Origin of the sequence: Streptomyces sp. MRC013 (genome assembly GCF_023614235.1) — a bacterium.
Classification (GTDB): domain Bacteria; phylum Actinomycetota; class Actinomycetes; order Streptomycetales; family Streptomycetaceae; genus Streptomyces.
Window position 1 is genome coordinate 3079509 of record NZ_CP094264.1, and the last position, 57671, is coordinate 3137179.

Annotated in this window: 47 protein-coding genes, 1 tRNA gene and 2 pseudogenes (1 of these 50 only partly in view); 24 read left to right on the top strand and 26 right to left on the bottom strand. The window is 75.7% G+C overall.

Annotation, left to right across the window (positions count from 1 at the left end):
- From LUW75_RS14205 to LUW75_RS14230, 6 genes are all read left to right on the top strand, one after another.
- On the top strand, positions 1-99 hold the end of the coding sequence (locus LUW75_RS14205) for a GNAT family N-acetyltransferase (RefSeq protein WP_462933735.1). 498 nt of this gene lie to the left of the window's left edge; only the last 99 of its 597 coding nucleotides appear in the window; the start codon falls outside the window, past its left edge; its stop codon occupies positions 97-99.
- Positions 100-695: 596 nt separating this feature from the next.
- The gene (locus LUW75_RS14210; RefSeq protein WP_250335938.1) at positions 696-1307 is read left to right on the top strand and encodes a hypothetical protein; all 612 of its coding nucleotides are present in this window, start codon (positions 696-698) and stop codon (positions 1305-1307) included.
- Entirely contained in the window at positions 1304-3544 is a 2241-nt protein-coding gene (locus LUW75_RS14215; RefSeq protein ID WP_349816418.1) for a bifunctional serine/threonine-protein kinase/ABC transporter substrate-binding protein, read from the top strand. Before LUW75_RS14210 ends, LUW75_RS14215 begins: the two co-directional genes overlap by 4 nt.
- Positions 3544-5835: a bifunctional serine/threonine-protein kinase/ABC transporter substrate-binding protein gene (locus LUW75_RS14220; RefSeq protein WP_250335939.1), complete on the top strand. Its 2292-nt coding sequence runs from the start codon at positions 3544-3546 to the stop codon at positions 5833-5835. Before LUW75_RS14215 ends, LUW75_RS14220 begins: the two co-directional genes overlap by 1 nt.
- Positions 5836-5929: 94 nt before the next feature.
- A complete protein-coding gene (locus LUW75_RS14225; protein WP_250335940.1) occupies positions 5930-6481 on the top strand; it encodes a hypothetical protein in 552 nt (183 codons plus the stop codon).
- A gap of 193 nt (positions 6482-6674) precedes the next feature.
- Complete coding sequence (locus tag LUW75_RS14230) at positions 6675-7742, top strand: WD40 repeat domain-containing protein (RefSeq protein ID WP_250335941.1); 1068 nt, start codon at positions 6675-6677, stop codon at positions 7740-7742.
- 126 nt (positions 7743-7868) lie between these two features.
- On the opposite strand, the gene LUW75_RS14235 is transcribed toward LUW75_RS14230, so the two are convergent.
- Both LUW75_RS14235 and LUW75_RS14240 read right to left on the bottom strand, forming a co-directional pair.
- Positions 7869-8717: a hypothetical protein gene (locus LUW75_RS14235; protein ID WP_250335942.1), complete on the bottom strand. Its 849-nt coding sequence runs from the start codon at positions 8715-8717 to the stop codon at positions 7869-7871.
- Positions 8718-8804: 87 nt separating this feature from the next.
- Complete coding sequence (locus LUW75_RS14240; RefSeq protein ID WP_250335943.1) at positions 8805-9626, bottom strand: TetR/AcrR family transcriptional regulator; 822 nt, start codon at positions 9624-9626, stop codon at positions 8805-8807.
- A gap of 110 nt (positions 9627-9736) precedes the next feature.
- On the opposite strand from LUW75_RS14240, the gene LUW75_RS14245 reads away from it, so the two are divergent.
- The 3 genes from LUW75_RS14245 to LUW75_RS14255 all read left to right on the top strand — a co-directional run bounded on the left by LUW75_RS14245 (position 9737) and on the right by LUW75_RS14255 (position 11886).
- Positions 9737-10732 carry an ATP-binding cassette domain-containing protein gene (locus LUW75_RS14245; RefSeq protein WP_250337669.1) on the top strand — a complete coding sequence of 332 codons (996 nt, stop codon included), beginning with the start codon at positions 9737-9739 and terminating at the stop codon, positions 10730-10732.
- 91 nt (positions 10733-10823) lie between these two features.
- A complete protein-coding gene (locus LUW75_RS14250; RefSeq protein ID WP_250337670.1) occupies positions 10824-11591 on the top strand; it encodes an ABC transporter permease in 768 nt (255 codons plus the stop codon).
- A gap of 139 nt (positions 11592-11730) precedes the next feature.
- Positions 11731-11886: a hypothetical protein gene (locus LUW75_RS14255; RefSeq protein ID WP_250335944.1), complete on the top strand. Its 156-nt coding sequence runs from the start codon at positions 11731-11733 to the stop codon at positions 11884-11886.
- 210 nt (positions 11887-12096) lie between these two features.
- Here LUW75_RS14255 and LUW75_RS14260 read toward each other — a convergent pair whose 3' ends face one another.
- Together LUW75_RS14260 and serC are read right to left on the bottom strand one after the other, a co-directional pair.
- On the bottom strand, positions 12097-12786 hold the full coding sequence (locus LUW75_RS14260; RefSeq protein ID WP_250335945.1) for a DUF4360 domain-containing protein: 690 nt from the start codon (positions 12784-12786) through the stop codon (positions 12097-12099).
- 231 nt (positions 12787-13017) lie between these two features.
- On the bottom strand, positions 13018-14136 hold the full coding sequence (gene serC, locus LUW75_RS14265) for a phosphoserine transaminase (protein ID WP_250335946.1): 1119 nt from the start codon (positions 14134-14136) through the stop codon (positions 13018-13020).
- Between the two features lie 690 nt (positions 14137-14826).
- Between serC and LUW75_RS14270 the strand changes: the two genes are divergently transcribed.
- Entirely contained in the window at positions 14827-15753 is a 927-nt protein-coding gene (locus LUW75_RS14270) for an EamA family transporter (RefSeq protein ID WP_250335947.1), read from the top strand.
- Between the two features lie 58 nt (positions 15754-15811).
- On the opposite strand, the gene LUW75_RS14275 is transcribed toward LUW75_RS14270, so the two are convergent.
- Both LUW75_RS14275 and LUW75_RS14280 read right to left on the bottom strand, forming a co-directional pair.
- Positions 15812-16546, bottom strand: coding sequence for an enoyl-CoA hydratase family protein (locus tag LUW75_RS14275; protein ID WP_250335948.1), 735 nt, complete (start codon positions 16544-16546; stop codon positions 15812-15814).
- Positions 16547-17154: 608 nt separating this feature from the next.
- Complete coding sequence (locus LUW75_RS14280; protein ID WP_250335949.1) at positions 17155-18255, bottom strand: citrate synthase 2; 1101 nt, start codon at positions 18253-18255, stop codon at positions 17155-17157.
- 242 nt (positions 18256-18497) lie between these two features.
- Here LUW75_RS14280 and pdxH point away from each other — a divergent pair, with 242 nt between their 5' ends.
- Positions 18498-19142 (top strand): pyridoxamine 5'-phosphate oxidase, encoded by a 645-nt coding sequence (gene pdxH, locus LUW75_RS14285; RefSeq protein ID WP_462933794.1) that lies wholly within the window; start codon positions 18498-18500, stop codon positions 19140-19142.
- Positions 19143-19629: 487 nt separating this feature from the next.
- The gene (locus LUW75_RS14290) at positions 19630-20949 is read left to right on the top strand and encodes a PAS domain-containing protein (RefSeq protein WP_250335951.1); all 1320 of its coding nucleotides are present in this window, start codon (positions 19630-19632) and stop codon (positions 20947-20949) included.
- A 66-nt stretch (positions 20950-21015) separates the two neighbouring features.
- On the opposite strand, the gene LUW75_RS14295 is transcribed toward LUW75_RS14290, so the two are convergent.
- Positions 21016-21771 carry an SIS domain-containing protein gene (locus tag LUW75_RS14295; RefSeq protein ID WP_250335952.1) on the bottom strand — a complete coding sequence of 252 codons (756 nt, stop codon included), beginning with the start codon at positions 21769-21771 and terminating at the stop codon, positions 21016-21018.
- Positions 21772-21936: 165 nt separating this feature from the next.
- On the opposite strand from LUW75_RS14295, the gene LUW75_RS14300 reads away from it, so the two are divergent.
- Positions 21937-22629 (top strand): metal-dependent transcriptional regulator, encoded by a 693-nt coding sequence (locus tag LUW75_RS14300; protein ID WP_250335953.1) that lies wholly within the window; start codon positions 21937-21939, stop codon positions 22627-22629.
- A gap of 570 nt (positions 22630-23199) precedes the next feature.
- Positions 23200-24060 carry an alpha/beta fold hydrolase gene (locus LUW75_RS14305; RefSeq protein ID WP_250335954.1) on the top strand — a complete coding sequence of 287 codons (861 nt, stop codon included), beginning with the start codon at positions 23200-23202 and terminating at the stop codon, positions 24058-24060.
- 86 nt (positions 24061-24146) lie between these two features.
- Here LUW75_RS14305 and LUW75_RS14310 read toward each other — a convergent pair whose 3' ends face one another.
- From LUW75_RS14310 to LUW75_RS14320, 3 genes are all read right to left on the bottom strand, one after another.
- Complete coding sequence (locus LUW75_RS14310; RefSeq protein WP_250335955.1) at positions 24147-25826, bottom strand: transporter; 1680 nt, start codon at positions 25824-25826, stop codon at positions 24147-24149.
- Positions 25823-26644, bottom strand: coding sequence for an ABC transporter ATP-binding protein (locus tag LUW75_RS14315; protein ID WP_462933736.1), 822 nt, complete (start codon positions 26642-26644; stop codon positions 25823-25825). The genes LUW75_RS14310 and LUW75_RS14315 overlap by 4 nt, the downstream gene beginning before the upstream one ends.
- Positions 26645-26957: 313 nt before the next feature.
- A complete protein-coding gene (locus LUW75_RS14320) occupies positions 26958-27635 on the bottom strand; it encodes a bifunctional DNA primase/polymerase (protein ID WP_250335956.1) in 678 nt (225 codons plus the stop codon).
- A 309-nt stretch (positions 27636-27944) separates the two neighbouring features.
- On the opposite strand from LUW75_RS14320, the gene LUW75_RS14325 reads away from it, so the two are divergent.
- Both LUW75_RS14325 and LUW75_RS14330 read left to right on the top strand, forming a co-directional pair.
- Entirely contained in the window at positions 27945-29327 is a 1383-nt protein-coding gene (locus tag LUW75_RS14325; RefSeq protein ID WP_250335957.1) for a transcriptional regulator, read from the top strand.
- Between the two features lie 81 nt (positions 29328-29408).
- The gene (locus LUW75_RS14330) at positions 29409-30704 is read left to right on the top strand and encodes a hypothetical protein (RefSeq protein WP_250335958.1); all 1296 of its coding nucleotides are present in this window, start codon (positions 29409-29411) and stop codon (positions 30702-30704) included.
- A 15-nt stretch (positions 30705-30719) separates the two neighbouring features.
- On the opposite strand, the gene LUW75_RS14335 is transcribed toward LUW75_RS14330, so the two are convergent.
- A complete protein-coding gene (locus LUW75_RS14335) occupies positions 30720-31988 on the bottom strand; it encodes an ABC transporter substrate-binding protein (RefSeq protein ID WP_250337672.1) in 1269 nt (422 codons plus the stop codon).
- 194 nt (positions 31989-32182) lie between these two features.
- Between LUW75_RS14335 and LUW75_RS14340 the strand changes: the two genes are divergently transcribed.
- Both LUW75_RS14340 and purU read left to right on the top strand, forming a co-directional pair.
- Entirely contained in the window at positions 32183-32665 is a 483-nt protein-coding gene (locus LUW75_RS14340; protein ID WP_250335959.1) for an SCO4402 family protein, read from the top strand.
- A 58-nt stretch (positions 32666-32723) separates the two neighbouring features.
- A complete protein-coding gene (purU, locus tag LUW75_RS14345) occupies positions 32724-33575 on the top strand; it encodes a formyltetrahydrofolate deformylase (protein ID WP_250335960.1) in 852 nt (283 codons plus the stop codon).
- Positions 33576-33594: 19 nt separating this feature from the next.
- Here the strand turns inward: purU and LUW75_RS14350 are convergent, their stop codons facing one another.
- Both LUW75_RS14350 and LUW75_RS14355 read right to left on the bottom strand, forming a co-directional pair.
- Positions 33595-34806 (bottom strand): zf-HC2 domain-containing protein, encoded by a 1212-nt coding sequence (locus tag LUW75_RS14350; protein ID WP_250335961.1) that lies wholly within the window; start codon positions 34804-34806, stop codon positions 33595-33597.
- Between the two features lie 4 nt (positions 34807-34810).
- Positions 34811-35386, bottom strand: a pseudogene (locus tag LUW75_RS14355) (RNA polymerase sigma factor); the annotation flags it as partial.
- 186 nt (positions 35387-35572) lie between these two features.
- Between LUW75_RS14355 and LUW75_RS14360 the strand changes: the two are divergent.
- Positions 35573-35986, top strand: coding sequence for an STAS domain-containing protein (locus tag LUW75_RS14360; protein ID WP_250335962.1), 414 nt, complete (start codon positions 35573-35575; stop codon positions 35984-35986).
- 305 nt (positions 35987-36291) lie between these two features.
- Positions 36292-36762, top strand: a complete 471-nt coding sequence (locus LUW75_RS14365) for an ATP-binding protein (protein WP_250335963.1) — start codon at positions 36292-36294, stop codon at positions 36760-36762.
- A 479-nt stretch (positions 36763-37241) separates the two neighbouring features.
- Here the strand turns inward: LUW75_RS14365 and LUW75_RS14370 are convergent, their stop codons facing one another.
- The 7 genes from LUW75_RS14370 to LUW75_RS14400 all read right to left on the bottom strand — a co-directional run bounded on the left by LUW75_RS14370 (position 37242) and on the right by LUW75_RS14400 (position 45021).
- Positions 37242-39095: an acetate--CoA ligase family protein gene (locus LUW75_RS14370; protein WP_462933737.1), complete on the bottom strand. Its 1854-nt coding sequence runs from the start codon at positions 39093-39095 to the stop codon at positions 37242-37244.
- Positions 39096-39540: 445 nt separating this feature from the next.
- Positions 39541-40515, bottom strand: a complete 975-nt coding sequence (gene trxB / locus LUW75_RS14375; RefSeq protein WP_250335965.1) for a thioredoxin-disulfide reductase — start codon at positions 40513-40515, stop codon at positions 39541-39543.
- Complete coding sequence (locus LUW75_RS14380) at positions 40512-41819, bottom strand: S8 family peptidase (protein ID WP_250335966.1); 1308 nt, start codon at positions 41817-41819, stop codon at positions 40512-40514. The genes trxB and LUW75_RS14380 overlap by 4 nt, the downstream gene beginning before the upstream one ends.
- 199 nt (positions 41820-42018) lie before the next feature.
- Positions 42019-42462 carry a thioredoxin family protein gene (locus tag LUW75_RS14385; protein WP_250335967.1) on the bottom strand — a complete coding sequence of 148 codons (444 nt, stop codon included), beginning with the start codon at positions 42460-42462 and terminating at the stop codon, positions 42019-42021.
- Positions 42463-42536: 74 nt separating this feature from the next.
- Positions 42537-42878, bottom strand: coding sequence for a rhodanese-like domain-containing protein (locus LUW75_RS14390; RefSeq protein ID WP_250335968.1), 342 nt, complete (start codon positions 42876-42878; stop codon positions 42537-42539).
- A gap of 30 nt (positions 42879-42908) precedes the next feature.
- Positions 42909-44294, bottom strand: coding sequence for a purine-cytosine permease family protein (locus tag LUW75_RS14395; RefSeq protein ID WP_250335969.1), 1386 nt, complete (start codon positions 44292-44294; stop codon positions 42909-42911).
- Positions 44281-45021: a tRNA-dependent cyclodipeptide synthase gene (locus LUW75_RS14400; protein WP_284453835.1), complete on the bottom strand. Its 741-nt coding sequence runs from the start codon at positions 45019-45021 to the stop codon at positions 44281-44283. Before LUW75_RS14400 ends, LUW75_RS14395 begins: the two co-directional genes overlap by 14 nt.
- Before the next feature lie 259 nt (positions 45022-45280).
- Between LUW75_RS14400 and LUW75_RS14405 the strand changes: the two genes are divergently transcribed.
- Both LUW75_RS14405 and LUW75_RS14410 read left to right on the top strand, forming a co-directional pair.
- Positions 45281-46207, top strand: a complete 927-nt coding sequence (locus LUW75_RS14405; protein ID WP_250335971.1) for a LysR family transcriptional regulator — start codon at positions 45281-45283, stop codon at positions 46205-46207.
- Positions 46198-47157, top strand: a complete 960-nt coding sequence (locus LUW75_RS14410) for a LysR family transcriptional regulator (protein ID WP_250335972.1) — start codon at positions 46198-46200, stop codon at positions 47155-47157. Before LUW75_RS14405 ends, LUW75_RS14410 begins: the two co-directional genes overlap by 10 nt.
- 105 nt (positions 47158-47262) lie before the next feature.
- On the opposite strand, the gene LUW75_RS14415 is transcribed toward LUW75_RS14410, so the two are convergent.
- The 4 genes and pseudogenes from LUW75_RS14415 to LUW75_RS14430 all read right to left on the bottom strand — a co-directional run bounded on the left by LUW75_RS14415 (position 47263) and on the right by LUW75_RS14430 (position 51598).
- Positions 47263-47333, bottom strand: a tRNA-Cys gene (locus LUW75_RS14415).
- Positions 47334-48224: 891 nt separating this feature from the next.
- Positions 48225-49424 (bottom strand): annotated as a pseudogene (locus LUW75_RS14420) (flavin-containing monooxygenase); the annotation flags it as partial.
- Between the two features lie 579 nt (positions 49425-50003).
- Positions 50004-50687 carry a pyridoxine/pyridoxamine 5'-phosphate oxidase gene (locus LUW75_RS14425; RefSeq protein WP_250335973.1) on the bottom strand — a complete coding sequence of 228 codons (684 nt, stop codon included), beginning with the start codon at positions 50685-50687 and terminating at the stop codon, positions 50004-50006.
- Positions 50688-50950: 263 nt separating this feature from the next.
- Positions 50951-51598, bottom strand: coding sequence for a TetR family transcriptional regulator (locus tag LUW75_RS14430; protein WP_250335974.1), 648 nt, complete (start codon positions 51596-51598; stop codon positions 50951-50953).
- Between the two features lie 367 nt (positions 51599-51965).
- Here LUW75_RS14430 and LUW75_RS14435 point away from each other — a divergent pair, with 367 nt between their 5' ends.
- Positions 51966-52793, top strand: coding sequence for a VOC family protein (locus LUW75_RS14435; RefSeq protein WP_250335975.1), 828 nt, complete (start codon positions 51966-51968; stop codon positions 52791-52793).
- Positions 52794-52851: 58 nt separating this feature from the next.
- On the opposite strand, the gene LUW75_RS14440 is transcribed toward LUW75_RS14435, so the two are convergent.
- Complete coding sequence (locus LUW75_RS14440; RefSeq protein WP_250335976.1) at positions 52852-53400, bottom strand: GNAT family N-acetyltransferase; 549 nt, start codon at positions 53398-53400, stop codon at positions 52852-52854.
- Positions 53401-53766: 366 nt separating this feature from the next.
- Here LUW75_RS14440 and LUW75_RS14445 point away from each other — a divergent pair, with 366 nt between their 5' ends.
- On the top strand, positions 53767-56226 hold the full coding sequence (locus LUW75_RS14445) for a serine/threonine-protein kinase (protein ID WP_250335977.1): 2460 nt from the start codon (positions 53767-53769) through the stop codon (positions 56224-56226).
- 423 nt (positions 56227-56649) lie between these two features.
- Here LUW75_RS14445 and LUW75_RS14450 read toward each other — a convergent pair whose 3' ends face one another.
- Entirely contained in the window at positions 56650-57102 is a 453-nt protein-coding gene (locus LUW75_RS14450; protein WP_250335978.1) for an Lrp/AsnC family transcriptional regulator, read from the bottom strand.
- Between the last annotated feature and the right edge of the window lie 569 nt (positions 57103-57671).

Here is a 57671-nt window from a genome sequence, read left to right on the forward strand (position 1 = left end):
ACGATCGAGGGCTTCGAGCACGGGGAGGTCGAGTACGCCCTGACGAGGACCGGGTGGGAGCGGCGCCGGACCGACGGCGGGCCAGCACTCCCGGCCTGACCGACCGGCCGCACGGCCCCCGCCGCCGAGAGCGCACCGACTCCCGCGCGCGTCCCGGCGACAGTGCACCCGAGAGTGCGCGGCACCGCGCGGGAACCCGGCGAGCGACGGGTACGACAACCGAGTCACGACAACCGAGTGCGACGCGGCCGGGGCCGACGGCCGGGAACGGCGCGGCCGGGGACCGCAGGGACCGCCACCCCCGCGGACCGCGTCCGCGCCGCCCTCGCGGTGGTGCTCGGCGGGGCTTTCCCCGAGGACGCCGGCACCGGGGCGCCGGGCGTCCCGTGCGGCGGCCCCGCCGAAGGTCCCGGGAATCGCGGAACGGCCCCCACGCGGCGCCCGCCCGCCGTACGATCCTGCCCCAAGGGGGAGCCGAGGGCTTCGGGGGGTCGCATGCCAGGCGTCAAAAAGCTTGTGTGCAAGGGTAGTTGGAAGTACCGGGGGTCGCCGTCTGGACGGCTGCGGCCCTGCTCTCCGGCTGCTCGGCCGGTGCGCCGGAAGGCGGCGGGAACCCCGCGCCGCCCTCCCCGTCACCGGCCTCGCCGGAGCCCGCCGGTCCCTCCGCCACACCGTTCACGGCGGACCCCGCCCGGGTGCCGAGGAACGCCGCGCAGGCCGAGGAACTGGTGGACCAGGTCGTCCTGCGCCCCACGGACTGGGGACCGGACTTCGTGCCCCAGGCGGTCGCCGAGAGCAGGCCGCGCACCGTGGCCGTGCTGGACGAGGAGTGCCGGTGGCAGCGAGAGCCGTTGCCCGCGTCGGCCCTGGCGTCGCTCTCCCGGTACGCCGAACTGCCCGGCCGGGGCGAGAAGGGCACGGTCCGGGTGACCGCCGTGGCGACCGTCCACACCTCCGAGGCGGACGCCGACGAGCAGTTGGCGACCACGCTCGAGGAGGCGCAGCGCTGCCGGGAGCAGGAGATCCGGCCCGGTGAACGTCTGACGGGGCTGCGCTCGGCCGGAACCGCCTTCGGCACGAGACGCCAGCAGTGGGCGAACGACGAAGCCCACGAGATGGGGACGTACGTCACCCGCGAAGGAGCCCACCCCTACCTCTGGAGCGTCGCTCGGGTCGGGGCCGTCACCATCGGCGTGTCGGTGAAGGGCGCCAGGGGCCATACGGACGAGGAACTGCAACACTGGTTCACCAACTCGTCCGTCCAGATGATCGAGTCCGTCGAAACCCGGACCGGGCGGGAGGGATGATGGACCCGCTGCGTGGATCCGACCCCGCACGCATCGCGGGGCACCGGCTGCTCGGACGGCTCGGTGAGGGCGGCATGGGCGTCGTCTACCTGGCGCGCACGCCCGGCGGCGGCCTGGTCGCGGTCAAGGTCGTGCAGGAGGAGTACGCCGACGACGCGGCCTTCCGGGAGCGGTTCCGGCGCGAGGTGGAGGCGGCCCGGCGGGTCTCCAGCCGCTGGGCGGTGCGCCTGGTCGACGCGGGGCCGGACGACGCCGCGCCGTGGCTGGCCACCGAGTTCCTGCCGGGACCCTCCCTCGCGGAGGCCGTCGCGCTCCACGGACCGCTGCCGCCGTGGGGGCTGAGGGTGCTCGGGGCCCGCCTCGCCGAAGCGCTCGACGACATCCACACCGCCGGACTGGTGCACCGGGACGTCAAGCCCGGCAACGTCCTCCTCGCCCCCGACGGGCCCCGGCTGATCGACTTCGGGATCGCCCGTACCCCCGAGGACACCTCGCTCACGGCCACCGGGATCGTGGTCGGCACGCCCGGCTACCTCGCACCCGAGCAGGCGGGCGCCGGAGACGTGGCGCGGGTCGGTCCGGCCGGTGACGTGTTCTCCCTCGGCTGCGTCCTCGTGTACGCGGCGACCGGCCGGCCCCCCTTCGGCACCGGACCGGTCGACGCGCTGCTCTACCGGACGGTGCACGACGCCGCCGACGCCGACGGCTTACCGGAGGAGACGGCCGGCGTGGTCGGCAGGTGCCTGGAGAAGGATCCGCGGCTCCGCCCGACCGCCGCAGGGGTGCACCGCGCCCTGGCGGGGGACGGGACGGACGCGGAGGAGCCCGTCCGGTGGCTCCCGGAACCGGTGCTCCGGCTCATCGCCGAACGTTCCACCGCCGCTCTCGACCTGCCCGGGATCGACGACACCGAGGTCTCGGGGGAGCCCGTCGGCGGTGACGCCGACGGCACGCGGGGCGAACGCGGTCAGCGTGGCCCCGAGCATCCCGACCCGGCCGGCGCGAACACCGCCGACGGGCCCGGTGCCACGACGGGCCGACGGCGGTTCCTGGCCCTGTCGGGAGGGGCGGTCCTGGTGGCGGCGGGGGGCGGGACGGCGTTGTGGGCGGTCGCGGGCCGCAAGGAGGCCGCACCGGCGGTGAGGCCGCGCCGCCCGCGGTACGCGCTCGCCCTGCACGCCGACCTGAGCGGCGCCGACGAGGCGGCCGGCCTGGCCCAGGAGCGCGGGCTGCGCCTCGCCGTGGAACAGTTCAACGCCCGCCGCGGCCGCCCGTACACGCTCGCCGTCAGGGTGGAGGACGACGGCGGTGATCCGCTGATCGCGCCCCGCGTCGCGAAGGCGCTGGCGGCGGACCCCGCGGTGCTCGCCGTCGTGGGCCCCACCACCGACGCCACCGCGGCAGCCTGCCTGACGACGTACGACACGGCCCTGGTGCCCGTGGTCGCCGTCTCCCCCGGATCGATGTCCCTCACCATCCAGGGGTACCGCTCCTTCCTGCAGGCCCGCGTCGTCGACAGCAGCCTGGCGGTTTTCCTGGACATCTACTTGCGTGAGGTCGTCGGATCGCGACGAATCGGCATCGTCGAGGACCGCGCGACCGACGAACACGCCTGGGAAATCGGTGACTCCCTCAGCAATGTGCTGTATGAGGAAGGACACCCGCAGGTGCCCAAAGTCGTCAGTGCCCGGCGCGACGACTTCCGCCCGGTCGTGGACGCCCTGCTGGCGGGGGACGTCGACTCCGTCGTCTTCGCCGGTCCCCCCGAGCGGGCGGCACGGATCGCCAAGATCCTCCACGCCCGCCGCTTCACCGGCACATGCGTCTCTGCCCACCCGTTCTTCGACGAACGGTTCCTCACCGCCGCGGGAGAGGCCGCCGAGGGCTGGCTCGCGATCGCTCCGGCCGCCGACCCCGCGCTCCTCCCGGCCGGAGCGGCGTTCACCGCCGCCCACAGGCGGCGCTTCGGGACCGCGCCCGCGCGGTACTCCGTCGAGGCGTACGACACCGCGAACACGCTCCTCGCGGGACTGGCGAGGCTGGGAACCGCCCGCCCCACCCGTGCCGCCCTGCTGACCGCGGTACGCGGCACGCCGTACCGGGGCATCACCAAGAAGTTCGCCTTCGACAAGAGAGGCGATCTCCTCTTGAGTCCCAACAACGGCGTGTTCCTCTGGCGCGTCGAACGGGGTGGGTTCCGGTGCGAGGGCCCGGCCCCGATCGGGGTCCCCTCCTGATGCGCCCGCTGCGCCCGGGCGACCCGGCCGGAGTGGGTCCGTTCCGCGTCCTCGCCCGGCTCGGGGCGGGCGGCATGGGGGTCGTGTACCTGGCCCGGTCGCCGTCCGGCACCGTGGCGGCGGTCAAGGTCATCCACAACGCCCGTGTCGGTGACGAGGGCTTCCGGGCGCGGTTCCGCCGCGAGGCCGAGGCGGCCCGGGGCGTGACCAGCCGCTGGGTCGCGCCGCTGCTCGACGCGGACCCGGACGCCCGGGAGCCGTGGCTGGCGACCGCCTTCGTACCGGGCCCCTCCCTCGCCGAGGCCGTCGAACTGCACGGGCCCCTGCCACACCCCACCGTCCGGGTCCTGGGGGCGCGGCTGGCCGAGGCGCTGGAAGCGGTCCACCGGGCCGGCCTGGTCCACCGCGACGTCAAACCGGGCAACATCCTGCTCGGCGTGGACGGACCCCGTCTGATCGACTTCGGCATCGCCCACACTCCCGGCGGTACGGTCCTCACCTCCAGCGGCGTGGTCGTCGGTTCACCGGGGTTCCTCTCCCCCGAGCAGGCCCGGGCCCGGCGCGCGGAGATCGGCCCGCCCAGCGACGTGTTCTCGCTGGGGTGCGTCCTGGCCTACGCGGCCGCCGGTGTACGTCCCTTCGGCGGCGGTCTCGCCGCCGCCGCGCTGCTGCGCACGGTGACCGAGGAACCCGACCTCGACGGCGTACCGGCGGAACTGGCGCCCCTGGTCAGGGCCTGCCTGGCCAAGCAACCGCAGGAGCGGCCCGACCCGGCGGCCGTACGCACGGTCCTCGGCGGAAGCCGGGACGGCGCCGGGCCGTGGCTGCCCGAACCGGTGATCCGCCTCGTCGCGGACCGGTCGGCGCAGGCCCTGCGCGTCACCGCCGCCGGGACGGCTGAAGTCCCGCCCCCGTCCCCGCGGACCGCCCTCCCCGACGCGGAGACCGTGACCGCGGCGCCGGCCGGCACCGGGGCGACGGCCGCCACCACCCGCCGACGCTTCCTCGTCCTCGGCTCGACCGCGGGCGTCGTCGCGGCGGGCGCCGGCGCTCTGTGGTGGGCCCGGACGCGGCCGGACCCGTTCGCGACGGGCGACGGCGGGACGCGGGACCGGCCGGTGCTGACCCTGGCCTTCCACGGGGACCTGTCGGGAGGGACCGGAGCCACCGGGCAGGCCCAGCGGAACGGCGCGCTCATCGCCGTCGACCACGTCAACGGCCAGAACTCCAGGCCGTTCCGGCTCCGTCTGGCCGTCCACGACGACGGAGGCGTGCCGTCGCGCGCGCTCACCGTCGCCGAACGGGTCGCCGCCGACTCCTCGGTACGGGCGGTGGTGGGGCCGACGGCCGACGCCTGCGCGCTGACCGCCGTGCCCGTGTACCAGGCGGCGCCGCTGTCCACGGTGGCCGTGTCACCGGATGTGGACGTACGGCCTGGGGCCCCCGAAACCGCCGCTCGCCAGGCGTACGTCCTGGGCCGTCCCGATGACCGGCTGATGGCGATCCCCTGTGTCACCTATGTGCGTCACGCCCCCGGCGTCCACCGGGTGGTGCTCTTCGACGACCGGACGCAGGGCGACCTGAGCTGGTATTTGTGCCGGCAGATCGCCACGAGTCTGCGGGAGGCCGGCCGCACCGTCACCATCCGGGCCGTCGGACGGGTGATGGACGCCGGGGCCCTCGCCACCGAGGTGAGGGCCGACCGCGCCGACGCCCTGGTGTTCACCGGTGACGAGCAGCGCACCGCCGCCCTCGCCCGGGCCCTCGCGTCGACGGGGTACACGGGCGTGCGCATGGGCATCCGCCAGGGCTTCGGCACGCGGTTCCTGCGGGCGGCGGGCGCCGCCGCGGAGGGGTGGGTGTTCACGACCCCCTTCGTCGACGCCACCCGTGTCCCCGCCGCGAGGGCGTTCACCGCCGCCTACCGCGAGAAGTTCGGGACGGCACCCCCCTGGTGGGCCGCCGAGGCGTACGACGCGGTCCTCTTCCTCGCCGAGGCCATGACACACGGCCGGACGCCCGTGACGGACCGGGGTTCCATCGTCTGGCGCGTACGGGACGTCCACTACCGCGGCATCACCCGCACGCTCTCCCACCCCGCGACCGGCGGAGGGCTCTACGACGGCGAGGGCCTCTTCCTCCACCGGGTGAGCGGTGGGGCCTTCACGTTCCTCGGACGGCACGATGCGGTCGGCGCGGCGGCGGCCGGACCCGGCTCCGGGGGCACCGAAGCCGCCCGTCCCTCCGGGACACCGTCGCACGGGCGCCGGGAGCCTCCGCGGGGCCGTTGACGACCGCGGTGGAAGCGCCGCCGGGCACGGGGCCGACGGGCGGCGGCGCACCCCTCCGGGGTTCCCGGAGGGGTCTTCCTGACACACTTCGACGATGCGCGTGTTCGTCAGAATCGCCGGGACCGCCGCGGTCACGGTCCTGCTCTGCTACCCGCTGTGGGCTCCGCACTGGGGACGCGGCGTCCTGGGGGAGACCGCCGCGCTGGGAACGGTGGCGGCATCGGCCGTCACCGTGGTGTTCCTGGGGCTGGTCGCGCTGTACTGCCGCGCCCTCCAGCGGACGTTGGACCTCGTCCGGCCGGAGGCCAGGACGGGGTCCCCGGCGTCCGTCTGGTGGATGTTCGCGATCCCCTACAACTTCACCGAGGACTTCTTCATCGTCCGCACCGTCGCCACCTCGCTGGCCGGGGACGGCCGGATGTCCGGCCGGTTCATCCGGTGGTGGGCGGCGCTCGGGTACGGCTGGGGCGGGTTCCAGATCCTCTCGCTCTTCCCCGGAGCGGCCGGTCACGCGGGCGGAGCACTCGCCGTCCCCCCTGTGGGGGGCGCACTGGGCCATGACGGTCCGCGCCAACCGCGCGCTCGCCCCCCGGCTTCGCGCCGAGCCGTGTGCGGACAGCCGTTGACACCGCGACCGCGACCGTGACCACGACCGGAGGGGCTCCGGGCCCCGGCGGCCGGAGGGCCGTACCGCGAGGTCCCGGCCTGGAGCGCGGCGCGGTCGGCCCGGCGGCGGTCGCCGCGAGGAGGCGGTCGGAGCGGGCGCGCTCCGCCGCGAAGGGCGGGTCTCCTCACCGGTGACGGGCTCCCGCACCGCGTGACCGTGGACACTGGACGGCATGCCACGCCTCCGCGTCCCGATCCTCCGCGTCCCGATCCTCCGCGCCCCGATCCTCCGCACCCCGGCCCTCCTCGCCGCGGCGCTCCTCCTCGTGGCGGGCGCCTCCGGGCCGGCCGCCGCGGCCGGCGACGACGACGGGTTCACGCTCGCCGACCCCCGCATCACCGAGTCCAGCGGGCTCGCCGCGAGCCGCGCCCACCCCGGGGTGTACTGGACGCACAACGACCAGGACGAGCCGCGGGTCTTCGCCGTCGACGGGCGCACCGGAGAGACGGTCGCGACGGTCACCCTGCGCGGCGTCGGGAAGCCCCGCGACATGGAGGCGGTCTCCGTCGGCCCCGACGGGTACGTGTACGTCGGCGACATAGGCGACAACCTCGACGGCTCCTGGAGCCACGTGTGGGTCTACCGCTTCCGCGAGCCGGAGCGGCTGCGCGACACGGCCGTGGACGCCACCCAGTACACGGTGCGGTACGAGGACGGGCCGCGCGACGCGGAGGCGCTGATGGTGCACCCGCGCACCGGGCGGGTCTACATCGCGTCGAAGAACGAGGAGGGCGGCGGCCTGTACGAGGGCCCGGCGAAGCTCTCCGCGAAGGGCGTCAACGTGTTCCGGCGCATCGGGGAGGTGCCGTGGGTGACGGACGGCGCGTTCTCCCCGGACGGCACGCGGCTGGTGCTGCGCGGCTACTTCAGCGCCCGCGGCTACGCCTGGCGGGACGGGCGGCTCGGTGCCGACGACCGGGTGCGGGCGCCGGTCCTGGGCCAGTCGGAGTCGGTGACGTACACGGCGGACGGGTCGGCGCTGATGTTCGGCACGGAGGGCGAGCGGAGCCAGGTCGTGCGGGTGCCGGTGGAGGGGACGGCCGCGGCGCCGTCGCCGGGACCCTCGGCCCGCCCGTCCGGGCCGGAGGGGGGAGCGGCGGGCGGGGCGTCCGGCGGCGGGGCGCCGTCCGGCGGCTCGGCCCACGTCGTGGGCCTGGCCGCCCTGGGCGCGGTGCTGCTGCTCGGCCTGCGGAGGCTGCGCGGTCGGCGCGGCGGCGACGGCGGGGGCGGGACGTCGTGAGCGGCGGCCCCGCCGTCCCCGCCGTCGCCCTCCGCCGTGTCGCCGCCCTCCGCAGCGGGCTGCGGGCGGCCGGCCGGGCGCGGGGACGCGCCGGGCGCGGGCGGCCGGCCGGGCGCGGGCGGTGCGTCAAGCACACTTGACGGTGGGCCCGTTGAGCATCGCGCCCGCCACCTGCTGGCCCTTCGGCGTCCAGTAGCCCAGTTTGGACACGACCGTCGAGCAGGTGTCCGGAGGCAGCGTGACGTGGACGGTCACGCTGGCGGGGCGGCCGGGCTGGAGGTCGGTGAGCGCGCAGTCCAGGGCGTGCGCGCTGCGGGTGGTCGCCGGGTAGCGGCCGGTCAGCGGGTTGACGCAGCGGACGTCCGTGGAGGCCAGCTCGATTCCGGTGCCGGGCTCGCCGATGAGCCCGAAGCGCGCGCTGCCGTCCCCGTCGTCGCTGGTCCGCTTCACCGTGTAGGTGAGGGTCGTCGTCCTGCCGGGGGCGAGCGCGGCCGGGGGCGCGACCTCGATCGTGTGCGAGGGCGCGGGCTTCGGCGCGGTGAGGGTGAACGTCGCGGTGGCGGTGCCCGACAGGGGCAGGCGCGCGGTCCGGTCCGTGCCGCTGACGGCGACGGCCGCCGTGATCGCGTACGTGCCGGGGCCCGGGTAGTCGGCTCGGGTCCCCAGCGTGCCGGAGGCCGCGCCGTCCTCCTCGCCCCGGCGGGCGGTCCACGTGCCGGAGACGGAGCAGGCGCAGTCGGCGGCGGCGGTCACGGTCATGGACGCCCCGGTGACGGTGACGCACACCCCGACGGCCGGCCCGGCGGGACGCTCGACGCCCCGCTGGGCCAGGGGCGCGGCGGGGGCGCAGTGGGAGACGGACGCCGGCGGGGCGGCGGCCCGGGGCCCGGGCTCGGCGGCGGCGGGGACGGCGCCCGCGAGGACGGTCAGGGCCGCCGCGGTGAGGGCGGCCGGCAGGGGGGTTCCGAGACGCACTGCGTGCCTCCTGGTCTGTGCGGCTGGGTCGGCTGTACCCCACCGATGCTGCGGGAGGGGCCGGTTCCCCGCGCGCCGACTGGTCCATCAGGAGTGCGCCGCGCCGCCCCCCGGGCGTACCGGAGCGGCCGACGGGCCGTCACCCCGCCCCGCCCGCGCCTCCGCGACCTTCGCCTCGAAACCCCGCAGCAGGCACCGCAGCCCGAACTCGAAGTGGTCGAACCCCGCCGAGAACGTGTCCTCGGACAGCTGCGCCAGCAAGGGGAACTCCCCGCTCCCCATGGCCCGTGTGAGGATCGGCTCCTGGCTGCGCCAGAACTCCTCGTCGGTGACGCCGGTCTCCCGCGCCGCCTCCGCCGCCTCGATCTCCATCCGGGCGACGCCACCGGCGAAGCTCTGCACGGCGATGACCACCGACAGGGTCTCGGGGTCGCTCAGCCCCATGCCCCGCAGCCCCGCCAGGGCGGCCTCCAGCGCGCGCAGGGCACCCGGTCCGAGGACGCTGCGGCTCTGGTTGACCTTCAGCAGCCAGGGGTGGCGCCGGTACAGGGCGAGGCGGCCGCGCGCCAGCGCCTCGACGCCGTCGCGCCAGTCCTCCGGGGCCCCCGGTGCACCGGGCGGCAGGCCCTGCACCCGGTCGAGCATCAGGTCCAGCAGTTCGGCCTTGCCGGGGACGTACCGGTACAGCGACATCGTGCCGACGCCCAGCTCGGTCGACAGGCGGCGCATCGACACGGCGCCGAGCCCCTCGGCGTCGGCCAGCCCGACGGCCGCGGTGACGATCCGGTCCAGGGTCAGCCCGCGCTTCGGACCGCGGCTGGGCGGTCCGCCCGTGCCCCACAGGAGCTCCAGGCTGCGGTGGACGTCGCCGCTGCCGCTCGTGGTCGTGTTGCCTCCGCCGCCGGTCATGGCGCCAGCGTACGGGCCCGGCACACCCGGCCGGAAAACTGAGTACGATGTACGCTAGATTGGGTACGCCGTACTCGGTTTCGGTGCGGGAACTCGCGACGGAGGGCTGCATGGACACGACCCACGCGATCAGGGCCGAGGGGCTGCGGAAGGGGTACGGCGGCAGACCCGCCCTGGACGGACTCCACCTCGCCGTGCGCTCCGGCACGATCCACGGCCTGCTCGGGCCCAACGGCGCGGGGAAGACCACCGCCGTGCGGGTGCTCGCCACCCTGCGGCGGTTCGACGGCGGGCGGGCCGAGGTGGCCGGGGTCGACGTGGCCCGCCACCCCGGCCGGGTGCGGGCGCTGATCGGTCTCACCGGCCAGTACGCCGCCCTGGACGAAGTGCTGACGGGACGGCAGAACCTGGAGCTGTTCGGCCGCCTCTTCCATCTCGGCGGCCGCGGCGCCCGCCGGCGCGCCGCCGAGCTGCTGGAGCGGTTCGGCCTGGCCGAGGCCGCCGACAGGGGCGTCGAGGAGTACAGCGGCGGCATGCGGCGCCGCCTCGACCTGGCCGTGTCGATGATCCTCGCGCCCCGCGTGCTGTTCCTCGACGAGCCGACGACCGGCCTCGACCCGCGCGCCCGGGGCGAGGTGTGGGAGGCGGTGCGGGGCCTGGTGGCGGAGGGGACGACGGTGCTGCTCACCACCCGGTACCTCGACGAGGCCGACCGGCTCGCCTCGCGCGTCACCGTCGTCGACCGGGGCCGGGCCGTCGCCGACGACACGCCCGGGGCGCTCAAGGACCGGGTCGGCGGCGACCGCCTCGAGGTCGTCGCCGCCGACCCGGCCGACCTGCCCCGCGTCACGGCGGCCGTGGCCCGCGTCGGCGACGGCGAACCGCACGTCGCGCACGCCGAACGGCGCGTCCACGCCCGGGTGCGCGACCGGATCGAGGCGCTCACGGAGGTCGCGCGCACCCTGCGCGACGACGACGTGAGGGTCGAGGACATCGGTCTGCGCAGGCCGACCCTGGACGACGTGTTCCTGCACCTGACCGGCGAGGGCGCGCACCGTACGGCGGACGCGTCCGCCCCCCGCGCCCCGGAAGGAGCCGCCGCGTGACCACCGCCGCACCCCACCCCCACGCCCGCCCCGGTCCCCGCCCCGTGCCCGGCCGGGGCGCGCCTACTGGGCGGTCGCGGACTGCTGGAACATCGTCCGCCGCACCCTCACCCGCTACCGCCGCAAGCCCTCCCACCTCGTCTGGCAGCTGGGCTTCCCGATCGTCTCCGTCCTGCTGTACGGCTACGTCTTCGGCGGCGCGATGCGGCCGCCCGGAGGCGGCGGGGGCGCGGCCGCGGAGTACCGGGAGTACCTGATGCCCGGCATGTTCGTGACGACGATGGCCTTCGGCTTCATGAACACCGCGACGGCCGTCGTGACGGACGTGCAGAAAGGCGTCACCGACCGGTTCCGCTCCATGCCGACGGCCCCGTCCGCGGTGGTCACGGGCCGCGGGGTGACCGACCTGCTGGTCGCCTGCGCGGAGTTGGCCGTCCTCGCCGCGGCGGCGCTCGCGACGGGCTGGCGCGCGGAGGGCGGGGCGGCGGCGACGGCCGGGGCCTTCGCCCTCCTGCTGTGGCTGCGCCTCGCCCTCGTCTGGCCGGGGGTGTGGCTGGGGCTGCGGCTGCCGGGCGCGGAGGCGGCCGGTTCGCTGTTCGCCGTGGCGTTCCCGCTGACGATGATCTCCAGCGTCTTCGTCCCGCCGTCGACGATGCCGGACTGGCTGGGCACCGTCGCCGCGTGGAACCCGATCTCCTCGACCGCGTCGGCGGCCCGCGAGCTGTTCGGCGACGAGGTGGCGTCGGACGGCAGCTGGGTCCAGGAACACGCCCTGCTGATGGCGGTGGTGTGGCCGCTGGCGATCACGGCGGTCTGCCTGCCTCCGGCCGTGCGCCGCTTCCGGAACCTCGGGGCGTAGGGCGCTCCTTGACCTCGACCGCGGTCGAGGTTCTACGGTCGCGGTGACCGGAGCACGGGTGGAAACGGGTGGGGGGCGGCCTCATGGAGTACTCGCACGACGACGCGGAGCTGGTGAACCAGCCGATCGGCTACTGGACGTGGGCCGCGAACTGCACCGGCGCGCCGCCGAGACGCAGCGCGCCGGCCGGGTCCGCGTGCACGGGGGCGTCAGTGACGAGGAGTACCTGACGGCGCTGAAGGTCCTCCAGCGCATGATCGTGAACGCGGGCGGGGATCTGCCCCGGGGAGCCTGAGGGGCGGGGGAAGGGCGGGGGGACGGCCCGGCCGTCCGGACGGCCGGGCCGTCCCCCCGCGACCGGCCCCCGGCCGGTCGGGCTGCTGCTCGACCGGCCGCCGGGCCGACCACCGGGCGGGGTCCCGGGGCCCCGCCCGGTCCGAGCCGGTCGTCGGGCCGGTCCCGGTCCCGGCCGGTCGGAGCGGCCGGGACCGGGGTCATCCGGAGGTCAGTTGCCGGGGCACTCCTTCCACGCCAGCCGGTAGATCGTCTGGATGTCCCCGTCGGTGGAGTCCATGGCGATGAAGCTGTTCGTCTTCGTCGTGTCGGACGTGCCCTTGTCGACCCGCAGCTCCGTGTTGATGTTGAAGTTGCGCTTCACGCCGCAGGGCGCCCAGACCAGCTGCGCCCAGTCGGTCCGGTCGTTGACCTGCCAGTTGTTGTCCAGCGGGCCGCGGAGGGAGTGGGCGCGCGCCGCGGTGTCCCGCGAGCCCTGGAAGTAGTACGACGCCCTCTGCGTCGCCGACGCGCCGCGCTCGAGATGGGCGTAGCCGCGGTAGTCGGCGTTGGCCACGGCGTACGTGAAGCCGTGCGGGACGTGGACGATCAGGCTGAGCTGGCAGTTCTTGCGGAAGTCCGTCGGCTTGGCGCCGACGCCGACCTGTGCCAGGTAGTCGCTGTACGTGACGGTGAAGGCCGTGTTGTCGGGGGCGACGGCGACGGCGGCCGTACCGGCGGGGCAGCCTGAACCGTTGACCGTCGCGACCTCGATGGCGATCTTGTCGGGCGGCGAGACGATGCCGGTGCCGGCGGCGCCGGCCGACTGGGGCGCGAGGAGCGTCGACCCGACGAGCGCGGCGGTCGCACCGCCGGTCATCAGCGCGCGGGCCGCGGTCCTTGTGGATCGTGATCCGGACATGGGAACTCCGTTCGGTTGCCGTTACGAGGCAGGGGGTTCAACCGATGTCATGGCCATGACAAGTATTCAAACGGTCGGGCCACCGTGACCCGCTCCGTCCGAATGGTGGGATCGTAGGGATGTCCAAGAGCCGGAGATAGGGCGAGTTTCAGCCGTCTACGCCGCGGGGCCCGGCGCCGCCGTGTCCTGGGACACGGCGGCGCCGGGCCCCGCGGCGGATCCGCGGACGCCCTACAACCTGCCGACGACGTGGTCGACGCACGCCGTCAGCGCCTCGACGTCCGCCGGGTCGACCGCCGGGAACATGGCGACGCGCAGCTGGTTGCGGCCCAGCTTCCGGTACGGCTCGGTGTCCACGACGCCGTTGGCGCGCAGCACCGCGGCGACCGCGGCGGCGTCGACCTGCTCGGAGAAGTCGATCGTGCCGATGACCTGCGAGCGCTTGGCCGGGTCGGTGACGAACGGGGTGGCGTGTTCGGACGCCTCCGCCCAGCCGTACAGCACCCGGGCGGAGGCCGCCGTGCGGCGGACCGCCCAGTCGAGGCCGCCCCGGCCGTTGATCCACTTCAGCTGCTCGTTGAGCAGGAAGAGCGTGGCGAGCGCCGGGGTGTTGTACGTCTGGTTCTTGAGGGAGTTGTCGATCGCGGTCGGCAGCGAGAAGAACTCCGGGACGTGGCGGCCCGAGGCGTGGACGCGGGCGGCCCGCTCCAGTGCGGCCGGGGAGAACACGCCGATCCACAGGCCGCCGTCGGCGGCGAAGGACTTCTGCGGGGCGAAGTAGTACACGTCGGTCTCGGCGATGTCGACCGGCAGGCCGCCCGCGCCGGACGTGGCGTCCACCAGGACCAGCGCGCCCTCGTCGGCGCCCTCGACGCGCCGGAGGGGCGCGGCGACGCCGGTGGAGGTCTCGTTGTGCGTGAGCGCGTACACGTCGACGCCCGCCTCGGCCCGCGGCTCCGGGTGCGTGCCCGGATCCGAGGAGATGACGGTCGGTTCCCCGAGCCACGGCGCCCGCGCGGCGGCCCCGGCGAACTTGGACGAGAACTCCCCGAAGGAGAGGTGCTGCGACCGGGACTCGATCAGGCCGTGCGTCGCGATGTCCCAGAAGGCGGTGGAGCCTCCGTTGCCGAGGACGACCTCGTATCCGTCGGGCGGGGAGAACAGCGCGCGCAGCCCGTCGCGCACCTCGCCGACCAGGTTCCTGACGGGGGCCTGGCGGTGGGAGGTGCCGAGCAGGGAGGTGCCGGTGGCGGCCAGGGCGTCCAGCGCCTCCGTGCGCACCTTCGAGGGGCCCGCGCCGAAACGGCCGTCGGCGGGCTTGATGTCATCGGGAATCCGGATCTCAGCCACGCGCCGAGCCTATCCGCCGGGACCGGCCCGCCACCTTCGTCGTCCGCCGTCTGAGACGCGCCCGCGCGCCCGCCGCCCCACACGTCCCGCGAGCCCCTGGACGCCCCTCACGCCACTCGTCCCGCTCGCCCGGCCCCCGTGCCCCGCACGCCTCGGGGACCTGACGTACCCCGGGGGTTCCGCGGGCTCGCAGGGGCGGTGCGGCCCGGGTCTCCCGCGCGACTCGGGGCCCGGCACGGCCCGGGTGTTCCGCGTGACCCACGGGCTCCGCACGGCCCGTGCGCTCCGTACGCTTCACGCGCCCCCGTCCGACGCGGTCCCGTGCGCTCCGCACGGCCCTGCACGCCCCCGCACCCCGCGCGCCTCCCGCACCCCGCGCACCCCACACCGCGCGCGGCGGGGCCCGGTGGGCCCGGTACGGCCGGTCCGGCGGGCGCGGGGCCGCGCCCGGTACCCGGCGGAGGCCCGGCGGACGTCCCGGCGAAACTCCCCGCGGAGGTCCGGCGGAGGCGCGGCCGACCCGTCCACGCGCCCGGCGCACGGCGGCCGTACCGCCCCCGGGGCCGGGCACCCCGCCGTGGCCGCGGGCGAAGTCCGCTGCTTACCGTGGGAACCGACCCCGTGGCGGAACGACCCCCTCCGGGGGTGGCCGGGCCGCGCACGACGTACGCGCACGAAGAGGAGGTTCCGGTGGACGACGCCCATACCGCAGACACGTCGGCGGTCACCCTCCCCGAGACGAACGCCGCCCGCCCGGCCGGCCGGGCGGCGGCTCCCGCCCGCACGGTCGCCGGGCCGGTCGCCCTGGTGGTGGGCGGCGCGCTGTCCGTGCAGTTCGGCGCGGCCATCGCCGTTCTGCTCATCCCGCGCGCGGGCGCCCTCGGCGTGGTGACGCTGCGGCTGGCGCTCGCCGCGCTGGTCCTGCTCGTGGCGTGCCGCCCCGGGGTGCGCGGCTACAGCCGGTCCGACTGGGGGACCGTCGTGGCGTTCGGCACCGCGATGGCCGTCATGAACATCAGCTTCTACCAGGCCATCGAGCGCATCCCGCTCGGCGCGGCCGTCACCCTGGAGGTCCTCGGCCCCCTCGCGCTGTCGGTCGTCGCGTCCCGGCGGGCCGTGAGCCTGCTGTGGGCGGGGTTCGCCCTGGCGGGCGTGGTGCTGCTGAACGGCGGCGGCTTCGACCGGCTGGATCCGGTCGGCGCGGGCTTCGCGCTCGCGGCGGGCACGATGTGGGCGGCGTACATCGTGTTCAGCGCCCGCACCGGGCGGCGCTTCCCGCAGGCCGACGGCCTCGCGCTGGCCATGGCGGTGGGCGCGGTGCTCAGCCTTCCCCTGGGTGTCGCGCAGACCGGGGCGGGACTGGTCGTGCCGTCGACGCTGGCGCTGGGACTGGCGGTGGCGGTGCTGTCGTCGGTGCTGCCCTACACGCTGGAGCTGATCGCGCTGCGGCGGCTTCCGGCGGGGACGTTCGCGGTGCTGATGAGCCTGGAGCCGGCGGTGGCGGCACTGGCCGGGCTGCTGGTGCTGCGGCAGGCCCTGTCGGGGACGGACGCGGCGGCCATCGCCCTGGTGATAGCGGCGAGCATCGGCGCGGTCCGCTCCCGCACCGCCCGCTAGCCGCGGACGCCCCGGGGGACGGCGCCCCGCCGGCACGCGCCGGGTCCCGCGTGGGGGGTCACACCGCCCACGCGGGGTCCCGCCGTTCCAGGAAGGCCGCCATGCCCTCGCGGGCCTCCGCCGAGGCGAAGAGCGACGCCGAACGCTGGACGAGGTCCTCCGCGTCCCGCTCGAAGGACTCCAGCACCCGGGCCGTCACCAGCCGCTTCGACGCGGCCAGACCCCGCGGCGACCCCTTCCGCAGGGCGTCGAGCAGCGGTGCGAGCGCCTCGTCCGCGTCCGGCGCGGCGGTCGTCACCAGCCCGATCCGCGCCGCCTCCGCCGCGCCGAAGCACTCGCCGGTCAGGTAGTACCGGGCCGCCGCCCGCTGGTCGAGGCGCGGCAGCAGCGTCAGCGACACGAGCGCGGGCGCCGCCCCGACGCGCACCTCCGTCAGGGCGAAGTCCGACTCCTCCGACGCCACCACCAGGTCGCACGCCGCCACCAGCCCCACACCGCCCGCCCGCACCCGCCCCGCCACCCGAGCCACGACGGGTTTGGGCAGTTCCACGACCCGCCGCAGCAGCGTCACGAAGGCGTACGGGCTCGGCGGGGCCTTCAGGTCGGCGCCGGTGCTGAAGTCGGAGCCGGTGTGGGTGAGCACCACCGCCCGTACCGCCGGGTCCTTCGCGCAGTCGTCCAGCGCCTCCGTCAACTCCGCGACCAGCCGGGCGGAGAGGGCGTTGCGGGAGTCGGGGGCGTTCAGGGTGAGCGTGGCGACGGCGCGGTCGCGGGCGGTGGTGACCAGGGACATGGGGCTCGCCTCCGATGGGGTCGGTCCGGCGGAGTGGTCCGGCGGAGTCGGTCGGTACGACGCGGTGGTCACGGGGACCGGCGCGGGACGTAGTTCGAAATCATTTCCCGACTCACCGCCGCTATGCGGGCCGCCCCGGCGGGGGCCGTGCGGTGCGCCGCTCCCCGGGGACGGTGCGGGGCGCCCCGGGCCACCGCGCACCCACGGCACACGCCCACGCGCCCACCGCCCCGCCCGCAGTCCGGCGACCCCACGCCCCGGCGCCCCGGCGAACGCCGGGTCGGCGTCGGATCACCGGCCGGGCGGGCGGGGCGTGCCCGCCGGACGGACGGCACCGCGGGTTCGGGCGGTACGGCGGCGCCCGGACCGGCCGACCGGGGCGGGACGCGACGGGGGGTCCACCCGGTCCGGCCTCTCCGGCCTCTCCGGCCTCTCCGGCCTCTCCGGCCTCTCCGGCCTCTCCGGCCTCTCCGGCCTCTCCGGCCTCTCCGGCCTCTCCGGCCTCTCCGGCCTCTCCGGCCTCTCCGGCCTCACCGGGCGGCCGATGCGGCCGGACCGGCTGATCCGGCCGGGCGGGACCGCGACGGCCCCGCCCGCCCGGCCGGGGATCAGGAGACGATGTCCTCGTGGCCGGCGATCTCGCGGGGGTCGCGGGGACCCGGGCCGATGTAGCGGGCCGACGGGCGGACCAGGCGGCCCGTGCGCTTCTGCTCCAGGATGTGGGCCGACCAGCCGGCGGTGCGGGCGCAGGTGAACATGGATGTGAACATGTGCGCCGGGACCTCCGCGAAGTCCAGGACGATCGCCGCCCAGAACTCCACGTTCGTCGCCAGGACCCGGTCCGGGCGGCGGTTGTGCAGCTCCTCCAGGGCGGCCCTCTCCAGGGCCTCCGCCACCTCGAAGCGCGGCGCGGCCAGCTCGCGGGCCGTGCGGCGCAGGACCCGGGCGCGCGGGTCCTCGGCGCGGTACACGCGGTGGCCGAAACCCATCAGCCGCTCGCCCCCGTCCAGGGCGCGCTTCACGTACGCGACGGCGTCACCGGTCCGCTCGATCTCCTCGATCATGCCGAGCACCCGCGACGGCGCGCCGCCGTGCAGCGGCCCCGACATGGCGCCGACCGCGCCGGACAGCGCCGCCGCCACGTCCGCGCCGGTCGACGCGATCACGCGCGCGGTGAACGTCGAGGCGTTCATGCCGTGCTCGGCGGCCGACGTCCAGTACGCGTCGACGGCCTTCACGTGCTTCGGGTCCGGCTCGCCGCGCCAGCGGATCATGAACCGCTCGACCACCGACTGCGCCTTGTCGATCTCGCGCTGCGGCACCATCGGCAGCCCTTGCCCGCGCGCGCTCTGCGCCACGTACGACAGTGCCATGACCGCCGCCCGCGCCAGGTCGTCGCGGGCCTGTTCCTCGCCGATGTCGAGCAGCGGCCTCAGCCCCCAGACGGGGGCGAGCATCGCCAGCGCGGACTGCACGTCCACGCGGACGTCGCCGGAGTGGATCGGGATCGGGAAGGGCTCGGCCGGGGGCAGGCCGGGGTTGAACGCGCCGTCGACGAGCAGGCCCCACACGTTCCCGAAGGACACGTGGCCCACCAGGTCCTCGATGTCGACGCCCCGGTACCGGAGGGCGCCGCCCTCCTTGTCCGGTTCGGCGATCTCCGTCTCGAACGCGACGACTCCCTCGAGCCCGGGTACGAAGTCGGACATCTGGCGGCTCCTCGTGGTGGCGTGTGCGGGGAGGGAACGAACAGGTGACCCAGCCGTCGAGTCTGTCGGGTCCCCCCGAAGCGGGGAAGCGTGACATCGGGCACAGTGCGCCGTTCGACCGGGCGGGGCCGGGGCCGCGGCGTGCGGGGCGGACTGGGAAGGCCGCAGCGCCCTGGTGCAGGATGGACGCCGTGACCGACGCCCTCCACCCAGCCGTGGACCCCGCCCTCGACCCGGCGCCCATGCGCGAGCAGTACCACACCCGCGAGCTCGCGGAGCGCGACCTGGCCGCGCACCCCATGGAGCAGTTCGCGCGCTGGTTCGCGGACGCGGCGTCCCGCGGCGACGTCCACGAGCCGAACGCCATGGTCGTGGCGACGGCCACCCCCGACGGCCGCCCCTCGGCGCGCACCGTGCTGCTGAAGCACTTCGACGCGCGCGGCTTCGTCTTCTTCACCAACTACGACTCCCGCAAGGGTGCCGAACTGACCGCCAACCCGTACGCCTCGCTCCTCTTCCCCTGGCACCCGATCGCCCGCCAGGTCGTCGTCACCGGCTCGGTCGCGCGCGTCGGCCGCGACGAGACGGCCGCGTACTTCCGCACCCGCCCGCACGGCTCCCAGCTCGGTGCCTGGGCCAGCGCGCAGTCGTCCGTCATCGGCTCCCGCGCCGAGCTGCTCGCCCGGTACGAGGAGCTGGCGGCCCGCTACCCGCAGGACGAGCGGGTGCCCGTACCGCCGCACTGGGGCGGGTTCCTGGTCGCGCCGGAGACCGTCGAGTTCTGGCAGGGGCACGAGAACCGGCTCCACGACCGGCTCCGGTACGTGCGGCGGCCGGAGTCGGAGGGCGACGGCGTGGGCTGGCGGGTGGAGCGGCTCGCGCCGTAGCGCCCCGGGCGCTTCCCCCTCCGGGCGTCCCCGGCCGCCGGCCTCTCCAGGCGCCTTCGAGCCCCTACGGGTCCCCCGGGCCCCCGGGTCTCCGGACCCCTGGGTCTACGGGCCCCCGGGTCCCTGGGTCCCCCGGGTCTCCGGGTCCCCCGGGGTACGAGAAAGCCCGCGGGCTCTGCTCCCTCCTCCGGTGAGGAGAGGAGGGGTCGGCCGGATGTGCCGACGAGCCCGCGGGCCGGTGACTGCTCGGTGTACGGCAGGGGGCCTGCCGCCGTGTGACGGCAGGCCTCAGCCCGCAGTCACCTCACGCATCCGAAAAGAAACCACTTCCGGATCACCTCCCTTCTCGTGTGCTCCCACGCTAGGAACCCGTCCCGCGGCGTTCAACCGAATTTCCCGAACCCCGTGTGCCCTGCGTCACGTTCCAGTTGAATGGCCGGGCGCGTCGCGAGGGCACGCGCGTACACGTCCTGTGAGGGGTGCCGGGATGAGCGCGTCCGGGAGCGGAACGGCGCGGGCCGACGGCGACCTGCTCGGTGCGCTGCTGGAGGGGATGGACGCCGCGCTGTGCGCGTTCGACGCGGACGGCGTGGTCACCCACTGGAATCCCGGCGCCGAACGGGTCCTCGGCTGGTCCGCCGCCGAGGCCGTCGGCCGTCGCGGCCTCGGCGGATGGGCCGCGCGGCCCGCGGACGCCGCCGCGATCGAGGCCCGGCTGGCGGCCGCGGCGGACGGCCCCGGTCGCGTCGTCCACGAGTTCGCGCTGCTCCGCAAGGACGGCGGCCGGGTCCTCGTCCGCGCCCAGACGTGCGGCGTCCCGGGCGTGGACGGGCGCCCGGCCGGGACGTACTGCGCCTTCCACGAGGTCCACGCGCAGCTGGGCTTCGAGCGCTCGGTCGCGCTCGGCGAGGCCCTGTTCGGGGAGGCGCCGTACGGGCTCGTCGTCGTCGACGCCGACCTGCGCCCCGCCGTCGTGAACGCCCGGGCCGCCCGGGCGTTCGGCGTCCCCCGCGCGGACCTGCTCGGCCGGCCCCTCGGCGACCTCCTGGCCCAGGGCGCCGACCGGCTGGAGGCGGCCCTGGAGCACGTGCTGGCGGAGGGCGACCCCCGCTCGTCGGCCGAGTTGTGGGCGACGGCCCGCACCCCGGAGGGGGAGCGGCGGCGCTGCTGGCGCGGCGCCTTCCTGCGGCTCTCGTCACCGCTGTCGCGGAAGCCCGCGCCACTGGGCGTGGCCTGGCTGTTCGAGGACGTCACCGAGGCGCGGCTCGCCGAGCAGAACGCGGACCGGCTGCGGTTCCGGGCCAGCCAGCTGCACCGGGCCGGTACCGCCGCGGCCGAGTGCGAGGACCCGGCGGAGGCGGCGATCGTGTACCTCGACTTCGCGCTCGCCGGGTTCGCCGACGACGCCCTGCTCGACCTGGTCCGCGACGACGGCAAGCGGCTCGTGCGGGTCGCGGCCACGCCCGTCCGGGCGCCCGGTCCGGTGGGGTTCGCCGCGGGCGCGGGGTTCCCCGTGCCCTACGCCCCCGGGCACCCGGCGCTGCGTGCGCTGGACCGGGCGGGCACGGTGCGGGCCGGCACCCGGCCCCCGGAGGGCGGGCCCGGGTGGCCGGCGGAGCGCCACTGGCCGGCCGGCACGGCCCACGCCCTGTGCGCGGCGCTGCGCAGCCGGGGGCGGACCCTGGGTGTGGTGACGTTCCTCCGCTCGTCGGGCCGCCCGTCCTTCGAACGCGCGGACGTCGCGTACGCGGAGAGCGTCGCCGTACGGGTCGCGGCCTCCCTGGACCTGGCGGGGCCGGTGGGGTGAGGCCCCGCCCGCGCGTGCGCCGGGCGGGAGGACCCGCCGTCCGGCGCCGGCCGCGGCCGGCGCGGACTACCGGCGGTAGAAGATCCGGTCCGCGTGCTCCGCCATCACGCGGTCGTTCCACTCGCGGCCCCCGTCGACGTTGGCGGAGCGCAGCAGCGGGGGCTCGATGCCGCGGCGCACCAGTTCCCCGGCCGCCGCGGCCACGACGGCCTGCATGAGCGCCCCGGCCACGAGGGTGGAGGCGGGTGCGAACGGCGCCCCGACGCCCTCGTGCGCGAGCTCCGCGTCCCCGACGGCGACCTTGGAGTCGAGGACGATGTCGCAGTGGTCCCTGAGGAAGGTCCCCGAGGCGTTTCGGGGGCGGGTCCCCTCCGCGTACGCCGCGGACGTGACGCCGACGACCTTCAGGCCCCGCTCGCGGGCGCCGGCGGCCATCTCGACGGGCAGGGCGTTGCGCCCGGACAGCGAGACGACCACCAGCAGGTCCCCGGCGCGCGCGGGCGACGAGTCGAGGACCGCGGCGGCGAGGCCCGCCACATGCTCCAGGGCGGAGCCGAGCGTCACGGGCGTCACGTCGACGCCGGCCGCGCCGGGGACGGCGAGCAGGTTCATCAGGGCGAGGCCGCCCGCCCGGTACACGACGTCCTGCGCGGGCAGCGACGAGTGGCCGGCGCCGAAGGCGAAGAGGCGGCCGCCGGCCGCGACCGTGTCGGCGACGGCGGCTCCCGCGGCGGCGATGGGCGCGGCCTCCTCGTCCCGGACCCGCCGGAGCAGGCCGATCGCGGCGTCGAGGAACCGATCGGCCAGCGTGTCGTCGTCCATCGGCACGGCCTTCCTGTCGGGTGTCGCGGATCACGGTGCTGTCCGGTCCGCCCCCTGTCAACGCGGTGGTCGGCCCCGCCCTCCGGGACGGCACGGCGGCCCACGGGATGCGCAACAATTGAGCGGGGGCCGCGCACACTGGAAGTCACGCATCGAGGGGCACGTATGTCCGGACTGATCGACACCACGGAGATGTATCTCCGCACCATCCTCGAGCTGGAGGAGGAGAGCGTGGTGCCCATGCGCGCCCGTATCGCGGAGCGGCTCGACCAGAGTGGTCCCACGGTCAGCCAGACGGTCGCCCGGATGGAGCGCGACGGACTGGTGACCGTCGCCGGGGACCGCCACCTGGAGCTGACGGAGGAGGGCCGCCGGCTCGCCACGCGCGTGATGCGCAAGCACCGGCTCGCGGAGTGTCTCCTGGTGGACGTGATCGGCCTGGAGTGGGAGCAGGTCCACGCCGAGGCGTGCCGCTGGGAGCACGTGATGAGCGAGGCCGTCGAACGCCGCGTCCTGGAGCTGCTGCGCCATCCGACGGAGTCGCCGTACGGGAACCCGATCCCGGGCCTGGAGGAGCTGGGCGAGCAGGCGGAGGCCGACCCGTTCCCCGACGAGGAGATGGTGGCCCTGTCCGAGCTGGACGCGGGCGCGGAGGGCAAGACCGTGGTGGTGCGCCGGATCGGCGAGCCCATCCAGACGGACGCCCAGCTGATGCACACGCTGCGGCGCGCCGGCGTGCAGCCCGGCTCCGTGGTGAGCGTCACCGACTCGCCCGGCGGCGTGCTGGTCGGCAGCGGCGGCGAGGCCGCCGAACTCGGCGCCGACGTGGCGTCGCACGTCTTCGTCGCCAAGCGCTGAGGGTGCCCGGCCCCCCCCTCCCGGCCCGCCCCCTCCCGGCCGGGCGGCGCCCTGCCGGCCGGCGCCCGGCGTCCGCGCCGTACGGAGCGATCCCGCGCGGGACGGCGCCGGCGGGCCCCGCGTGTGCCGGCCCGGGCGCCGGGGCGGGGCCCGCCGCCGAGGGGCCGTCGGTGCGCGGTCCGCCGTCCGTGCCGGGAGAGGACCGTGCGGTGCGCGGTCCGCCGTCCGCCCCCGAAGGGCCTCGTGAGGTGTCCGTCCGCCGTCCGCTCCGGGAGGCGCCCGCACACGGAGAAGGTCCCGGCGCCTCGTGGCACCGGGACCCGGCCTCCCCTTATCACCGACCCGGAGCCCCGAGCTCTCAGGGTCGATCCCGTCGGACCTTTTTCCCCGAGTGGTCCGCCTCCCGCTGAAGATCTCCCCCCGGTAGAGCCTCTCAATCCTTGAGCGGGGTCACTCGAACGAGCGGTGTTGCCGCCCGCGTTCCTGTTCTCGAATGCACGTTCGATACTCTGATCGGGGTCGTCCGACACGACAGGTCGTCCGACGTGACAGAAGGGGGAGCCGGGGCACATGGCGCGACGCATCGATCTGGCCGGAGCCGACGGCGTGCACCTCGCCGCCTGGGAGTTCACCGATCCGTCCGGGGGACCGGAGGGGGACGGCACCGCCTCCGCGAGGAGGGTCCTGCTCCTGCACGGCCTGATGGGCCGGGCCTCCCACTGGGCGGACACGGCGCGCCGGCTCTCCGGCCGGTACCGGGTCGTCGCCCTGGACCAGCGGGGGCACGGCCACAGCGGCGAGCCGGCCGGGCCCCACACGCGCGAGGCGTACGTGGCGGACGCCGCCGTCGCGGTCGAACGGCTCGGACCGGCGCCGGTCACCCTGGTCGGGCACGGTATGGGCGCCCTGACGGCCTGGCAGCTGGCCGCCGAGCGGCCGGAGCTGGTCGACGCCCTGGTCGTCGCCGAGATGCGGGCCTCCGCGCTGGGCGCGGCCTCGCAGCGGGAGTGGGAGGAGTGGTTCCGCACCTGGCCGCTCCCCTTCGCGACCCTGGCCGACGTGCGGAGGTGGTTCGGCGAGGACGACCCGCGGCTGGAGCGGCCGAACCCCGCACGGGGCGCGTTCTTCGCGGAGGTGATGCGCGAGGCGCCCGACGGGTGGCGGCCGGTGTTCTCGCCGGAGCGGATGCTCGCGGCCCGCTCGACCTGGGTGCACGACGCGCACTGGGACACGCTGGCGCAGGTCCGGTGCCCGACGCTGGTGGTGCGCGGCCTCGACGGCGAGCTGGGCCGCGCGGAGGCGCACGAGATGGTCCGCGTGCTGCCCCGGGGCCGGTACGCGGAGGTCCCCGACGCGGGCCACCACCTCCACTACGACCAGCCCGGGGCCTGGTGCGAGACCCTCCGGGCCTTCCTCGCCGAGACCGCCTGACCCCGCGGCCCCGCCCACCCCCCGCACCCGGCCGTACCGCCGCCCGGGTGCGGGGGGAGGGCTCCCCGCACCCGGCCCGGGGACGGTCAGGCCTTGCTGACGGCCGCCAGGATCTCCGGGAGCCTGCGGAACATGCGGCCCGCCGCCAGGTGCAGGCCGCCCCACGTCAGCAGCGCCCCCCACACCGCGCCCAGCGGCAGCAGCACCCACGGCCCGGTGGACGCCGCGCGGGTCCACACCGCCGCCGCGATCAGCGGGGTGCACAGCACCGCCGACAGCAGCATCCCGCCCAGCATCGACGCCCAGGCCAGCCCGCCCTGCCCCGGCGCCGCGCCCTTGTACGCGCTGTCCTGGGGGATGGAGTACGGGAAGGACGCCGACGCCCAGGCGCCCACCCCCAGCATCGCGCCCAGCAGCCCGTACGACAGGCCCAGGCCCTCCGCCAGCACCTCCCAGTCGCCGAGCACCGCGACGGTCACCACCGTCACCACCGTCACGTACGGCAGCGTCACCAGCAGCAGCGCCAGCACCCGCGCCCGCAGCTCCGCGTAGGCGTCCCGCTTCGACGACACGGTCGTCGCGACGATCCAGAACGCCGAGGTGTCCTGCCCGAACTGGTTGTACATCAGCGTCCCCAGCAGGCCCGCCGCGAAGCACGCCCAGTACACCGAGCCGGTGCCCTGCAGGGCGTTGAACACCGGGACGATCAGTCCCAGCGCGAGCGACGTCACCCAGCCGGACTTGGCCTTCGGGTCCCGCCAGGCGTACCGCAGCGCCCGCTGCACCACCGCGCCCGTGCGCCCCTCCGGCAGCAGCCGGGTCCAGCCGGTCCGGGAGCCGCCCCGGACCGCGTCCGCGCCCGTCGCCGTCGCCGCCGCGACCGTCGAACCGTCCGGCGCCGTCATCAGCCGCGTCAGGCTCCGCCGCCACCACAGCAGCAGCGCCACCAGCGCCGCGGCCGACAGCAGCAGTTGCGCCGCGGCCGTCCCGTACGCGCCGCGACCGGCCGCGTCGACCGCGCCGACCGCCGAGGCCGGCGGCACCCACCGCGCCAGGTCCGCGGCCGGTTCCAGCCGCGCCAGCCCGCCCGCCCGGCCGAGCCGCTGCGCGCCGAAGTTCACGACCTGGATGCCGATCGCCACGACCAGGCCGCTCAGCAGCGCCAGGTCCCGCCCCTTGCGGGACGTCAGCAACCGGATGTTGGCCGCCGCGACCGCACGGGCCAGCGCCAGGCACACCAGCAGCGCCAGCGGCACCGCCACCACCGCCACGGCCACCGCGAACGCCCCGTGTGCCACGGAGACACCCGCCCCCAGCACCAGGCACAGCGTGAACAGCGGGCCGATGCCCACCAGCGACGCCACCAGCAGCGCCCACACCAGAGGCCCCGCCCGCAGCGGCAGCATCACCAGCCGCGTCGGGTCCAGCGTCTCGTCCCCGCTGGGGAAGAACAGCGGCACCACCGCCCAGCCGAGCGCCGTCAACCCGGTCAGCAGCACCGCCACCGTGGCCGCCTGCGCGTGCCCCCGCAGCAGCACCAGGCCGAGCAGCTGGCCGGCCGCGAACAGCAGGGAGAGGACGGCCGACACGACGAAGACGGCCGTACGGCCCGACGACTGCCGCAGCCCGTTGCGCAGCAGCGACAGCTTGATCCGCACGAAGACGGCCGTCAGCGCCCCCGTGCCCGCGGAGCCGACCGCACCCGGGCCCGGGGTGCCCGGCCCGTCCGCGCCCGGGACGTTCGCCGTACCCGGCCCGTGCGTCATCGGGCACCCCCCAGCCAGTCCAGGGACGCGCCCGCGTCGCGGTCCTGCGCGCCGACCAGCTCCAGGAACGCCCGCTGCAGCGTCGGCGCGCCACCGCGGACCTCCGCCAGCGAGCCGCACGCGCGGATCCGTCCGGCGGCCATCACCGCGACCCAGTCGCAGAGGGACTCCACCAGCTCCATCACGTGGCTGGAGAACACCACCGTCGCGCCGGACGCCGTGTACCGCTCCAGCACGCCCCGGATCGTCTGCGCCGAAACAGGGTCGACGCCCTCGAACGGCTCGTCGAGGAAGAGCACCTCGGGGTTGTGCAGCAGCGCCGCCGCGAGGCCGATCTTCTTCCGCATGCCGGTCGAGTAGTCGATGACCAGCTTGTGCTGGGACCCCGCCAGGTCCAGCACGTCGAGCAGCTGCGTCGCCCGCTTGTCGACCTCCGCGCCGGGCAGGCCGCGCAACCTTCCCGTGTACGCCAGGAGTTCGCGCCCCGACAGCCGCTCGAACAGCCGCAGCCCCTCCGGCAGCACGCCGATGCGGGCCTTCACCGCGGCCGGGTCCCGCCACACGTCGTGCCCGGCGACCTCGACGCGTCCCCCGTCGGGGCGGAGCAGCCCGGTCACCATCGACAGCGTCGTCGTCTTGCCCGCGCCGTTCGGGCCGACCAGACCGACGAACCTGCCCGCGGGCAGGACCAGGTCCACCCCCGCGACCGCGACCTGCTCGCCGAAGCGCTTCCACAGCCCCTCCACACGGACGGCGGGCGCCGCCTCCGGGGTTCCGCCCGCCCCGCCGACTTCCCGGTCCCGCTCCGGCACGGTCACCGCCGCCTTCCACCACCCCGTCGATCACGTGTACGGGCACAGCCTACGAACCCGCAGGGGGGACGGGGTTCCCGCCACGCCCGGCGGCACCGGGAGCAGGAACGGGGCCGGGGCCGGGGCGCGGGCCGGCACCGGGACCGGGGTGCCGGGGTGCCGGGAGAACCGCGGGCACCGGAGGCCCCGCCCGGACCGGGCGCCGGGAGGGCCGCGGAGGCCGGAGCCCCGCGGGAGCCGGAAGGACCCGGTTCTCGGAGGCCCGGGTGCCCGGGTGCCCGGGGACCCGGGGCCGGACACCGGAGAGGAGAGGGGGTGGTCAGCGACGTCCCGTCGCCGCGTCCCGGCCGCACGCGTAGGCCAGTGCGCCGATCAGCTCCTCCACGCCCGGCAGCCACCGGTTGGCGGGGGTCGGGTGGCGCACCCACTGCACCGCGCCCTGCCCGGCGACCCGTGACGGCGGCGCCACCACGTACCCGCCCCGGCCCTTGGCGACCAGGTCGATGCCCGACGGCGACCAGCCCAGCCCGCGGATCAGGCCCGCGGCCCTCGCGGCGGCCCCGGGCAGCACGAAGAACGCCATCCGCCGGTCCGGTCCGCAGCTCACCGGGCCGAGCGGCACGCCCGTCCGCTCCATCCGCGTCAGCGCCAGGAAGCCCGCCGACTCCGGCACGTCCAGCACGTCGAACGTGCGGCCCGTCGGCAGCAGGACCGACGCCTCCGGGTGCCCGTCCCACAACCGGCGCACCGACGCCGGGCCGCCGGTGGCCCGGGCCTCCCAGTCCTCGTGCAACGGGTGCGCCCCCGGCGACGCGCAGGCCGAGTCCCCGCACGAGCAGAGCTCCCGGCCGCCGACCACCTCCGGCCACGTGCCGGGGAACACGTCCCAGTGCCGCTCCACCGCGTACCGCACGGCGCTGTCCCGCGGCGGCCCGCCGCGCCGCCCGGGGACGCGCGCGGCCTCCCCGGCTCCCATGGTCTCTTCCACGGTCGGCACAACCGTCCTCCCCACGGGTGGTTACGGGATGCGGAGGTGGACGCCGCCGTGCACCGGCCCGGCACGCGGGGCGCACGGGTGCACGCCCGGGGGCGCGCACGGGCGGTGTCGGCCGCGGGCGGGTAGGCAGGCCCGAGGAGCCGCCTCGCGGGTCCCGACGGGGGACGTCGCGGTACTCCCCGGACACACGTCGCACAAGGCGGCGACCTTAGATGATCTGGTATGACAGCGCCGAGTTCCGCATTCTCCGGACATCAGCTGGGCAGTGATCGGGGCGTTTCACCGCCACCGGTACCACAGGGGGTAGTCATGGCAGCGAGGCCGCTCGTCACCCGTCAGCCGAACGAACGGCTGCAGGCGCTCATCCAGGAGGCGGGGTGCTCCAACGCCGGGCTCGCCCGCCGGGTCAACATGGTCGGTTCGGAGCGCGGGCTCGACCTGCGGTACGACAAGACGTCGGTGGCGCGCTGGCTGCGCGGGCAGCAGCCCCGGGGCCGTGCCCCGGGCGTCATCGCCGAGGCGCTCGGGCGCAAGCTGGGCCGCACGGTCACGGTCGACGAGATCGGGATGGCGAGCGGCAGGAACCCGGCGAGCGGGGTGGGACTGCTGTTCTCGCCGACCGTGGCGGGCGCCGTCGAGCAGGTCTGCGAGCTGTGGCGCGGCGACGCGAGCCGGCGGGAGCTGCCGACCGGCCCGGCCGCGGGCGCCTCCGCGCTCGTGGAGCCCAGCAGGGACTGGCTGATCACCGCCCCCGACGCCCGGGTGGCGCGGAGCACGGGCTCCCGGGTCGGCCCGGCGGACGTGCGCGCCGTGCGCGAGACGACGCAGGCGCTGATCGACCTCGACCACCGGTTCGGCGGCGGGTACGTGCGCCCCGTGGTGGTCCACTACCTGAACGGCGTCGTGTCGGGGATGCTCTGCGGCTCGTACCGGGACCCGGTGGGGCGGCAGCTCTTCGCGGCGGCGGCGCGGCTGACGGAACTGGCCGGGTACATGGCGGTCGACACCGGCCGGTCGGGGCTCGCGCAGCGGTACTACATCCAGGCGCTGAGGCTCGCGCAGGCCGCGGGCGACCGGGCTTACGGCGGCTACGTGCTGGCCGCGTCGATGAGCCACCTGGCGGAGCGGCTCGGCAACCCGCGTGAGATCGCCCAGTTGGCGCGCGTCGCGCAGGAGGGCTCCCGCGGGCACGTCACCCCGCGCACGGAGGCGATGTTCCTGGCGGCCGAGGCGCGGGGCCACGCCCGGCTCGGGGACGTGCGCGCCTGCCGGGACGCGGCGGGCCGGGCCGTCGCCGCGCTGGACCGGTCCGACCCGGACACGGGCGACGACCCGGAGTGGATCGCCCACTTCGACCACGCGTACCTCGCCGACGAACTGGCCCACTGCCACCGGGACCTGGACCAGGGGCGGGCGGCGGAGCGGGCGGCGGCGGAGGCGCTGGAGGGGCATCCGGCGACGCGGGTGCGGCGGCGGGCGATCGGCCTCGCCCTGCTGGCGGCGGCCCAGGTGCAGCAGCGGGAGGTCGAGCAGGCCTGCCACACCGCGGCGCGGGCGGCCGAACTCCTGGGCACGCTGCGGTCGTCGCGCGGCGCGGAGTACCTGGACGACCTCCGGACGCGGCTGGAGCCGTTCCGGGACGAGCCCGCGGTACGGGAGGTCGCGGCGCGGCTGGCACCCCGGGCGGCGTAACGGCCGCACCCGTGTGCGGGGACGGCGGTGCACCCGGTAGCGTGAGCCGACGCTTCCGTAGGTTCACACGTAGGAGTCCCGGTGACGCAGAGCGGACACGGCCAGGAGGGCCAGTCGTGGGGCCAGGCCCCTGGCCAACCCTGGGGACCGCCGCCCCCGCAGGCCGTGCCGGGAGAGGACCACGCCACGCAGTACCTGCGGCCGGTTCCGCCGGCCCCGGAGCCCCCGCAGGCCGCGCCGGGGGAGGACCACGCCACGCAGTACCTGCGGCCGGTTCCGCCGGCGCCGCCGTCCCCGCAGCAGGGGCGGCCGCCCGCGGAGAGCCCGGCGGAGTCGACCCGGTTCCTGGGCACCGGTTTCGGCGCGCAGCAGCACGGGCAGCCCCGGTCGCCGTACCCGCAGCACCCGCAGGCGTACCCGCCGCAGGGGCGGCGACCGTCCCACCCGCAGCCCCACCCCGCGCACTCGGCCCCCTGGCCGGACTCGGACGCGGAGGCCACCCAGTACCTCCCGCCCGTACCGGGGCAGGGCGGGCCCCCGGCGGAGTTCGACAACCTGTTCCGCGACGACACGGCGGGCGCCACCCGGCAGATGCCCCGCATCGAGCCGTCCGCCCCGCAGCCGGCCCACGGCCACCGGCCGCACCAGCCCCGGGGCCTCCGGCTGCCCCCGCCGTACGCGGAGCCGCACGACCGCGACGACCGCGACGACCGCGGCCGCCGTGAAGAGCCCGGGCGCCGCCGCTCCTCGAAGCTGCCGCTCGTCGCCGCGGTGGTCGTCGGGTGCGCCGTGGTGGGCCTCGGCGCGGGCGCCCTGATGGGCGGCGGCGAGGAGGCGCCCGAGGAGGACGGCAAGGCCGGCGCGGTCGCCGCCTCGTCCCCCGCGCCGGTCCGGACGTCGGCCTCCGCGCCGGCCCCGGACCCGGTGAGGGAGCAGGCGGAGGAGCTCGACAAGCTGCTCGCGGACAGTAACGACAGCCGCGACGCGGTGATCGGCTCCGTCGAGAACATCAAGAAGTGCCGGAACCTGGACAAGGCCGCCGCCGACCTGCGGGAGGCCGCCGGCCAGCGGCGGGAACTGGTGAACCGGCTGGGGCGGATCGAGATCGACAGGCTGCCGGACCACGCGGAGCTGTCGTCGTCGCTCACCCGGGCGTGGCAGGCGTCCGCCACCGCCGACGACCACTACGCGGCCTGGGCCCAGCAGGTCAAGAACCCGAAGAACTGCAAGGGCGGCCGGGCCCGCCACACAGCCAGCACCGCGCGGGCGGCCGTGGCCAGCGGGGAGGCGACCGGCGCGAAGCGTCAGGCCGCACGTCTCTGGAACGGCATCGCCGAGACGTACGGCCTGACCAGGCGGCAGCCCACCCAGCTGTAGGGGCGGGCCGCGGCCTCAGGAGGAGCGGGCTTCGAGGAGCGTCCGGCCGACGTCGACGAAGCCGGTGCGCTGGGCGACGAGACGCCCCTTCCGCACCACCTGGAAGGTCACCTCGTGGTTGACGAGCCGGGGGAAGCCGGGGGTGCCCAGCATGTCCTCGTACCGCCAGCGCAGCGTCGGCGTGAGGCCCCCGGTGTCCACCCGCAGACCGCGGTCCAGGGTGAGCGTGATCTTGCCGGGGGTCACCTTCTCCTCGCCGATCGCCTCGACGACCCGCTTGAGGACCGTGTACGCGATCCAGGTGGTCTGCACGCCGGCGTCGGCCGGGTCGATCCGGTTGTCGCCGAAGGCGTGTTCCTGGATGACCCGCCGCATCGGCTCCCAGCGCGGGTCGCCGGGGGCCGGGTACCAGCCGGTGACGTACGCCCCCTCGAACGGCCCCGAGGCGCCGCCCGTCCGGTCGACCAGCAACTGGTCGACGCTGCCGAGCACGGACGAGATCCGGATGTCGCGGCCGTCCGGGGTGAGCCGGCGGAACGAGTCGAAGAAGTGCGCGGTCCGCTCGCCGAGCGTGGCGGTGACGCAGCCGCGCTCCTCGCCGGCCCGCTTCCGCGAGCGGGTGGCGACGGCCGTGTACTCCCCGGCGTCCTCGGCCGCGGGTATGTCGTACGCCTCGCGCTGCTTGCCGTGGGCGAGGCCCGAGTTGAGCAGCGCGTGCAGGTAGTCGCCGGCGATCGTGTCGGGGCGGACCAGGGAGACCCGCTCGCAGGAGGCGGCGAGCTGCATGCCGTTGCCCGCGAGCAGGGCGACCTGCCCGCCGTTGACGGGATAGGAGAGGTAGCTGGTGAACTCCTCGTCGGACAGGCCGTAGCCGCCGATGTAGGGGATGTTCGCCGCTTCCAGGGTGGCCATGAAGGCCCGGCCGTGCTGGCTGTACGAGCCGACGACGGCGGCCACGCCCTCCTTGACGGCCTTGCGGGCGCAGGTCGCGGCGCCCGTCGCGGTGTTGCCCTCGTTGCAGGTGATCACGCGCAGCTCGTGCCCGGCCAGGCCGCCCTGGCTGTTGGTCCAGCGTGCGTACGCCTCGGCCATCGCGGGCATGCCGGGCATGTTGGTCGCCTTGGTGTCCTGGGGTGCCCAGGTCATCACTGTGATGGGTTCCCTGGAGCCCCCCGTGGCCCCAGGGAGCCCGCCACAGCCGGCGAGGAGGGACGCCGCGGCGAGAGCCGTCGCGGCCCTGGAAGTGAGGAAGGTGGCAAAGCGTCGCCTGCCGTTACCGGTCATAGACATGCACACTTCCGGTTCACGGGGAACGCGGGAGTGAGGGTGGTTCAACAGCCGGTGACGTGAAGGTGAATTGCGGGAGCCGTCCGGCGCGTACCGTGGAGGACGTACCATCCGTACGCCCCACCGCCCGGTGGAGCTTACCCGGCCCGCCCGGCGCGGCCCGCAGGACCGTGTCCGCGAGGTGAACGCAGATGAACCCTTCCCGCCCCGGCCGCCACTCGTCCACCATGGGCGGCATGCCCCTCAACGACATGCCGTGGTGGCGCTGGCGCGCCAACGTGCGCTCGGCGCTCCACATGCTCTCCGACGTCCGCTTCCACGAGGAGTGCTGGCTGGCCGGCGCCGACGGGTACGGGGACGTCACGGACGCCGTCTACCGGCTGGTCGAGGACACCTGGCTGGACAACTGGTCCGCCGAGAAGTACCTCGGGACGATATTCCGCGACCCGGACGAGGCCCGGCTCGTCGACCAGGCCGTCCTGCTGGTCCTGCGGATCGTGCACCAGGTCGGCCCGGACGCGCCCGTCTCCGCGTACCTGGGCCACCCCGGCTGGCCCGAGGCCGTGCACGCCGCCCGCGAGGCCCACGTGCGGCTCTCCGCCAACGACGGCGAGGACCCGGACGTCCCGCCGCGGCCGCTGCACGCCCTGCGGGCGCTGACGGGCACCGCGTAGGACCGCGGCCGGCGGGCGGACCCGCGGGCGCGCCCGCCCCGTGTGGCATGCTGCCGGGATGACCGACCAGTACGTCCTCACCCTCTCCTGCCCCGACCGGCCGGGCATCGTGCACGCCGTGTCGAGCTACCTCCTCATCACGGGGTGCAACATCGAGGACAGCCAGCAGTTCGGGGACCACGGCTCGGGCCTCTTCTTCATGCGGGTCCACTTCTCCGCCGGGGCGCCCGTGACCGTCGAGAAGCTCCGGGCGGGCTTCGCCCCGGTCGGCGACTCCTTCGGGATGGACTGGCGGATCCACCGGGCCGACGAGCGGATGCGGGTCGTGCTGATGGTGTCGAGGTTCGGCCACTGCCTGAACGACCTGCTGTTCCGCACGCGGATCGGCGCGCTGCCGGTGGAGGTCGTGGCCGTGGTCTCCAACCACACGGACTTCGCGGAGCTCGCGGCCTCGTACGACGTCCCCTTCCACCACGTCCCGGTCACTGCGGACACCAGGGCGGAGGCCGAGGCCCGGCTGCTGGAGCTGGTGCGCGGCGAGAACGTCGAACTGGTGGTGCTGGCGCGGTACATGCAGGTCCTGTCGGACGACCTGTGCAGGGTGCTCAGCGGGCGGGTCATCAACATCCACCACTCCTTCCTGCCGAGCTTCAAGGGGGCCAGGCCCTACCACCAGGCGCACGCGCGCGGTGTGAAGCTGATCGGCGCGACGGCCCACTACGTGACGGCGGACCTCGACGAGGGGCCGATCATCGAGCAGGAGGTCGAGCGGGTCGGGCACGAGGCCACTCCCGAGCAGCTGGTGGCCGTGGGGCGCGACGTCGAGTGCCGGGCGCTGGCCCGCGCGGTCACGTGGCACGCGGAGCACCGCGTCCTGCTCAACGGCGGCCGCACGGTCGTCTTCGACTGAGGACGGCGGGGGCGGCGCCCTACATGCGGCTCAGGGAGGCCGCGGCGTACAGGACCTCCCGGATCGCCTCCCGGTCGCCCGCCTCCCCCACCGCGGCCTCCTCCGGGGTGACGCGCCCCGCCACCAGCCGGCAGAACTCCAGGCGGTCCAGGGCCACGAGCGCCACCTCCCGTTCCGGGCGGGCCGCCGCCGGGTGGTCCAGGGCGACGTGCCACTGGCCGCCGCCCGCCCCCTCCACCTCCAGGCGCAGCGACCGCCCCGGCCCGCCCGCTCCGGCGGGCCCCGCCAGCCCGGCGCGGCGGCGGCCGGCCAGCGCCGCCGGCAGGAGGCGGACCACCAGGTCGACCATGCCGCGCAGATGCGCCCCGGAGGGCGGGTCGTACGGGTAGTCCACCGCCGAGGCGATGTCCTCCGCGTGCACCCAGCACTCGAACGCCCGCTCCAGCAGGGCGTCCCGCAGCGGCAGGGAGAACGGGCCGTACGGCACCGGCAGCTCCGCCACCCCGCGCCCGGCGAAGGACACCGTCCGCACCAGCGTGTGCGCCTGGTCCCGCCACGGCTCCCGCGGGCACCGCCCGTCCCCGCCCTCCGCGAGGGCGCGCCAGAACGCCTCCGTGCGCTCCGCCGGCCCGTACGGCGACCGGGCGGCGCCCCCATACGGCCCCACCGGGTCGCCCAGTCCCAGGGCCGCGGCCACCAGGCCGTCCACCGCGAGCAGATGGCCGATGACGCCCGCGACGTCGGTCGGCCGGTCCACCCGCCGCCCGCCCGCGAACCACCTGAGCCGCACCGGTGCGCGCCACTCCGCGCGGCCGATGTCCCGGAGCAGCGCGTCCAGCCGAGCGGTCTCCGCGTCGTACGGGCCGGCCCACTCCGGCACGGGGACGCGGGCGGGGCGCCGGTCCAGGCAGGTCTCCAGGACCCGCGACCGCAGCAGCGGGTCGAGGTCCAGGTCGCGCTCGCTGTGCAGCAGGCCGACCGCGTCGCGCAGCCGCAGCGCCTCGTCCGCGCACGGCGCGCACTCCGTCAGGTGCGCCTCGACGGCGGAGGTCTCCTCGGCGGAGCAGGCCGCCAGCGCCCACGCCCCGAGGAGCGACCGGAGCGTCGCGTGCGACGGCGGCGACGGCTCCCGTGGCGGGGCCGGGACGCGGCCCGGCGAGTCGTCCGCCGCCGGCCGGGGACGCGGCACGCGCGACGGCGCCCGGCCCCCGCCGCCCACGGTCCCGGTCACAGCGACGGCCCCCGGGGACCGGGGGCGCCCCGTCCGGCGGCCGCGTGTGGGCCGTCGCGAGCAGCTGGAGCCCCAGCCGCAGCCGGCGCCGGGCCTCGTCCTGGGTCACCCCCAGGCGCGCGGCGGTCTGCCGGTAGTCCCGGCGCTGGAAGTACGCCAGCTCCAGCGCCGCGCGCAGCGGGACCGGCATCGCCGTGACGATGTAGTCGGCGCGGGCCGCCGCGGACGCCCGCCGCACCCGCTGCTCCAGTTCCTCCGCCGAGCCCTCCCCGCCCTCGGCGATCGCCCGCGCGCCGCTCTGCCGCAGCCGGTGCACGGACTGCCGGCGGGCCAGCCGGGCGACCCAGGCCCGAAGCGAGCCCTCCTTCCGCGGGTCGTACGCGTCGGGGTTCTCCCACACGTACCCGAACACCTCCCGCGTGACCCGGTCGGCGGCCTCCTGGTCCTCCAGCACCCGGCGGGCCGTGTTGTGGACGAGCGAGGCGAAGCGGTCGTACAGCTCCCCGAGCGCGGCCGCCTCTCCGCGGGCCAGCCGCTGCTGCATCCTGCTGTCCCAGCGGGGCGGTGTGTCCTTGGGCATTCTTCGAATGTAGTCCGGGCCTCCCGCGCCGCAGCGTTCTTCGGGCAAGTGCTGGCATTCCGGCCGGGACGGTGGTAAAGAAGCCGCCGTTTCCGCCCCCCGGTGTTTCGGCGGTGGCGAACGGGGCAGTCGCGACGCGGGGACCGTCCTCCGGGCGGTCCGGGACCGGTGGGGAGGGGTCGGGGCGTGGTGCTGAGGGTGGAGCGGGCCGAGTACGGGACCTGGACCGTACTGCGCGTCTGCGGCGAGCTCGACCTCGTGTCGTCCCCCGTGGTCCGGCGCCGGGTGCACGAGGCGGTCGCGGACGGCCGCCACGACGTCGTGCTCGACCTGTCCGGGGTGCGGTTGTGCGACTCCAGCGGCGTGGGCGTGCTCATCGCGGCGCGCCGGCTGCTGCACTCCTGCCGGGGGCGGTTGCGGCTGATCCTGCCGGCGTGCGGTGCGGTGGAGGGCTCGCACGTCGACCGGGTGCTGGCGGCGCTCGGCGTGCGCCGGCTGTTCGACGTGTACCCGGACGTGCCGGCGGCGACGGGCGCGGCGGAGGGATCCGCCCGGGGCGCGACGGGCGGCGCGGCGGCGCCCCGCGCCGCGTCCGCCTAGTCACGTTCGGTGAGGGGTGCGGGACCCGCGGGGGACGTCGGCGCGGCCAGGGCCGCCGCCGGGCGGCCTCGTCCTCCGACGGGCGGCGCGGTCGGGTCCGCCGCGTCCGCGTACCGGTGGGGCGGTCGGGCGCCCGCGTTCGACTGCGCGAAAAGTGCGTCGCACAGTATGCATCAGCCGTACTCCTTCGCGCTGGAATATGCCCGAAGCGCTTGTTCCGGTGACGGAACGTCAACCATGCTGAGCGCCCAAGGTTCGCTGTGAGGCGCGAGGCGATGTGTCCGCCGGTTCGGATGGTGTGAGCGGTGCAGGTGCTTCAAGTTCAGTTGGAGGTCGGCCCGGACCCCGCGGAGGTGGGACGGGCCCGCAGGTGGGCGAGGTCGCGGCTGGCCGGCTCCGGGATAGACGTCGACGAGTCGCTCGCCGAGACCCTCGTGCTCCTGATCTCGGAACTCGTGACCAACGCCGTCGTGCACACCGGCTGCCCGGCCGTGCTGCGCCTGCTGTTCGGTCCGGGCGGCGCCGGCGGCATCGTCCGGGTCGAGGTGGCGGACGACAGCGCCTCCCCGCCGCAGCAGCGCCGGGCGGACGGCGCCGACACCCACGGCCGGGGACTGGAGCTGATCGACGGGCTCGCCGACCGGTGGGGCTGGCAGCCGGAGGGGCGCGGCAAGCGCATCTGGTGCGAGGTGGACCGGAGCGCGGCGGTGCTCGCCCGGGCGGTGCGCGAGCCGGAGGCGTACGAACCGTCCCGTGCCGTGACGAACACCGCGTAACTTCCTTTACCCCCCATACCTGTTGACGGAGGGCGCCGGTCTGACCACCCTGGGGTCAGCGATCCGCGGCGAGGGGACGCCGAGGGCCGTGGCGGTCCTCGGCGAGTGCGGGTCGCGCCTCCGGTGCCGGAACCGGCCGCGCGCGAGCGCGGTGCCCGCGCCGGACGGGTGGCGGCCGCGGTGCCGTGCTCGGGGCGCGCACCCGCGTGCCGCCACCCCGAAAGGCCCCGGGCGGCCCGCCCGGCGGGCCGTCGGCGGCCGGGGAGCGGTCCCGCGCGAGGAGCCCGTGCCGGGCGTCGAGCCGTGGCCGTGGTCACGGCGGCGGGGTGCGGTCAGGGCGGCGGGGTGCGGCGCGCGTCCGGGACGGTGCGGCCTGCCGGGGCGGTCTCCCACGGCACGGCACGGCACCGCGGCCGCGGCCGGGCGCCGGCACCGGCGGGAGCGGGGCGGGCGCGGGACGCCGGCCGCGGTCGGCGCCGTCAGCCGCCGTCGTCCGGTCGGCACACCGCCCGGGCGCCGAGCGCGACCGCGCCCTGGCCCCGCTCCCGTACGAGCAGGGGGTCGGCGGCCAACTCCACCAGTTCACCCCCCAGTTCCAGGGCGACGCGCTGGACCCGCAGCACGGTCTCGGCCAGCGCGTCCACGTCGAGCGGCGCGCCGCCCCGCACCCCGTCCAGCAGCCGGCGCACGCGCAGCCCGTCCAGCGCGGCCCGCGCCTCCCGCTCCCCGAACGGCGGGACGCGCACGGCCGTGTCCGCCTCCACCTCCGCCAGGGCGCCGCCCGCCCCGACCGTCACGGTCGGCCCCAGCAGCGGGTCGTGCGCCAGCCGGACCGCCATCTCGACACCGCGCTCCACCATCTGGCAGACCAGGACGCCCTCCAGGTCGAGGCGGTCGCAGCGGGCGATCTCCGTGAGATCCCGGTACGTGTCGCGGACCTGGCTCGCGGAGGTCAGGCCCACCCGGACCAGGCCCAGTTCGGCTCGGTACTCCAGGTGGGGGGCGGACGCCTTCAGCACGACCGGGTACCCGACCTGGGCGGCCGCGCGGACGGCCGCCGCCGCGCTGGTCACCAGTTGCTCACGCGGTACGCGGACGCCGTACGCCCGCAACAGCTGCTTCGCCGCGTGCTCGCTGAGCCGCCGGCCGGGCCGCAGCAGGGGCCGCGCCCTGCGCGCCGCCGGCGACGGCGGGTCCGCCGGCGACGGCGCCCCCTCGAAGGGGGAGCGGTACGCGGCGGCGCGGCGGTGGTGGCCGGCGTAGGCCGCGAGGGCGGCGACGCAGTTGCCGGTGGTGCGGAAGGTGACGACCCGGGGCGAGCCGAGGAGCGTCTCCCGGTAGGCCGCCTCCGTGCCGGCCGGGGAACCCCAGATCACGCAGACCGGTTTGTCGGTCGTCTCCGCCGCGTCGGCCAGGGCCCGCGCGAGCCGGTCGGTGTGCGGGGGGCGCGGGGCGGGGACGGGGCAGACGACGACCCCGACGGCCGGGTCCGCGAGGAGGGCGTCGAGGCCGGCGCCCGGGCGGGCCGCGGCCGGGAGGCCGGCGGCGGAGGCGAGGGCGGCGACGTGGGCGGCGGCGCCGTCGGGGCCGTCGTCGTACACCGCTATGCCGTCCGCGCGGGGCGGGCGGGCGCGGGCGAGGAGGACGGCGGTGTCCTGCAGCTGGTCGGGGGAGCCGACCGGGACGACGCCGTACTGGCGGAGGGCCGCGTCCAGGACCGGCGCGGTGGCCGGGGCGGCGGTGGCGAGTGCGACGACGGGGACGCCGCGGCGGGCCGCGTGGTCGGCGGCGCGGAACAGGGCGGGGGCGTCGTGGACGGGGTCCAGGTGGCAGGCGACGGCGCCGACGCCGGGCTGTTCGGCGCAGTACGCGAGGAGGTCGGCGGCCGTCAGGTCGGCCCCGGCGCCGGTGACGGCCCAGTACGAGACCCGGACGCCGACGTCCTGGAGGGCGTACAGGTGGCGCCCCCGGGCGCCGGTCGGCGTGACGACGGCGACGCCGGGTCCGGGGAGGTCGTCCCGCAGCGGCGCGAAGAGGTCGGCGTCGGTGGGCCCGAGCACGCGCGTCGCACCGCCGCGCAGCCGGTCGGCGGAGGAGGAACCGCCGAGGACGACGGCGAGGGGGATCTCCCGGGCGGCCAGCTGCCGGACGTCGGGCAGGGGGTCGTCGCCGAGGACGACGGCGAGGTCCACGTCGTCCGGTAACCCGGAGACGGACGGGACGGACCGCACCCCGGCCTCCGCCGCGCCCCGCACGGCGTACACCCGCGCCCCGCGGCCGAGCGCCCACCGCACGGCGGCGTCCCGTCCACCGCCCGCCCCCAGGAGCGCCACGGCGCGGGGCCGGAAGAGGGGGCCCAGGTCCGGGGCACCGCCTCCCGGGCCCGGTCCTCCGGTGAAGCCGCCCCGAGCAGAACCGAGAACCACTCCGCCGCCTCCCGCCCGTCGCACAGCCGAACCCGAATGACGCCCGGTCAGGTTACTCATGAGTTGCCCAGGGGGAACAGCGCGCACGGCCATCGTCCGAAGCGCGGCGGGGCGGGGGCGGCGGGTGCCGAGGGGGCTGGCCGGGCGGGGCGGCGGGTGCCGGGGAAGGGCGGACCGGAGGGTGGCGGATATCCGGGAGGCGGCCGGGCGGGGCGGCGGGTGTCCGGTGGGGCGGCGGCGGGCGTCCCGGGGCGCCGTGGCGAAAGACGAGGGCCCCCGGGCCGGTGGGGACGTCGCCGTACCCACCGGGCCCGAAGGCCCTCACCTGCCACAACCTCCCCGAACGGGACGCCTAGGGAGTCAGGGACTCCCCGGAGAGTTCTCCGTCGTGGAGCTCCGCCAGGTACCGCTCGGCGTCCAGGGCGGCCGCACATCCGGTCCCGGCCGCCGTGACGGCCTGGCGGTAGACGTGGTCGACGACGTCGCCCGCCGCGAACACCCCCGGCACGCTGGTACGGGTCGAGGGCGCGTCCACCAGCACGTACCCGGCCTCGTCCAGGGCGAGCCGGCCCTTGAAGAGTTCGCTGCGCGGGTCGTGGCCGATCGCGATGAACAGCCCCGTCACCGCCCGGTCCTCCGTCGCCCCGGTGACCGTGTCCCGGAGCGTGACGCCGGTGAGGCCCGTGCCGATGTCGCCCTGCAGGGCCGCCACCTCGCGCTCGAAGGCGAAGGTGATCTTCGGGTCGGCGAAGGCCCGCCGCTGCATCGCCTTGGAGGCCCGCAGGGTGTCGCGCCGGTGGACCACCGTGACCGAACGGGCGTACCGGCTCAGGAAGGTGGCCTCCTCCAGGGCGGTGTCGCCGCCGCCGACCACGACGATGTCGTGGTTGCGGAAGAAGAACCCGTCGCAGGTGGCGCACCAGGAGACGCCCCGCCCGGACAGTTCGTCCTCCTTCTCCAGGCCGAGCTTGCGGTAGCCCGACCCGGTGGCGACGATGACGGCCCGCGTCCGGTACTCGCGCCCCGTGCTGTCGGTGACCGTCTTGACGTCCCCGTCCAGGTCGACGTCGACCACGTCCACGTCGACCATCTCGGCGCCGAACCGTTCCGCCTGGGACGCCATGGCGTCCATCAGGTCCGGCCCCTGTATGCCCTGGGGGAAGCCGGGGTAGTTCTCCACCTCGGTGGTGGTGGCCAGCGAGCCGCCGATGAAGGCGCTGCCCCGCAGGACCAGCGGGCGGAGGTCGGCCCGGGCGGTGTAGAGGGCGGCGGTGTAGCCGGCGGGGCCGGAGCCGATGACGACGACGTTGCGGATGTCGCCGCTCATCGGTCGGACCGCCCGCTCGTGGTGCCGGTCGGGCCGGTGTACAGCAGCAGGTTCCGGGAGTCCGCGCCCGGGTTCAGCACGTGGTCCTTGGTGGCGGCGGCGATGAGCGCCTCGTCCAGCTCGACCGGCGTGGCCTCGGGGTGGGCGGCCAGGTAGAGGGCCGCCGCGCCGGTGACCTCGGCGGTGGCCGCGGAGGTGCCGGTGAGCCTGACGTAGGAGCTGTTGCTCAGCGCGCCGGCGGTGGTGATGTCGGTGCCGGGCGCGAACAGGTGGACGCAGTAGCCGTAGTTGGACCAGGCCGGTCGCCGGTCGCTGCGGTCGGTGGCGGCGACGGTGATGGCGGTGGTCTGCCGGGCGGGGGTCGTCTCGCAGGACTCGATGCCGTTGCCCGAGCTGTCGCCGTTGCCCGCGGCGGCGGTGTACGCGATGCCCTTGTGGGTCATCTGGTAGAGCTGGAGGTCGAGCACGGAGCCCGGCTCGCCGGAGAAGCCCAGGTTGACGATGGAGGGGCCGTCGGCGTTGGCGGTGATCCAGTCCACCGCGGACATGATGTGCTCCAGCGTGCCCGTGCCGTCGCAGCCGAAGGCGCGCACCGACTTCACGGTGGCGCCCTTGGCGACACCGCTCCACAGTCCGGCGGCGGTGGCCGCGGAGGCGGTGCCGTGGCCGTTGCAGTCGCTGGCGCCGCCGGGGGCCTGCCTGATGGCGTCGTACACGCCCTGGGCCCGGCCTCCCATGAACTCCTGGTGGCCGACCCGCACACCGGTGTCGACGATGTAGGCGTCCACGCCCGACCCGGTGCCGGAGAACCTGTAGGTGTTGTTCAGGGGCAGGTCGCGCTGGTCCACGCGGTCCAGGCCCCAGGAGGGCGGTGACGTCTGGACGCCGCCGCCGAGGGCCGCCACCCCCGCCGCCCCGGTGTCCAGCCTCCGGACCGCCTGCTGCTTCCCGGCGACGCGGTAGACGCGGTCGCTGGTGATCGAGTCGACGCGGGTGTCCTTGTAGTAGGCGGTCACCTGCTCCGGGGTGAGCGAGACGGAGAACGCCTGGGAGGCGGAGTAGTACACCCTCCGCAGCACGCCGCCGTTGGTGGCGATCACCTCGTTCGCCCGCCGGGTGACCGCCTCCTTGGTCGCCTCCGTGCTGTTGACTTCGACGACGTACACGGTGGTGGCGGCGGTGGAGGCGGACGAGGGCCGGTCCGCCGGGGTGTTCGACGACGCCGGTCCGGCGATCAGAACGGGAAGGACCACACCGGCCGCGACGGCCGCCGCCGTCGCCGCCTTCAACAGGGGCTTCTTCATTGGGGGATGAGCCTTTCGCCTGTGTCTCACGCGAGGTCGCCGCGCACTGCGGCGGTGGAGCGGGGGGACACCGCAGGCGTGCCGCGGGTGCGGTACGCCTGCGGTGCGAGGGGAGGGTGCCCGGGGCGGGGGATCCGGAGGGGGCGGCGCCCCGGGCGGGGTGTGCCGCCGCCGCGGGAGCGGCGGCGGCATCTGTGCCTTACAGGTTGTTCAGCCAGTTCCGCAGGGAGGTCGGGCCGTCGAAGCCCACCATGCGGCTGCCGGCCTCCTGGCCGTTCTGGATGTTGAGCAGGGCCGGGATGCCGCGGACCCGGTACTTGTTGTACAGGTCGCGGTTCCTGTCGACGTCGACCTTGGCCCACACCCAGGCACCGTTGTCGGCGGTGTTGTACTGCTGGAGGTACGGCTTCTGCTTCTGGCACCAGTAGCACCAGGTGGCGGTGAAGTCGAGGACCACCGGCTTGGTGTACGACCACTGCATCACCTGGGCGGTGTTGGCCGGGGTGACGTCGACGACGTTGGGGATCGTCGCGGTGGCGGACACCTCGGCGACGGGCGCCGCCGGGGCGGCGACGGCCGAGGCGGCGGTGCCACCCAGGAGCATGGCGACAGCTGCGGTGACCACAGCCAGCTTGCGGTACATGATGGTTTCCTTTCGTGGGGGTGGGGCGGGGTAGGGCGTACGCGTACGAGGGGGAGGGGCTCTCCGGGGCTCGTTCAGCCTTCGGCGGTCTGCGTGGGCAGGCCGTGGGCTACCCAGTCCTCGATCCCCTCGCGGTACTTGCGTACGTCCGTGTAACCGAGCGAGACGAGGCGCGCGCCGACGAGTTCACTGTTGCGGCACGGCACGTTCGCGCAGTACACGACTATGGGTTTGGTGCGGTCCGGGAGCACGGTGGGCGCGAGTTCGTCGGTGAAGCGCGCCGCCTCCTCGTACGGGAATCCCGGGATGTTCACCGCACCGGGCAGGTGTTCACGCTCGTAGTAGGCCGTCGGCATCGTGTCGACCACGATGACCTTTCCGGCGTCCATCTCGGCCTTCAGTTCGTCCCGCTTCACCAGGGGTAGCACTTCTGCCTCCGGTCCTCGTCATGCAGTGGGGTCGGAAAGGGGGGTCTCTCGGGCGGTGCCGCGGTGCCGGGCGCCCATCATCCGGCCGACCACCGCGTAGAGGGCGAAGGCGGCCACGACGGCGTTGATGGCGGGGATGCCGGCCTCCAGGTACACGCCGATCAGCGTGCCGGCGGCCCAGCAGACCAGGGACAGCGGAAGCCAGTTCGGGATGTCGGGCTCCTGGCCCGTGCGGCGCGCCTGCTCCAGGTCCGCGCGGTACCGCCGCACCACGTAGTACTCGGCGATGATGATTCCGGCCACCGGCGGGGCGAGCACCCCGATGGTCTCCAGGAAGCCGGTGAAGTCGTCGGCGATGCCGATGGCGGAGAGGAAGGTACCCGCCGCGCCGATCACCAGGGTGACGCTCCGCCGGCCGATGCGGCGGCCGAAGATGACGTCGACGCTGTTGACCGTGGCCAGCGCGGAGGAGTACAGGTTCCAGTCGTTGATCTTGAGGATCGACGTGGCCAGGATCAGCGTACCCAGGATGCCGGAGGAGGTGGTGATGATGCCGACGATGTCGGCGGTGCGGGCGGCGTGCCCGAGCATCACCGCGGTGAGCCCGATCACGTACTCGCCCAGCGTCACGCCGAGCAGGGTCTGCTTCACGACGTCGGAGGGACGGCGGTTGAAGCGCGTCATGTCCGGGGTCATCAGGGCGCCCAGGATGAACGCGCCCGCCACCAGCGTCGTGCCCTCGGCCAGGCTGAGGACCGGCCCGGGAGGGGGCCCGGTCAGCAGCTCGTCCATCGGGTGGCCGATCAGCGTGTCCACCACCGACCAGCCGGCCAGGACCAGGAACGCCGGCACGGTCAGGTAGGCCGTCCACGCCATGATCTTGAAGCCGTAGACCGAGATGGCCGTGACCACCGCGCCGCCCGCCACCGCCCAGGCCCACTGGGGGATGCCGCCGGCGAGGTCGTGCATGCCCTGCGCGAAGACGCCGTTCTGGACGCCGAACCAGCCGGCGAGGCTGAGCGCCACCAGCATGCCGACGGCGGCGGAGCCCTTGCGGCCGAAGCCGGACCAGCGGGCCAGCACCGACGTGGAGACGCCCTCCTTCACCCCGGCGACGCCCATGAGGATCGTGACGATCTCCAGCATCACCGAGCCGACGGTGATGGCGATCACCGCGTCGGTGAACGTCATGCCGTAGCCGAGGACGGCTCCCACCATGAACTGCTGGAAGGAGGAGACCTGGCCGAAGCGCTGCACCGCCACGGAGAACCAGGAGTGGCGGGCCTCGTCGGGGACCGGGGTCAGCGAGTAGTCGTCGAGGGCCTCGTCCCCGGCGGACCGGGCCGCCGCACCGGTCACCGGGGCCGGCTCGGTGTTCTTCCGTTCGGTCTCAGCCGATCCCATGGGCCACCTCCTGGGCGGGGGCGGACTCGGCCGGCTGCGGCGCCTCGGGGGCGTCCTGCGGCAGTTCGCGGACCACGAGGAAGCCCTGCCCGTCCGCCGGCTGCCAGCTCAGTTCGTGGCGGAAGAAGCGCTCCAGGAAGGCGACGCGGTGGTGGTAGACGAAGAACGACGGGCGGTGGCCCGCGATGCCTCCGGCGTCCACGAAGAGGGGCAGCTCGGCGAGGAAGTAGCGTACGGCGCTCTGCAGCTGCTCCTCCGTCGGGGAGGTGCCCGGGGGCAGCTTCTGGTCCAGCACCCAGTTGGAGGCGTCCAGACAGGCGGCGCGGAAGCCCTCGTCCTCGCGGAAGCGGAGGTGCGCCTCGTCCAGCAGCGAGGTGTAGCGGGCGATGCCGTTCAGCCGCTCCATGCCCAGGACCAGGTCCTGGGGGTTCTCCACACCCACCGAGCGCAGCGCGGTGCAGATCTTGTTGTGGACGTACTGGCCCTGGCGCTGGGCCTTGTGGCGTGCGCGGTCCGGCTCGTACCCCAGTGCCTCCAGGGTGTACGCGGCCGCCGCGTCGGGCACGAAGAAGTGGACGTTCGGAAAACGTGTCAGCGCCCAGTCGGCCAGCCGCTGCAGTCGCGGCGTGCTGAAGTAGCTGTTGAAAGGGCTGACCCCGATGCACACGTGAACGGAATCGGGCAGCAAGCTGCGACATCGCTCGGTAAGTGGTTCAATCTCAAACATATTCACTCTCAGGCAGTGGTGCGGACGGGCCCCCCTCGCACAGTCAGGCCGTCGGCCCGTGAGGCGATGACTGGAATGGTGACGGTCCGCCGGGGGGTTGAGTACTGCCGGGCGGTTATGCCATTGCCGCAATTCCCGCCACTACAGCGCAGCGTGCCCGCAGGCCGACTATCGGTGACTTTCAGGGTGTGAAAATCGCAGGCCGAGCCCTTGACCTCCAGACCTGGCAAAGGCTTCGATGAGCGGCTTAACTATTGGCATGGACCTGCAATTCCGCCACTTACGTCAGCTGTGCGTCGTCTCCGAGACCGGAAGCCTGAACAAGGCCGCGACGGTCCTGGGGCTTCCCCAGCCTGCTCTGAGTCGCCAGATACGGCGGCTGGAGGAACTGTTCGGCGGGACGCTGTTCGAGCGCGACCAGCACGGCACCCGCCCGACCCCCCTGGGCAGCGCGGTCCTGGACCACGCGGAGTCCATCCTCCGCTCCTTCGACTATTTCGGGGAGCAGGTGCGCGACTACCGCGTGCTGCGCCGCCGGACGCTGCGGGTCGGCGGGACGGCGTGCAACGTGTTCTACGAGCCCCTGCTCAGCTCCCTGCGGAGACTGCCGTCCGAGGAGCGCGTGCAGATCGTGACCCCGCCTTCCGCCCGTGAACTGATGGACCTGCTGAGAGAGGGGGAGATCGACATCGCCCTGCGGGACCACCAGGCCGAGAAGGGGCACCTTCCGTCCGACGAGGGCCCGATCGCGCACATCCCCTGGGCCGAGAGCCCGGTGCTGCTCGCGGTCGCCGCCGACCGGCCGACGGCCACCGCCGAGCGGCTCACCATGGCGGACCTGGCGTGCGAGGACTGGATCTCGTGCAGCGGCCCCGACGGCTGCGACGAGGCGCTGCGCAGGCTCTGCGCCTCCTACGGGTTCACGCCGCGCATCATCCACGACATCCCGCTGGCCGGGCCCCGCTGCCAGGTGATCCGGTACCAGGACTCCGTGGCCCTGACCCAGGCGCACCGCCCCCTGCAACCGGGCGTCGTGCGCCGCCCGGTGGCCGACCTGAACCTGCGGGTGGCCCACCTGGTGGCCTACCGCAAGGAGAGCTGGATCGCCGCGCGGATGCCGAAGCTGGTCGCGCTGCTCTCCGCCGCGCACCGCGAGCTGTCGCTCGCCGAGTCGTCATGGACATAGAGGTCCAGGACCTGCGGGTGCTGCGGGCCGTCGCCGACACGGGGAGCCTGGCCGGCGCCGCGCGCGCACTCGGCGTCAGCCAGGCCGGCGTCACCCGCCGCATCCAGCACCTCGAACGGGTGACCGGCCTCGTCGTGCTCCGCCGCGACCACCAGGGGGCCAGGCTCACCGCCGCCGGCCGGCTGCTGCTGCTCTGCGCCGACGAGCTGCTCCCGAAGATCGACCGCCTCCTGGCCACCGGCAGGCACGAGGACCCCGCCGGCCCGTCGGCGGAGCGCCTGCGCATCGGCACGGTGCCCACCCCCGTCCTCCCCCTGGTGACCGCCCACGCCCGGGCCCTGTTCCCGCGGGCGGACGTCGAGCTGTGCACCATCCTGGGTGCGTACCGCGCGTCCGCCGGCGCCGGTGACGCGCAGGCCGCCGACTCCGGCACGGACCTGCTCGGGTTCTTCCGCGCGCACCGCCTGGACCTGGCCGTGGTGCGGCACTCCCCCGTACTGGACGGACCCCTCCCCGAACTCCTCGAGTCCGCGGTGCTCGCCGAGGAGGACATGCTGATCGGCACCGCGGCCGACCACCGGCTGGCCCAGCGCCCTTCGATCGCGCTCTCCGACCTCGACGGCGAAATGTGCCTGCTCGTCGGTGGCCGCCGCCACGCCGACCTGCGCCGCCACTTCACGGCGGCCGCGCGCCACGCCGACGTGCACGTGGAGCTGCGCTGGGCGTCCGACGAGGCCGAGGCGGCGGCGCTGGCCTGCGCGGTCCGCGGAGCACTGCCCGCCTACCCGTTGCCCGCACCGGCGGTCGGCGTGGCCTACACCCCGCTCTCCGACGCCAGCACCCGCCACCGCCTCCTGCTGGTCTGGCTGCCGGGCAGCCCGGCAGCCACCTGGGCGCCCGGACTGGCGGACACGGTCCGCGAGGCGTACCGGAGCGAAGGGAGGGCGTGAGCCGGGGCACCGGTCTGTCGCGCGGGCCGTGCGCGGGGGAGGGTCCGGTACACGCAGAAGCCCGCCACCCGCCGCTCGAAGGCGGCGGGTGGCGGGCCAACGCCGAGGTGGAGACAGGATTCGAACCTGTGTAAACGGCTTTGCGAGCCGCTGCCTAGCCTCTCGGCCACTCCACCGAATACGGAAGGAACCAGGAGACCGTTGAGGGAGTCGCAGGTTCCTCTTCCGTCCGGCGTGCTTTCCCGCCGGTGCTGAGAACATTAGCAGCTCTTCTCGGCTACAGGAACACCTTTCTTTCGCCTGAACGGTGCGTAATCAATTCGACACGGATTCCGTTATGCCTTCATGTCAATGGGTTATGCCTTTGGGGTATACCCCGGCGGAAAATTTCGCGGAAATGGTTCGGCCGCCCGCAAAATCGAGATGTGGTGAGAATAGGGACGGCGTGGCCGACAGGTCCGGAACGGTGTGTTTTCGCGATTGCGGGGAGCTCGGTCCGCCAGGCGGCCCCGTCCGCGCCGCCGGGTCCGGATCGTGCCGCCCGGGACACGCGGTTCGGCCGCGTCGGCCGGATCGCGCGGTCGGGGGTGTGCCGGCCGGATCGCGCGGTCGGGGGTGTGCCGGTCGGGCCGTGGGGTCGGGGGCGTGCCGGTCGGGCCGTGGGGTCCGGTCACGCTGCTCCGGTGGCGTACGGCCCGGGCCGCACCGATCGGATCGCACCACCCGGGCCGCACCACCCGGACGAACCGACCGGGGCGCACCGCTCGGGGGCGCGGTCCGGGCCGCACCGGTCCGGCCGTGTCGTGCACGACGGTTGGGGCCGGAGGCGGCGCCGCGCGGCGGGCGGACGGAGGGGCGACGGTAGCGCAGGGCGGAGGCGCGGGGCCGCGGTCCTCAGCGCGGCAGGCTGACCGGTGGGAACGTCCCCGGGGGAGGAACTCCGGGGCTCCGTCGGGGTGGTGGGCCGGTCCGCCGTCCTTCCCCGCGGCAGCCCCGGGGGCCCGGGGCGCCTCGTCCGGGCCGTGGCCGCCGTGCACCCCGTACGGGGCCGGAGGCTGCGGGGTCGCCGCTATCGCGCGGGCCACGCGCCGCGCCTCCGCCGCCAGTTCCCGCAGCAGGCCGCCGAGCGGCCGGACGAAGCCCACGAAGTACAGGTCCGGCGCCCCCGCCGCCGTGCGCGCCCCGTACGCGCGCGGGCGGCCGCGCCCGTCCAGTACTCCCAGATGCCCCACCAGCCCCTCCAGTGCGGCCCGGTAGCCGGTCGCCGCTATCACCGCGTCCGGGAGCACCGACGAACCGTCCGCCAGGGCCACCCCGCCGCCCTCCTCGAAGCCCGTCACCGCGGCCACCGGCTCCACCCGCCCGCGCCGCACCGCTTCGACCAGCCCCGTGTCGTACACCGGCACCGAACCGTCCCGCCGCAGCCGCGCGTACGGTCCGGTGCCCGGGCGCGGCAGCCCGTACGCCGACAGATCCGGTACCGTCACCCGCTGCAGCGCCCGCAGCAGCCGGTCCGCCGCCCACACCGGCCACCACCGCACCAGGATCGCGGTGGCCTGCGCCGGCCAGCCCGCGACCGAGCGGCGCACGACGTGCGGCACGGTGCGGACGGCCAGCCGCACCCGCGCCGCGCCGCCCTCCGCCAAGTCGACGGCGATCTCCGCACCGCTGTTCCCGGCGCCGACCACCAGCACGTCCTTCCCCGCGTACGGGGCGGGGGAGCGGTACGCGGAGGCGTGCCTCAGGTCGCCCGCCCACTCGTCCCGGCCCGGCCAGGAGGGAAGCACCGGCACGCGCGCGGCGCCCGTCGCGACGACGACCGCCCGCGTGGTCAGGCGCCGCCCTCCGGAGGCGTGCAGCACCCAGTGGGCGCCGCCCGCGTCACCGTCGCGCCCGTCCCCGCTCCGCGCCGCCCGCTCTATGCGGAGGACCTCGACGCCGGTCACGACCTCCAGGCCGTGGACCTCCGCGTACCCCTCCAGGTACCGGACCACGTCGTCGCGCGACACCCACCGCCCGAACGACCGGGGCATCGGCAGTCCCGGCAGCGAGGACAGGCGGCGCGTCGTGTGCAGCCGCAACCGGTCGTGGTGGCGCCGCCAGGACGCGGCCACGGCGGGGGACTTCTCCAGGACGACCGCCCGCACTCCGCGCTCGCGCAGCGCCGCCGCCGCGGCGAGCCCGCCCGGACCGCCGCCGACGACGTAGACGGGCGGTCCCAGCACGGGGGCCGGGGGCGCGGGGGGCGGACTGCTCGCAGGGGCCATGGACGCCGAGCGTAACGGCCGTCGCGACCGCCCGATCCCGGCTTTGAGGGGAAACCGGTCACGAGGAGGCCGCGCTGTCCACGGGGCCGCACCGCCTGCGGGGGCGGAGCCGCCGGCGCGGCGCGGTGCGCGGTGGCGGTGCACGGTGCGCGGTGCGGGGCGCGGTGATGCGATGTGATGCGTGGCGGTGCGGTGCGTGGCGGTGCGGTGCGACGCGGTGTGGTGCGCGGCGGCGCGCGGTGGTCGGTGCGGGGCGCGGTGGTGCGGTGTGCGGCGCGGTGGTCGGCCCTGGCGCAGGAGGGTGGTGCGGGTCGCCCTAAGCGGGGCCCGGCCGAACCCCTGCCCGGGGCGACCCGCGGAAGGACTGCGGGCGCCACCCCGGACCCGGCCGTCCCACCCGAGGCCACCCCGTCCCGTCCGAGGCCGGCCGACCCTTCCCGGAGCCGGCCGTCCCTTCCGGGTCGGGTGGTCTCTTCCCGAGGATGGTCGCCCTTTCCGGGTCGGTCGCCCCTTCCGGGGCGGGTCGCCTCCTCCGGGGGTGGGGCGGCCCGTCCGAGGGCGTCCGGTCCCTGCCGGGCGTCAGGGCCAGAGCAGGCCCCGCGACCAGGGGGCGGCGGGCGACGCGCGGTCGTAGCGCAGGCGGAGGTGGCGGCGCCGCGCGTCGCCCTGGAAGAACTCCGCCTCTTCGGGGATCAGGCGGTAGACCGTCCAGGTGGGGGCGTGGGCCCCGGGGTCGGACCCGGCTCGCTCCCAGGCCCGCGCGCTCGCCTCCGCCAGGTCCTGCACGGAGGCGAGCGGCGCGCTCTGGCGGCCGGTCAGCGCCGCCGCGAGCGCGCCCGTGGAGCGGACGTGGAGGTCGGCGTACGCCTCCTCGGGCGTACCCGGGGCGACGGGGCCGCGCAGACGTACCTGACGGCCCTGCAGCGGCCAGTAGAAGTGCAGCGCCGCGTACGGGCGGGCGGCCAGTTGGCGGCCCTTGGCACTGGTGGAGTGCGTGGCGAACCGCCAGCCGCGCCCGTCGGCGCCGTGCAGCATCACCGTCCGCACGTCGGGGCGCCCGTCCCCGTCGGCGGTGGCCAGCTGCGTCGTGTGCGGTTCCGGCTGGCCGGCCTCCACCGCGTCCAGGAACCACGTGCGGAACAGGTCCAGCGGGTCGTCCGGGGCGGTCCGCGGATCGAAGGCGGGCAGATCGGTCTCCCACACCCGCAGGGCGTGGAGCGCGGCCTCGAAGGCGTCGTGTGTGGCGTGCGGGCCGTGGGTCATGGGGACATCATGCGCCCGGTACGGGGGGCGGACCGGTCCGGGCCCGGGCACGGGGGTGCCGGCGGCCGTTCGTCGCGGGACGCGCTGCAGCCGGAGTGACAGGACGTGCCGTGCCCGGGGCACCGGAGGGGCGGTCGGGCGGAAGGAGCCGGGGTGCCGGGGCGGTGGAGGGCGGAAGGCGCCGGGGCGGTGGAGGTGGGGGAGGCGCCGGGGCGCGGGCGGGGGAGGGGCCGTGCGGGAGCGTTCCGTACGCTCGCCCGCCCCTACTTGGCCGGCTTCTTGCCCGTGATGCCGAGGTGGACCAGGACCGCGAGGTTCGGCCGGAGCTCGGCCTGCTTGACGCCCCAGGTCTGGAAGCCCTTCTGGTGCGACGCCACCGACGCCAGCATCGTCACCAGCGCCCCGGCCATCGCGGCGGGGTTCACGTCCTTGTCGACGCGGCCCTTGGCCTGGAGCTCCTTCACCGCGTCCGTGAGGGAGCCGGTGACCGAGCCGAGGATCCTCATGCGGATCTTGTAGAACCGCTTGTCGCCCTCGGCGGCCCCCAGGTCCACGACGCGCAGGATCGCGTCGTGGCGCCGCCAGAAGTCGAGGAAGCCCTCGACCAGCTCCTCCGACGCCTGTCTCGCCGCCTTGCCGACCCAGGACCGACCCGATACCAATTCGGTCAATCCTGCGCCATCCTTGGCCATTTCCTCGGCGATCTCCAGGACGGCGCCCTCCACGTCCGGGAAATACTGATAGAAGGTGGCAGGTGAGGTGCCCGCCTTCCGGGCCACGTCGATGACTTTGACGTCCCGGTACGGCGAGGAGCTGAGCATCTCGCTGAGGCAGTCGAGCAGCTTCTGCCGCGTCGCCTGGCCGCGTCGGCCGGCCACGCGGCCGTCGACGGTGCGTACTTGTCCTGTCATGCCGTCAGCTTACCGACGGGTGTTCGGCGCGCGATTCGGCCGACTGCAAATGGGTGCGGGGCCGTGCGCGGGCTGTTCCGGGCGGGTTTTCCAGCGGGGGTGGAGGGGCGCCCGGAGGCGGTTCGCCGCGGATTCGCCGACCGTTCCACGGATGGTCCCGTACCTCCCCGTCCGCGCCTTCGGCCCCCTGCCCCGCCTCTCTGCGTGTTTTCATACGCAATGATTATCAACAGTCTGTGGAAAACTCCGGTGGACAACTCTCCGGGCGGACCTCCTCCCCCTGCGGGGGACCCGCACCCGCATTAGCGTGGCCGTGACGGGCACACATGATCCGTGTGCGCTCGTGCACAGGGAAGGAACCACGCCCATGGCCGCGACCGCGGAACGCACGCCGGGAGGCGCCCCGGAGGAGAAACCGGAGGGCACGCCCTGCTGGGTGGACGTGCTGCTCCCGGACCTGGAGGCGGGCAAGCGCTTCTACGGCGAACTGTTCGGGTGGACCTTCGCCGAGGACGGCGGGATCCAGGGCCCGTACGCCACCGCCCTCAGCGACGGCCTGCGCGTCGCCGGGCTCGCCCCCAAGCGGGACGGCCGCATGCCCACCGCCTGGGGCGTCTACCTGGCCACCGCCGACGCCGTCGCCCTCGCCGCCCGCATCCGGGAGGTCGGCGGGCAGGTCATCACCGAGCCCGTGCGCGTCGGGGCCGCCGGCGTCACCGCGCTCGCCGCGGACCCCGGCGGGGCCGTCTTCGGCGTCTGGGAGGCCGGGGAGCACGCGGGCTTCGAGAAGGAGGGCCTGCCCGGCTCGTACTGCTGGACCGAGGTGTACACCCGGGCCCGCGACAAGGACGCCGTCGACGCCTTCTACGCCGACCTCTTCGGCTACCGCACCCGCGACATCGACGACCCGTCCGCCGACTTCCGCGTCTGGTCGCCGGCCGGCCCCGGCGAACCCACCGACGCCGACGCGATCGGCGGGCGCAGCGTGATCGGAGGGGCGTTCCCCGCCGAGATGCCCGCCCACTTCCTGGTGTACTTCGCCGTCGCCGACTGCGACGAGACGGTGGCCGCCGCCCTCCGCCTCGGCGGACGCGTCACCGAGGAGCCGTTCGACACCCCGTACGGCCGGATCGCCCTCCTCGCGGACGACCAGGGCGCAGCCTTCGCCGTACTGGCCGAACCCAGGGCCGCCTGAGGCGGGCCCGGGGAAGCCGGCCGGGGAGAGCCCGGACGACCGGCGTGCCGGTCCCGGCTCAACCGGCCGCCGGGACCGGGGGCCGCACGCCGAACCACTGCTCGGCGCCGTACTCCTCGAACCGCTCCACCTCGGTGAACCCGAGCTTCGCCGCGAGGCGCATCGAACGGCCGTTGGCGGTCCGGGTGCAGAGCACCACGGGCTCGTCGGAAAACGCGTCGGCGAACCAGTCGAGCGCCGCCGCGCACGCTTCGGCGGCGTACCCGCGCCCCCACGCCCCGGGCAGGAACATGCAGCCGAGCTCGGCCTCTCCGGCCTCCGGCCGGACGTGCCCCGGACGCTCCGCGCCGCGCCGCTCGAACGTGACCGTGCCGACCACCGCTCCGCCGGGCTCGGCCACGAAGAGACCGGGACGCCGACCGGGCACCTCGGGCACCACGCGTTCGAGCTCGTCACGCGGTCGGGGGCCACCGAGGCGGGTGCCCACCTCCGGCGACGCGAAGAGCTCGATGAACGCCGCGCGGTCCCGGGCCCAGGACTCGCGGAGCACGAGCCGCTCGGTCCTTGTGGGGGCGGGAGGCCGGGTGACGGGGGCGAGTCCGGTCATGGGGGCGACCCACCCGCACCCGTGAGGGTGATCGGCGCTTCACGGGGCCCGTCCGGCGCCGCACGGCGCACGAGCGGTCACGGCGGTCGGGTGGGCGGTCACGGCGGTCGGGCGGGCGGCGACCGCGCGGAGACGGCCGGCGGGTTCCGCGCGCCCGGGGGGAAGGGCCGGCCCGGGCGCGCGGAGGGGGATCGGACCCGGGCGGGAGGCGCCCGCCCCCGTCGGCCCGGGTCCTTTCGCACGGGTGTCCCCTTACGGATGGGACACCCCGATCCGCCCCCGGGTTCGCAACCACCGCCCCGGACAGGAAGAATCAGGGTGCACAGGGTCGTACCCCCATGGCCCTGACGGGGAGGTGGCAGGCAAGTGGAGCAGCTGACGCAGCACGACCCGAGACGGATCGGCCCGTTCGAGGTGCTGGGCCGACTCGGCGCCGGCGGCATGGGCCTGGTCTATCTCGCGCGGTCGGCGTCCGGCCGCCGGGTGGCGATCAAGACCGTGCGGACCGAGCTCGCCGAGGACCAGCTGTTCCGCGTCCGCTTCACGCGGGAGGTCGAGGCCGCACGGGCCGTGTCGGGTTTCTACACGGCCGCCGTCGTCGACGCCGACCCGCGCGCCGCCGTGCCGTGGCTGGCCACCGCCTACGTCCCCGCGCCCTCCCTCGAGGAGATAGTGAACGAGTGCGGGCCGCTGCCCGCGCCCGCCGTGCGCTGGCTGGCCGCCGGCGTCGCCGAGGCCCTCCAGTCCATCCACGGGGCGGGCCTCGTCCACCGCGACCTGAAGCCGTCCAACGTCCTCGTCGTCGAGGACGGCCCGCGCGTCATCGACTTCGGCATCGCGTCCGGCGTCTCCAACACCCGGCTGACGATGACCAACGTCGCCGTCGGGACGCCCGCGTACATGTCGCCCGAGCAGGCGCGCGACTCGCGCAGCGTCACCGGTGCGAGTGATGTCTTCTCGCTCGGCTCCACGCTGGTGTTCGCCGCGACCGGACACGCGCCGTTCCACGGAGCCAACCCCGTCGAGACCGTGTTCATGCTGCTCCGCGAGGGACCCGACCTGGAGGGGCTGCCCGGCGAGCTGCGCCCGCTGATCGACTCCTGCATGCAGATGGACCCGGCGCTCCGCCCCACCCCGGCGGACCTCCAGGCCCAGCTCGCCCCGCACCTCTTCGCCGGCGGCGACGACAGCGGCACGGCCTCCGCGTGGCTGCCCGCACGGGCCACCGCCATGATCGAGCACCGGCGCGGCGGCCGCCCCTCCGCGCCGCCGCCCCCTCCCGGCCCGCCGCCGGTCCCGCCCGTCCCGCCGGGTCCTCCGTCCGGCGGCCCCGCCCCGGGCGCCCCCGCGCCCGGCCGGGACTGGGACGCCGTCCGGCGCGGCGGCGACCCCCGCACCGGACACGGCCCCGCCCGGCCGTCCGCCCAGGGCCCGCACGGCGGTGCGTCGCCCGTCCGGCTCCCCGGCTCGAAAGTGCCCATCGGCCCCGGCCCCCGCCGCGCCGACGGCCGCTCCGCCGCCGCACCCGACCCCGCCGGGCCCGCCACCGGCTGGATCCGCCCGCCCGCCGGGCTGACCGGCCCGGCCGCCCCGCCGCCCACCGGCCGCCCCCTCCCCGGCGTGCCGCCCCAGCCGAACGGCACGGACGGCGGCCCGACCGTCGCCGCGCCCGACCCCGCGCCCGGGCACTGGCGCCCCTGGCGGTTCCGCATGTCGAACGACGTGTGGGGCACCCCCGCGGTCGACGGCGACCTCCTCTACGTCACCTCCTTCGAGGTCCACGCCCTCGACGTGGGGACCGGCCGCCGCCAGTTCAAGACCCGCGACGTCGCCTGGTCCATGGCCGTCGCCGCCGGGCGCATCCACGCTTCCGACGGACCCACGCTGTACGCGCTCGACGCCCTCGACGCGGGCGAGTTGTGGCGGCTGCGGACCGAGGCGTGGGTGTACTCGCTCAAGGTCGACCGCGGCACCGTCGTCACCGGCACGCGCGGCGGCGGCGTCCAGGCCTGGGAGGCGTCCAACGGAGCCGGGCTGTGGGAGCTGACCGGCGCCCAGACCGACTTCGAGACCCCCGAGGCGGGCCCCGCCGTCCACGGCGACACCGTCTACGTGTGGCAGGACGCCCGGCTGCGCGCCCTCGACGCCCGCACCGGCACCGAGCGCTGGTCGTACCCCGTGGGCGACGCGGCGTCCTGCGGCGGCGTACCCGTACGGGTCACCCCCGCCGAGGACGGCTACGTCTACGTCGCCGCCGGGACCCGGGTCCTCTCCGTCGACGTCCTGTCGGGGCACGTGCGCTGGCGCTTCGAGGCACCGGCGGTCTTCCTGTCGCCGCCGGCCTTCGCGCCGGGGCCCTCGGTCACCGGCGGCGGAGTGTACCTCGCCGACTACCTGGGCACCGTGTACGCCCTCGACGCGACGACCGGCAAGGACCGGTGGCGCATCGCGACGGAGGCCCGGCAGTCCGTCGAGCCGGTCCTCGTCGCGAACGGCAGCGTCCACGTCGGCAGCGGCAGCGCCCTGTACACGCTGGACGCGGTCACCGGGACGCCGAAGTGGCGGTTCGCGGCCGGCGGGGAGATCGTCGGCGCGCCCGTGGTGGCGGAGGGGCGGCTGCACTTCGGCTCGGCGGACCACGTGCTGTACACGCTGGACGCGGCCGGCGGGCAGCTGCGGTGGAAGCTGACGACGGGCGGCGAGATCACGGGCTCGCCCGTGGCCCGGGCGGGCGTCGTGTACGCGTGCAGCAAGGACCGCTGCGTCTACGCCCTCGACGCCCAGAAGGGCACCGCCACGGGCCCCCGCCCGGCGGTCGCCGGATAACCCCGCCCCGCGGGACGGCACCCGGACCGGCCGCGGTGCCCGCCCGGGGCGAGGGCGCAAAGGCCCCTTCCCGCCGACCGGGGCGGTGGGTGCGGCCGTCGGCGGACCGGCGCCGCTCTCCCGGCCCGTGTCCGGGGCGCCGCGCCCCGGCGGTCCCGTACGGGACGTCGGTACGCGGCCGGGCGCGGGACCTGCCGCCGCGGCCACCGGCGGGCGGTGGCCGGGCGGGGACCACGGCGCCCCGGACCCGTTCGCGGCGCTGACGGCGTACCGGCCGGTCCACCCCGCGCGACGGGCGCCGGACCGGGAGCGCCTCGCGATGCCGCCGCAGCCGGAGGGCGCGGCCCGCGTCCCGGCGGAGGCGTCGGCGGTCCCCACCGGGGAGCCGGACACGGTCGCCGGGCACGAGGCGGCCCCGGCCGCTCACGGCCGGTCGGCGGTCAGCGGTGAGAGGGGCCGCTCGAAGAAGGTCTCCAGGACCACCGTGGCCTGCGTTCCGCTGACCCCGTCGATGGCGTGGATCCGGCGGAGCACGTCCCGCAGTTGTCCGGCGGTCGCGGTCCTGACCTTCAGCAGCACCGAGGCGCTGCCGGCGATGACGTGCGCCTCCAGGATCTCGGGGAGCGCGGCGAAGTCCTGCGCCGAATCACCCATCCAGGACGTCGAGTCGACCATCACGTAGGCCAGGACGGCGCTGCCCACCGCGGCCGGGTCCACCTCGACGGCGGTGCGCCGGATGACGCCGCGCTCCCGCAGCTTCCGCACCCGCTCGTGGGCGGCGCCGGCGGACAGGCCGACGGCCTGACCGAGCGCGGCGTAGGGCTGGGTGGCGTCCTGCTGGAGCCGGGCCAGCAGCGCACGATCGATGCGATCCACAACTCCCCGTTCGAGACGGACCAGTCAGAACAGCGTCTCATCATGCGGCATGTGCCCCAGGCCGACTCACGTTCGGTACGGGCGGATTTCGTGAAGGGTGGGCCTGACGAGCGGCGGGCGCACGGGACCGTACGGGACGCTCGACGGCCGGTTCCGTACCGGGAGGTGCGCGAGCGGCGACGGCGGGCCGGAGGTCCTGGACACCGGCCGCCGTCGGGCCGGGGACCGGTCCACCCACCGGTCCGGCGCCGGGCGGTCTGGAGCGGCATCCCCGACGACCGGATGCCGCGGTGGGACGGGAGGCCTGCTCCGGGCCGCCGCGACGGACGACGGCGTGCACCGCCACGACCCCGACGGCGCCCTGATCGGCCGTCTCGACATCCCCGAGACGGCCGCCGACGTCTCCTGGGGCGGCGCCGAGCGCAACCGCCCTTCCACCGCCGCGGGGAACCGGCCCGTACCCGGTGGTCCCGTGCGCCACCGGCCCGCACCCGGCCGGACCGGGGCGCCGGCCCGGACTCGAAGCGGCGCCCCGGTGAACCCCCGGACGGTCCGCCGCCGCGTCGCCG

Bases quoted from the DNA above. Each gene is read 5' to 3' on its own strand.
- LUW75_RS14215 (WP_349816418.1), top strand. From the start codon at position 1,304: ATGATGGACCCGCTGCGTGGATCCGACCCCGCACGCATCGCGGGGCAC.
- LUW75_RS14220 (WP_250335939.1), top strand. From the start codon at position 3,544: ATGCGCCCGCTGCGCCCGGGCGACCCGGCCGGAGTGGGTCCGTTCCGC.
- LUW75_RS14225 (WP_250335940.1), top strand. From the start codon at position 5,930: ATGCGCGTGTTCGTCAGAATCGCCGGGACCGCCGCGGTCACGGTCCTG.
- LUW75_RS14230 (WP_250335941.1), top strand. From the start codon at position 6,675: ATGCCACGCCTCCGCGTCCCGATCCTCCGCGTCCCGATCCTCCGCGCC.
- LUW75_RS14240 (WP_250335943.1), bottom strand. From the start codon at position 9,626: ATGACCGGCGGCGGAGGCAACACGACCACGAGCGGCAGCGGCGACGTC.
- LUW75_RS14245 (WP_250337669.1), top strand. From the start codon at position 9,737: ATGGACACGACCCACGCGATCAGGGCCGAGGGGCTGCGGAAGGGGTAC.
- LUW75_RS14260 (WP_250335945.1), bottom strand. From the start codon at position 12,786: ATGTCCGGATCACGATCCACAAGGACCGCGGCCCGCGCGCTGATGACC.
- LUW75_RS14275 (WP_250335948.1), bottom strand. From the start codon at position 16,546: ATGTCCCTGGTCACCACCGCCCGCGACCGCGCCGTCGCCACGCTCACC.
- LUW75_RS14280 (WP_250335949.1), bottom strand. From the start codon at position 18,255: ATGTCCGACTTCGTACCCGGGCTCGAGGGAGTCGTCGCGTTCGAGACG.
- pdxH (WP_462933794.1), top strand. From the start codon at position 18,498: ATGCGCGAGCAGTACCACACCCGCGAGCTCGCGGAGCGCGACCTGGCC.
- LUW75_RS14290 (WP_250335951.1), top strand. From the start codon at position 19,630: ATGAGCGCGTCCGGGAGCGGAACGGCGCGGGCCGACGGCGACCTGCTC.
- LUW75_RS14295 (WP_250335952.1), bottom strand. From the start codon at position 21,771: ATGGACGACGACACGCTGGCCGATCGGTTCCTCGACGCCGCGATCGGC.
- LUW75_RS14300 (WP_250335953.1), top strand. From the start codon at position 21,937: ATGTCCGGACTGATCGACACCACGGAGATGTATCTCCGCACCATCCTC.
- LUW75_RS14305 (WP_250335954.1), top strand. From the start codon at position 23,200: ATGGCGCGACGCATCGATCTGGCCGGAGCCGACGGCGTGCACCTCGCC.
- LUW75_RS14310 (WP_250335955.1), bottom strand. From the start codon at position 25,826: ATGACGCACGGGCCGGGTACGGCGAACGTCCCGGGCGCGGACGGGCCG.
- LUW75_RS14325 (WP_250335957.1), top strand. From the start codon at position 27,945: ATGGCAGCGAGGCCGCTCGTCACCCGTCAGCCGAACGAACGGCTGCAG.
- LUW75_RS14335 (WP_250337672.1), bottom strand. From the start codon at position 31,988: ATGACCGGTAACGGCAGGCGACGCTTTGCCACCTTCCTCACTTCCAGG.
- LUW75_RS14340 (WP_250335959.1), top strand. From the start codon at position 32,183: ATGAACCCTTCCCGCCCCGGCCGCCACTCGTCCACCATGGGCGGCATG.
- purU (WP_250335960.1), top strand. From the start codon at position 32,724: ATGACCGACCAGTACGTCCTCACCCTCTCCTGCCCCGACCGGCCGGGC.
- trxB (WP_250335965.1), bottom strand. From the start codon at position 40,515: ATGAGCGGCGACATCCGCAACGTCGTCGTCATCGGCTCCGGCCCCGCC.
- LUW75_RS14380 (WP_250335966.1), bottom strand. From the start codon at position 41,819: ATGAAGAAGCCCCTGTTGAAGGCGGCGACGGCGGCGGCCGTCGCGGCC.
- LUW75_RS14385 (WP_250335967.1), bottom strand. From the start codon at position 42,462: ATGTACCGCAAGCTGGCTGTGGTCACCGCAGCTGTCGCCATGCTCCTG.
- LUW75_RS14395 (WP_250335969.1), bottom strand. From the start codon at position 44,294: ATGGGATCGGCTGAGACCGAACGGAAGAACACCGAGCCGGCCCCGGTG.
- LUW75_RS14400 (WP_284453835.1), bottom strand. From the start codon at position 45,021: ATGTTTGAGATTGAACCACTTACCGAGCGATGTCGCAGCTTGCTGCCC.
- LUW75_RS14405 (WP_250335971.1), top strand. From the start codon at position 45,281: ATGGACCTGCAATTCCGCCACTTACGTCAGCTGTGCGTCGTCTCCGAG.
- LUW75_RS14410 (WP_250335972.1), top strand. From the start codon at position 46,198: ATGGACATAGAGGTCCAGGACCTGCGGGTGCTGCGGGCCGTCGCCGAC.
- LUW75_RS14425 (WP_250335973.1), bottom strand. From the start codon at position 50,687: ATGACCCACGGCCCGCACGCCACACACGACGCCTTCGAGGCCGCGCTC.
- LUW75_RS14430 (WP_250335974.1), bottom strand. From the start codon at position 51,598: ATGACAGGACAAGTACGCACCGTCGACGGCCGCGTGGCCGGCCGACGC.
- LUW75_RS14435 (WP_250335975.1), top strand. From the start codon at position 51,966: ATGGCCGCGACCGCGGAACGCACGCCGGGAGGCGCCCCGGAGGAGAAA.
- LUW75_RS14440 (WP_250335976.1), bottom strand. From the start codon at position 53,400: ATGACCGGACTCGCCCCCGTCACCCGGCCTCCCGCCCCCACAAGGACC.